General features: G+C 65.7%; 53 protein-coding genes and 2 pseudogenes (2 of these 55 only partly in view). 14 read left to right on the top strand and 41 right to left on the bottom strand.

Annotated elements, in window-relative coordinates; translation table 11 throughout:
• On the top strand, positions 1–160 hold the final stretch of the coding sequence (gene trxB / locus AC5RWT_RS01745) for a thioredoxin-disulfide reductase (protein WP_494078874.1). It extends 818 nt beyond the left edge of the window; 160 of the gene's 978 nt are visible here — the last part of the coding sequence; its start codon lies beyond the left edge, outside the window; it ends in the stop codon at positions 158–160.
• A gap of 18 nt (positions 161–178) precedes the next feature.
• Here trxB and AC5RWT_RS01750 read toward each other — a convergent pair whose 3' ends face one another.
• The 4 genes from AC5RWT_RS01750 to AC5RWT_RS01765 form a co-directional block, all read right to left on the bottom strand.
• On the bottom strand, positions 179–1,480 hold the full coding sequence (locus AC5RWT_RS01750; RefSeq protein ID WP_494078981.1) for an MFS transporter: 1,302 nt from the start codon (positions 1,478–1,480) through the stop codon (positions 179–181).
• A gap of 284 nt (positions 1,481–1,764) precedes the next feature.
• Positions 1,765–1,962, bottom strand: a complete 198-nt coding sequence (locus tag AC5RWT_RS01755) for a hypothetical protein (protein WP_494078875.1) — start codon at positions 1,960–1,962, stop codon at positions 1,765–1,767.
• A gap of 77 nt (positions 1,963–2,039) precedes the next feature.
• Complete coding sequence (locus tag AC5RWT_RS01760; RefSeq protein ID WP_494078876.1) at positions 2,040–2,543, bottom strand: class F sortase; 504 nt, start codon at positions 2,541–2,543, stop codon at positions 2,040–2,042.
• A gap of 221 nt (positions 2,544–2,764) precedes the next feature.
• The gene (locus AC5RWT_RS01765; protein ID WP_494078877.1) at positions 2,765–3,538 is read right to left on the bottom strand and encodes a hypothetical protein; all 774 of its coding nucleotides are present in this window, start codon (positions 3,536–3,538) and stop codon (positions 2,765–2,767) included.
• 786 nt (positions 3,539–4,324) lie between these two features.
• Here AC5RWT_RS01765 and AC5RWT_RS01770 point away from each other — a divergent pair.
• Entirely contained in the window at positions 4,325–5,161 is an 837-nt protein-coding gene (locus tag AC5RWT_RS01770; RefSeq protein ID WP_494078982.1) for a sugar nucleotide-binding protein, read from the top strand.
• A gap of 135 nt (positions 5,162–5,296) precedes the next feature.
• On the opposite strand, the gene AC5RWT_RS01775 is transcribed toward AC5RWT_RS01770, so the two are convergent.
• On the bottom strand, positions 5,297–5,752 hold the full coding sequence (locus tag AC5RWT_RS01775) for a DUF4190 domain-containing protein (RefSeq protein ID WP_494078878.1): 456 nt from the start codon (positions 5,750–5,752) through the stop codon (positions 5,297–5,299).
• Between the two features lie 87 nt (positions 5,753–5,839).
• Positions 5,840–6,379 carry a TetR/AcrR family transcriptional regulator gene (locus tag AC5RWT_RS01780; protein WP_494078879.1) on the bottom strand — a complete coding sequence of 180 codons (540 nt, stop codon included), beginning with the start codon at positions 6,377–6,379 and terminating at the stop codon, positions 5,840–5,842.
• 120 nt (positions 6,380–6,499) lie between these two features.
• Between AC5RWT_RS01780 and AC5RWT_RS01785 the strand changes: the two genes are divergently transcribed.
• From AC5RWT_RS01785 to AC5RWT_RS01800, 4 genes are all read left to right on the top strand, one after another.
• A complete protein-coding gene (locus AC5RWT_RS01785; RefSeq protein WP_494078880.1) occupies positions 6,500–8,002 on the top strand; it encodes an MFS transporter in 1,503 nt (500 codons plus the stop codon).
• Positions 8,003–8,188: 186 nt separating this feature from the next.
• A complete protein-coding gene (locus AC5RWT_RS01790) occupies positions 8,189–8,539 on the top strand; it encodes a metal-sensitive transcriptional regulator (RefSeq protein ID WP_494043121.1) in 351 nt (116 codons plus the stop codon).
• Positions 8,540–8,576: 37 nt separating this feature from the next.
• Positions 8,577–8,801 (top strand): heavy-metal-associated domain-containing protein, encoded by a 225-nt coding sequence (locus AC5RWT_RS01795; protein ID WP_494043122.1) that lies wholly within the window; start codon positions 8,577–8,579, stop codon positions 8,799–8,801.
• Positions 8,802–8,910: 109 nt separating this feature from the next.
• On the top strand, positions 8,911–11,331 hold the full coding sequence (locus AC5RWT_RS01800; RefSeq protein ID WP_494078881.1) for a heavy metal translocating P-type ATPase: 2,421 nt from the start codon (positions 8,911–8,913) through the stop codon (positions 11,329–11,331).
• Between the two features lie 59 nt (positions 11,332–11,390).
• On the opposite strand, the gene AC5RWT_RS01805 is transcribed toward AC5RWT_RS01800, so the two are convergent.
• The 3 genes from AC5RWT_RS01805 to AC5RWT_RS01815 form a co-directional block, all read right to left on the bottom strand.
• Positions 11,391–11,666 (bottom strand): DUF2277 domain-containing protein, encoded by a 276-nt coding sequence (locus tag AC5RWT_RS01805; RefSeq protein WP_494043124.1) that lies wholly within the window; start codon positions 11,664–11,666, stop codon positions 11,391–11,393.
• Between the two features lie 93 nt (positions 11,667–11,759).
• Positions 11,760–12,479: a ZIP family metal transporter gene (locus tag AC5RWT_RS01810; RefSeq protein ID WP_494043125.1), complete on the bottom strand. Its 720-nt coding sequence runs from the start codon at positions 12,477–12,479 to the stop codon at positions 11,760–11,762.
• 268 nt (positions 12,480–12,747) lie between these two features.
• Positions 12,748–14,103 (bottom strand): MFS transporter, encoded by a 1,356-nt coding sequence (locus AC5RWT_RS01815; protein WP_494043126.1) that lies wholly within the window; start codon positions 14,101–14,103, stop codon positions 12,748–12,750.
• Positions 14,104–14,427: 324 nt separating this feature from the next.
• On the opposite strand from AC5RWT_RS01815, the gene AC5RWT_RS01820 reads away from it, so the two are divergent.
• Positions 14,428–15,105, top strand: coding sequence for an NADPH-dependent F420 reductase (locus AC5RWT_RS01820; RefSeq protein WP_494078882.1), 678 nt, complete (start codon positions 14,428–14,430; stop codon positions 15,103–15,105).
• 125 nt (positions 15,106–15,230) lie between these two features.
• Positions 15,231–17,942 (top strand): PEP/pyruvate-binding domain-containing protein, encoded by a 2,712-nt coding sequence (locus AC5RWT_RS01825; RefSeq protein ID WP_494078983.1) that lies wholly within the window; start codon positions 15,231–15,233, stop codon positions 17,940–17,942.
• Between the two features lie 78 nt (positions 17,943–18,020).
• On the opposite strand, the gene AC5RWT_RS01830 is transcribed toward AC5RWT_RS01825, so the two are convergent.
• Positions 18,021–19,031: an EamA family transporter gene (locus AC5RWT_RS01830; RefSeq protein WP_494078883.1), complete on the bottom strand. Its 1,011-nt coding sequence runs from the start codon at positions 19,029–19,031 to the stop codon at positions 18,021–18,023.
• 108 nt (positions 19,032–19,139) lie between these two features.
• Between AC5RWT_RS01830 and AC5RWT_RS01835 the strand changes: the two genes are divergently transcribed.
• Positions 19,140–19,688, top strand: coding sequence for a CGNR zinc finger domain-containing protein (locus tag AC5RWT_RS01835; RefSeq protein ID WP_494078884.1), 549 nt, complete (start codon positions 19,140–19,142; stop codon positions 19,686–19,688).
• A 45-nt stretch (positions 19,689–19,733) separates the two neighbouring features.
• On the opposite strand, the gene AC5RWT_RS01840 is transcribed toward AC5RWT_RS01835, so the two are convergent.
• The 14 genes from AC5RWT_RS01840 to AC5RWT_RS01905 all read right to left on the bottom strand — a co-directional run bounded on the left by AC5RWT_RS01840 (position 19,734) and on the right by AC5RWT_RS01905 (position 34,085).
• Positions 19,734–20,618 carry a DUF4261 domain-containing protein gene (locus tag AC5RWT_RS01840; RefSeq protein ID WP_494078885.1) on the bottom strand — a complete coding sequence of 295 codons (885 nt, stop codon included), beginning with the start codon at positions 20,616–20,618 and terminating at the stop codon, positions 19,734–19,736.
• 67 nt (positions 20,619–20,685) lie between these two features.
• A complete protein-coding gene (locus AC5RWT_RS01845) occupies positions 20,686–21,117 on the bottom strand; it encodes a hypothetical protein (protein WP_494078886.1) in 432 nt (143 codons plus the stop codon).
• A gap of 112 nt (positions 21,118–21,229) precedes the next feature.
• On the bottom strand, positions 21,230–21,847 hold the full coding sequence (locus AC5RWT_RS01850) for a hypothetical protein (RefSeq protein ID WP_494043133.1): 618 nt from the start codon (positions 21,845–21,847) through the stop codon (positions 21,230–21,232).
• Between the two features lie 10 nt (positions 21,848–21,857).
• Positions 21,858–23,207, bottom strand: coding sequence for an MATE family efflux transporter (locus tag AC5RWT_RS01855; RefSeq protein WP_494078887.1), 1,350 nt, complete (start codon positions 23,205–23,207; stop codon positions 21,858–21,860).
• 88 nt (positions 23,208–23,295) lie between these two features.
• Positions 23,296–24,450: an MFS transporter gene (locus AC5RWT_RS01860; protein ID WP_494078984.1), complete on the bottom strand. Its 1,155-nt coding sequence runs from the start codon at positions 24,448–24,450 to the stop codon at positions 23,296–23,298.
• Between the two features lie 143 nt (positions 24,451–24,593).
• Positions 24,594–25,892, bottom strand: coding sequence for an allantoinase AllB (gene allB, locus AC5RWT_RS01865; RefSeq protein ID WP_494078985.1), 1,299 nt, complete (start codon positions 25,890–25,892; stop codon positions 24,594–24,596).
• Positions 25,893–25,985: 93 nt separating this feature from the next.
• Positions 25,986–26,801 (bottom strand): bifunctional allantoicase/(S)-ureidoglycine aminohydrolase, encoded by an 816-nt coding sequence (locus tag AC5RWT_RS01870; RefSeq protein ID WP_494078888.1) that lies wholly within the window; start codon positions 26,799–26,801, stop codon positions 25,986–25,988.
• Complete coding sequence (locus AC5RWT_RS01875) at positions 26,798–28,084, bottom strand: DUF6986 family protein (RefSeq protein WP_494078889.1); 1,287 nt, start codon at positions 28,082–28,084, stop codon at positions 26,798–26,800. The genes AC5RWT_RS01870 and AC5RWT_RS01875 overlap by 4 nt, the downstream gene beginning before the upstream one ends.
• On the bottom strand, positions 28,084–29,682 hold the full coding sequence (gene aceB / locus AC5RWT_RS01880; RefSeq protein WP_494078890.1) for a malate synthase A: 1,599 nt from the start codon (positions 29,680–29,682) through the stop codon (positions 28,084–28,086). The genes AC5RWT_RS01875 and aceB overlap by 1 nt, the downstream gene beginning before the upstream one ends.
• 63 nt (positions 29,683–29,745) lie before the next feature.
• Positions 29,746–30,654 carry a factor-independent urate hydroxylase gene (gene pucL / locus AC5RWT_RS01885; protein WP_494078891.1) on the bottom strand — a complete coding sequence of 303 codons (909 nt, stop codon included), beginning with the start codon at positions 30,652–30,654 and terminating at the stop codon, positions 29,746–29,748.
• A gap of 5 nt (positions 30,655–30,659) precedes the next feature.
• Entirely contained in the window at positions 30,660–31,001 is a 342-nt protein-coding gene (gene uraH / locus AC5RWT_RS01890) for a hydroxyisourate hydrolase (protein WP_494078892.1), read from the bottom strand.
• Positions 30,998–31,492 (bottom strand): 2-oxo-4-hydroxy-4-carboxy-5-ureidoimidazoline decarboxylase, encoded by a 495-nt coding sequence (gene uraD, locus AC5RWT_RS01895; protein WP_494078893.1) that lies wholly within the window; start codon positions 31,490–31,492, stop codon positions 30,998–31,000. Before uraD ends, uraH begins: the two co-directional genes overlap by 4 nt.
• 191 nt (positions 31,493–31,683) lie before the next feature.
• Positions 31,684–32,718 (bottom strand): cytochrome d ubiquinol oxidase subunit II, encoded by a 1,035-nt coding sequence (locus AC5RWT_RS01900; RefSeq protein WP_494078894.1) that lies wholly within the window; start codon positions 32,716–32,718, stop codon positions 31,684–31,686.
• A 2-nt stretch (positions 32,719–32,720) separates the two neighbouring features.
• Positions 32,721–34,085 carry a cytochrome ubiquinol oxidase subunit I gene (locus AC5RWT_RS01905; protein WP_494078895.1) on the bottom strand — a complete coding sequence of 455 codons (1,365 nt, stop codon included), beginning with the start codon at positions 34,083–34,085 and terminating at the stop codon, positions 32,721–32,723.
• 674 nt (positions 34,086–34,759) lie between these two features.
• Between AC5RWT_RS01905 and AC5RWT_RS01910 the strand changes: the two genes are divergently transcribed.
• The 4 genes from AC5RWT_RS01910 (at position 34,760) to AC5RWT_RS01925 (ending at position 38,613) form a co-directional block, all read left to right on the top strand.
• On the top strand, positions 34,760–35,848 hold the full coding sequence (locus AC5RWT_RS01910; protein WP_494078896.1) for a tyrosine-type recombinase/integrase: 1,089 nt from the start codon (positions 34,760–34,762) through the stop codon (positions 35,846–35,848).
• Positions 35,841–36,194, top strand: a complete 354-nt coding sequence (locus AC5RWT_RS01915) for a helix-turn-helix domain-containing protein (protein ID WP_494078897.1) — start codon at positions 35,841–35,843, stop codon at positions 36,192–36,194. Before AC5RWT_RS01910 ends, AC5RWT_RS01915 begins: the two co-directional genes overlap by 8 nt.
• Positions 36,187–37,665, top strand: a complete 1,479-nt coding sequence (locus tag AC5RWT_RS01920; RefSeq protein WP_494078898.1) for a site-specific integrase — start codon at positions 36,187–36,189, stop codon at positions 37,663–37,665. The genes AC5RWT_RS01915 and AC5RWT_RS01920 overlap by 8 nt, the downstream gene beginning before the upstream one ends.
• Before the next feature lie 414 nt (positions 37,666–38,079).
• Positions 38,080–38,613, top strand: coding sequence for a MarR family winged helix-turn-helix transcriptional regulator (locus AC5RWT_RS01925; RefSeq protein WP_494078899.1), 534 nt, complete (start codon positions 38,080–38,082; stop codon positions 38,611–38,613).
• Positions 38,614–38,684: 71 nt separating this feature from the next.
• Here the strand turns inward: AC5RWT_RS01925 and panB are convergent, their stop codons facing one another.
• From panB to AC5RWT_RS01995, 14 genes and pseudogenes are all read right to left on the bottom strand, one after another.
• Complete coding sequence (panB, locus tag AC5RWT_RS01930; protein ID WP_494078986.1) at positions 38,685–39,581, bottom strand: 3-methyl-2-oxobutanoate hydroxymethyltransferase; 897 nt, start codon at positions 39,579–39,581, stop codon at positions 38,685–38,687.
• Positions 39,582–39,656: 75 nt separating this feature from the next.
• Positions 39,657–40,010 (bottom strand): annotated as a pseudogene (gene panD, locus AC5RWT_RS01935) (aspartate 1-decarboxylase); the annotation flags it as partial.
• A 111-nt stretch (positions 40,011–40,121) separates the two neighbouring features.
• The gene (locus tag AC5RWT_RS01940; RefSeq protein WP_494078900.1) at positions 40,122–40,967 is read right to left on the bottom strand and encodes an enoyl-CoA hydratase/isomerase family protein; all 846 of its coding nucleotides are present in this window, start codon (positions 40,965–40,967) and stop codon (positions 40,122–40,124) included.
• 20 nt (positions 40,968–40,987) lie between these two features.
• Entirely contained in the window at positions 40,988–42,226 is a 1,239-nt protein-coding gene (locus AC5RWT_RS01945; protein ID WP_494078901.1) for a CaiB/BaiF CoA transferase family protein, read from the bottom strand.
• A gap of 3 nt (positions 42,227–42,229) precedes the next feature.
• Positions 42,230–43,729 (bottom strand): aldehyde dehydrogenase family protein, encoded by a 1,500-nt coding sequence (locus AC5RWT_RS01950; protein WP_494078902.1) that lies wholly within the window; start codon positions 43,727–43,729, stop codon positions 42,230–42,232.
• A gap of 66 nt (positions 43,730–43,795) precedes the next feature.
• Positions 43,796–44,572 (bottom strand): enoyl-CoA hydratase, encoded by a 777-nt coding sequence (locus AC5RWT_RS01955; RefSeq protein WP_494078903.1) that lies wholly within the window; start codon positions 44,570–44,572, stop codon positions 43,796–43,798.
• A complete protein-coding gene (gene mmsB, locus AC5RWT_RS01960; protein WP_494078904.1) occupies positions 44,569–45,480 on the bottom strand; it encodes a 3-hydroxyisobutyrate dehydrogenase in 912 nt (303 codons plus the stop codon). Before mmsB ends, AC5RWT_RS01955 begins: the two co-directional genes overlap by 4 nt.
• Positions 45,481–45,518: 38 nt before the next feature.
• Positions 45,519–46,583, bottom strand: coding sequence for an enoyl-CoA hydratase/isomerase family protein (locus AC5RWT_RS01965; RefSeq protein ID WP_494078905.1), 1,065 nt, complete (start codon positions 46,581–46,583; stop codon positions 45,519–45,521).
• Between the two features lie 5 nt (positions 46,584–46,588).
• Positions 46,589–47,725 (bottom strand): acyl-CoA dehydrogenase family protein, encoded by a 1,137-nt coding sequence (locus AC5RWT_RS01970; RefSeq protein WP_494078906.1) that lies wholly within the window; start codon positions 47,723–47,725, stop codon positions 46,589–46,591.
• 16 nt (positions 47,726–47,741) lie between these two features.
• On the bottom strand, positions 47,742–48,674 hold the full coding sequence (locus tag AC5RWT_RS01975; protein ID WP_494078907.1) for a cytochrome b/b6 domain-containing protein: 933 nt from the start codon (positions 48,672–48,674) through the stop codon (positions 47,742–47,744).
• Between the two features lie 37 nt (positions 48,675–48,711).
• The gene (locus tag AC5RWT_RS01980) at positions 48,712–49,716 is read right to left on the bottom strand and encodes an electron transfer flavoprotein subunit alpha/FixB family protein (protein WP_494078908.1); all 1,005 of its coding nucleotides are present in this window, start codon (positions 49,714–49,716) and stop codon (positions 48,712–48,714) included.
• A 15-nt stretch (positions 49,717–49,731) separates the two neighbouring features.
• A complete protein-coding gene (locus tag AC5RWT_RS01985) occupies positions 49,732–50,508 on the bottom strand; it encodes an electron transfer flavoprotein subunit beta/FixA family protein (RefSeq protein WP_494078909.1) in 777 nt (258 codons plus the stop codon).
• 161 nt (positions 50,509–50,669) lie between these two features.
• Positions 50,670–51,452, bottom strand: coding sequence for an enoyl-CoA hydratase/isomerase family protein (locus AC5RWT_RS01990; RefSeq protein WP_494078910.1), 783 nt, complete (start codon positions 51,450–51,452; stop codon positions 50,670–50,672).
• Between the two features lie 24 nt (positions 51,453–51,476).
• Positions 51,477–51,860, bottom strand: coding sequence for an SDR family NAD(P)-dependent oxidoreductase (locus AC5RWT_RS01995; protein ID WP_494078911.1), 384 nt, complete (start codon positions 51,858–51,860; stop codon positions 51,477–51,479).
• A gap of 235 nt (positions 51,861–52,095) precedes the next feature.
• Between AC5RWT_RS01995 and AC5RWT_RS02000 the strand changes: the two are divergent.
• A pseudogene (locus AC5RWT_RS02000) lies at positions 52,096–53,373 on the top strand (ISL3 family transposase).
• A gap of 466 nt (positions 53,374–53,839) precedes the next feature.
• On the opposite strand, the gene AC5RWT_RS02005 reads toward AC5RWT_RS02000, so the two are convergent.
• The 3 genes from AC5RWT_RS02005 to AC5RWT_RS02015 form a co-directional block, all read right to left on the bottom strand.
• Entirely contained in the window at positions 53,840–55,036 is a 1,197-nt protein-coding gene (locus AC5RWT_RS02005; RefSeq protein WP_494078912.1) for a serine hydrolase domain-containing protein, read from the bottom strand.
• A gap of 344 nt (positions 55,037–55,380) precedes the next feature.
• The gene (locus tag AC5RWT_RS02010) at positions 55,381–55,893 is read right to left on the bottom strand and encodes a flavin reductase family protein (protein WP_494078913.1); all 513 of its coding nucleotides are present in this window, start codon (positions 55,891–55,893) and stop codon (positions 55,381–55,383) included.
• A 156-nt stretch (positions 55,894–56,049) separates the two neighbouring features.
• Positions 56,050–56,742, bottom strand: the end of a protein-coding gene (locus tag AC5RWT_RS02015; RefSeq protein ID WP_494078914.1) for an AMP-binding protein. Its footprint extends 1,104 nt past the window's final position; 693 of the gene's 1,797 nt are visible here — the last part of the coding sequence; its start codon lies beyond the right edge, outside the window — the gene reads right to left on this strand; its stop codon occupies positions 56,050–56,052.

Consider the following 56,742-nt stretch of genomic DNA (forward strand, 5'->3'; position numbering starts at 1 on the left):
TTTTGCCTGCGGCGACGCGGTGGACCACCGCTACCGGCAGGCCATCACCGCCGCGGGCACGGGCTGCGCCGCCGCATTGGATGCCGAACGCTACCTGGCCGCGCTCGACGATGCGGACAGCATCGCCACGGCGATCGTGGAAGACGAGACGCACGGCTGATCCGAGGCGCCTCCCGATCTATGGCTTCTCCGGCACCTGGGCCGAGCGCGCATAGGACGCCGAAACGCGGCGGTAGACCGGGGTCAGAAAGGCCAGCAGCGCGGCCACGATCATGATGATCCCCGCCGCCAGGAACACCAGGGCGATGCCGCGGGACGTGCCCTCGCCCAGCAGCGGGGCCAACTGGGCGGCGCCTTCAGCCGACCGCGCATACGGGATGATCCAGACCTGCGCGATCGGCGCAATCAGGAACGCGGTGATCGGCGCTGCCGCCGACTCAAAGGCCATGGCGAAACCGAACACCCGTCCCTGCCGCTGCAGCGGCACCACCTGCTGGATGATCGTCTGTTCGGCGGCCTCCACGAAAGGCACCAGGACCAGATACAGCCAGATCCCGGCGATATACAGCCAGGCCCACTCCCGCAGCGTGAACACCGCGCCAAGGGCACCCATCACGATCACCGCGATGAGCATGGTGCGCAGCGGATTGCGCCCCAGTCCGAATTTGCTGATCAGCCACCCGCCCACAATGAACCCGGTGGCGCCGAGTGCGAAGTACGTCCCCCACAGCTCCACGGGGAACAGCTCCAGACCGTAGGGATCCATCAGCGCCATGTAAACGCCGCCGATGAAGTTGTTGAACGTGGAGAACACGATCAAGGCGAACAGGCCAGTGATGGCCAGCACGGCGGCGAGCGAGCCGCGCAGGTCGAATCCGCCGTGCGCATCCGTGGCGGCCGCGCGCACCTCCTCCGGCATGCGCAGCGTCAGCAGGTGCGCAAAGGCCACCGCCGTGAGCACCAGCGCGACGGCGATGGTCCCGCCCATCCCGAGCAGCCCCACCGAGAGGCCGGAAAGCACCGAGGTGACAATGAACATCAGCCCCTGCACCATGCCCACCAGCCCGTTGGCGTTGGCCCGCCGGTCCGGCTCGATCAAAATGGTGACCGTGGTGGACAGGGCGATGTTGCGCATGTTCTCCACCACCGCCCCGGTCAGGATGATCAGGGAAAAGATCCAGAACCACGGCTGGTCCAGGTCCACCAGCGAGGCCTCGGGGGTCAGCAGGAACATGACCCCGGACAAGAGGAACATCACCAGGGTGAATCCGGCCGCGAAGCGCATCACCGCCAGCTTGCGGTAGCGGTCCACGAAAGTGCCGAAGCTGATGCTGGAAAGCGCTATCAGCAGCATGTACGCCCCGCCGATGACGCCGGTGGCGATAACATTGCGTGTCTGCAGGTACACCCAGAACGTCAGGGCGAACCACAGGTAGCTGGTGGTGATGTTGGCCAATGCCGTATTCACCAGGATCCCCATGAACGTGCGGGACCGCTGCGCAGGGCTGCGCACGGTCGTGTCGACTGCTTCCGGGTCGGCCAGGCGCTCTGGATTGCCCGGGCGCGTGTCGGGGCCATCCACTCCCGGTGCGGAAACGACAGCCGCGTCCGCGTGAAAACCCGTTCCGCCACCGTCAACCGCAGCAGTTTCGGATCCGTCCGGTTCCTGCTCGGTCATGCGTTCCAGTTTACTGAGAACCCACCCGCGCGGACACCGTTGCTGCCATAAGAATGACCCCGGGAACCGCGGTTCCCGGGGCGCCTTTAGCTGTTCCCGGATTCGTCTTCTGGCACGTCCGCGTCCTCGTCCGCTTCCTCGTCGTCGTCCGCGTCCTCGTCCTCGTCGATCGCGGTGCTGATGAGGTCCACCCGATCTGCAGGCGTCAGTCCCTCATCCTGCTGGATTTCCTTGATGTCATCGCTGTCGATGCTTTCTTCGGGGTTCTGAGGGTTGTCGGTCACGATTGGCTCCTTGCTGGCCGCATGATGTCTTAAGCTTGTCTGGCGGAACTCCAGATGTCGATTCCGATTGGCGCCCGTCACTGCCTCTCCCCCGCGCCAACGATGAGTTTCCCGTAGGCGACCAGGTTGTCTTCAAACCTGCCGTTCTGCACGTTATACCCATCGCAGGTGATGAGCCGGATCTCTGCCCGCTTGGTATTCCCGTACACCTGCAGGGCAGGGAAGCTGTCTTTGGCATAGCGTTCAATGGCCGTCAACCGGAAGACCGCGGTCGACCCGTCATCACGCTTTATTTTGACTTCGTCTCCGGGGACCAATTCATGCATTCTGGCGAAAACACCCGGCCCGCCGCCCAGTGCGTTCACATGCCCAAGCAGGATCGAGGGCCCTCTTTCCCCCGGTGTCGGAGAATTGACGTACCACCCTGCCGGGGAGCCGGCCTCGCCCGGCGGCACCTCCAAGGTGTGATTTGCCCGTTGGGCCAGACTCATAATGTCGCTGCGAAGACCAATCCGGGGAATGCTCAAAGCTGAAGGTCTGGCCTTTTCCAAAACAGGTGAACTGCCGCCGGTAGCGGCCACGGGTGCTTTGGATGCAGCCGTGCGATGGTCAGCCTGTTCCGGGTTGTGCCCCGCTTCGTGTTCTTGGCCCGGGCCGGGCGTCTGCTCGACGGCGGTGTTCGACGGCGCGGCGGGCGGGGGCGCCCCCGCACCGGAGGGGGCAGCGCAGGCCGCATTTAGGGCCAGGACAAGGGCAAGCCCGGCGCCAAAGGGTACCCCTGCCCTGTCCCTGCTCACGCCAATCAATCCTTGATAGCAGAGCGCCGGCGGACGGCGGCCGCCGCTGTGCCTGCGGCCAGCAGAACTCCCAGACCCGCGGCGACGGCGATTGCGTTTCCATCTGTGGGCGCAGGGGTCTCAATGCCGGTGTCGGGAGCTTGACCAGGCATCGGCCCGGCTATCTGGGAAGCAACCAGAGTTCCGCAGGCTGCAGGGAGAGTGGCGGCCAGCGGCAACCCGGGGGCTTCAGGGCTCATTTCATTCTGGGCGGCCGCAGGAAGTTTATTCGGGTCTACGCCGTGGACTTCTACCGTTGCGGTTCCGGCCTGGATCGCCTGTACTGTTGCCGGGTCCAGGGTCAGAGTCCGTTCGTAGGAGTAGGCGCCTCCGGCAGGGAAGCGGTCAGTTGCCACCGTCGAAGCCGGACTGGTGTCCCCCTGAACGGTCAGCGAGGTACTGACGGCACCAGCGTAAGGCTCGCCCTCGGGCGAACTGACAACGCCGTCGCCGTTGGTGTCTGCGGCCGGCCCTGCGCATACCCCCTGGCCGCCGATGTGAATATGCTGGCCGTGCGGGAACGGCGCGTTCATCCAAATTTCCGCGGCGCCCGAGACATTCATGGTGACCGTTGCCTGCTGCCCATGTATCTCGATCATCGCTTGTCCAGCGGTTCCGCTGTTATTGGCAGGTGCAAGGTTGGCCTGCCACACGCCGTCCTGGGCCGCGGCCGGCCCGGCAGCGAAAGCCATCGCGCCAAGCGCGACAGCAGGGGCAATAAGAAGAGTCTGCGGCTTCATGATTAGGCCTCTCAGAATTAGTAAGGGTACTTACGGTATCTACCGTGCGTGACACCCTATTGCACCGCCCGCAATCTGAAAAGGCTTTTCTCGGAGGATTTACCCCTCCCGGCCTGAAAAGGCCGGGTACCCCCCTCCGCACCCCGTGGACAACACCTCCACATGAGCTGCGGGCTACACACTGCCCGCTGGCACTCGAACGACGAGCGGCTCCCCGAGGCCGCGTTGCTTCCGCACCGCCGGTGTAGGCCCGCTTAAAGTTCTTCGATCAGGGCGTGCAAGGCATCCAAATGGCTGCGCAGCGCCCCTCGTCCGTCATCGGTCAGGTTGCTAACAGCCCCACAAGTAGATTCCATTGGAAAGTACTTGTCGGGAATCTGGCTGTCGGCGAGCCGGATGGGGGCGGGCCAGGGTGCCGAGGCCGGTGTCCGACGGCAGGCGCATGTACGCCATACGCCACATTGAAGCGGAACGGTAAGGAATGCTGCTGTCAGCAGGGCGGTAGCTGCGACTTTGCGCCTCCTCGAACACCTTGGCCATCAGCGACCCTTACTCTCCTCGGTCCAATGTGGCGCATTATGTACGCCTGCTCTTCCGAACCTCGGGTTCAGCTACTTCCCCGGCTAAGATTCAACGCCCAACGCTGATCCTTGACAGCATCGTGAACCGCTGTGGTCCCCGGGAGACTATGCCACATGGCACGGGGGACAATAAGGGCCTCACATGGCGCAAGCGGAGGAGCTTGGATTGTCAAACATGCCCGACTCAGTTGGAACAGTGCACGAAATGCCTGGGCGGATCCTGCTCGTCGGTTGCGGGAAGGTCGGTACGCGTCTGGGCCAGCGCCTCCTAGGCGCAGGGGCGCAGGTGTTCGCGCTCCGCCGAAACACGGCCGTCCTGCCTGCCGCATTCTCCGCCCTGCCTGTTGACCTCCGGGAACCGGTCCGGCATGAATTGCCTAGCGTTGATGCGATGGTTGTTACCCTCACCCCCGACACCCAAGCGGCTGCTGACCGGTCGGATGGTTACCTCGCCGCACTCAGGAACCTCTCCGCCGCACTACCGACTAGGCCGCGAAGAGTGGTATGCGTTTCCTCCACCCGCGTGTTCGAAGGGAAAACAGAACAGCGGGCGCTCACAGAAGTGGACACCCCCGCCCCGGTGACTCCGCGAGGTAGGAGCCTTCTTGACGGAGAGCTTCTCGCGTCCGAGCTCTTCGGCGCGCATATCGTCAGGCCTGCTGGGATTTACGGGCCTGGGCGAGAGATGCTTCTGAGGAAAGTCATCGAGGGCACCCCGGTCCAGTATGCGAAGCGTACGAACCGCATCCACGAGACCGATCTGGTCCGAACCCTGCAAGCACTGCTGTTCGCAGAGAATCTGCCGCCTACCCTGCACGCCGTCGATCAGGCTCCTGCGGCACTGGGCGAGGTCGTCACTTACATCGCACACCGGCTGGGACTCCAACTACCCCCGAGGATCCAGCCCGAGGTTGCCAGCGGGACGGTCCTCAGCGGCGCGCGGCTCCTCTCGTTACTTGGAACCTTGCAGTACCCAACATTCAAAGCAGGGTATGACCAAATCCTCGCCTCACGTAACGAGCAAACCTCCCCGCAAGCCTGACGGGAACCACGGCAACTCCTGAAGTCGTGGGCCATTCTGTCCAACGGAGCATAAGATTCCCGCCCGATCAGAAACCAGGAGCCGGTGCGGCCCCGGGAAGGGTCGCACCGGCTCCTGGTGAAGAGGCTGGGAAGGTCAGCTGCAGGTGTAGGTGACGCCGTCCTCGAAGTGGGTGCCCGGCCCGAGGTCGCCACAGACCTCCACCATGTAGGCGATGCCTACGATCGTGATGATGGTGAACAGGATCAGCAGCACGGTCCCCACCGCGCCGATGATGATGCCCGCCAGCGCGAAGCCGTTCTTGGCGTTGGCGCGCTTGGACTGCACCATGCCGATGATGCTGACGATCAGGCCGGCCACGGTCAGCGGACCGAGCAGCGACAGGACAAAGCCGACGATTCCCATGGTCTTGCCGGGAACCGGCTGTCCCGGGACGGGCTGGCCCGGGTAGCCGTACGGGGCGTTCTGCTGCGGGTAGGTTTGCTGGCCGGCTCCCTGCTGGGGGTAGGTCGGGTAGGTGCTTTGGGGTGCCTGCGGCAGTCCGGACGTGGTGGGTTCGGGGTATTCCCCGGGACCGTTAGGGGTGGACATGGGTTCCTCTCATCGTGGGGTGCGGTGCGTGATTATACGGTTCATCCTGTCGCACGAAACCAGCTAAGCCCAAAACGAGGGCCCGAATCAGCCGCGTCCGACCAACGCGTCGACCTGTTGTAGCAGGGCTTCCATCTCGCCGTCGGCCATCTGATGCTGCTGCGCATCCGGCGAAACGAACGTCGCGCTGTAGTACAGACCGTCGCCGATCAGCTTCACCGCTTGGGCCACGGCCCGGCTGCCCAAGGCCTGCTCCAACGTGTCCAGCCAGAGTTGCTGGATCCGCGCGAACGTCTGGGCTGCAGCGGGGTGGCCCTGCTGGACCAGCCGGGCCAAGGCTACGATCGCGCGGTCCAGGGGTGAGTCAACGTAGTTGGAGGTCCGCACGTAGTAGCGGGCCGCACCCTCCGGGGCACTACTGATCCGCTCCGCGTCCTCGGCCGACAGTTCCGCGAGCCGGTCGCAGAGCCCCTCGACCATCGCCTCCTTGGAAGGGAAGTGGTAGAGCAGCCCGCCTTTGGACACTCCGGCAGCCGCCGCAACGGCATCCATGGTGGCGGCTCTCTCGCCCTCTTTAATCAGGATGTCCTCGAAGTTGTCGAGGATCCGGTCTTTCGCACTGGCCATCCAACCATCCTAGGACGCAGTCCTTCCGCTGCGTCGGCAATGCTGAGCCGGCTTGTCAGTATACCGTCCAGACGGTACAGTTAAAGGATCATCCAAACCCCTGTTTCCGAAAGATGCACCATGCTTACCGTCACCCAGCGCGCCGGCCGCAAGGAATGGACCGCCCTGACCGTTTTGATGCTGCCGGTCCTGCTGGTCGCCGTAGACAACACCGTGCTGAGCTTTGCCGTGCCGGCCATTTCGCTGGCCTTCAACACCAGCGGCACCACGCTCTTGTGGATTATCGACATCTACCCGCTGGTGCTCGCGGGCCTGCTGGTGGCGATGGGCAGCCTGGGCGACCGCTTCGGCCGTCGCAGGATGCTGATGATCGGCGCCGCCGGCTTCGCCGCACTCTCCGCCCTGGCCGCGTTCTCGCCGAGCGCAGAGCTGCTGGTTGCCGCCCGCGCTGGCCTGGGCATCTTCGGGGCCATGCTGATGCCGGCCACCCTGTCCCTGATCCGGAACATTTTCACCGACCGGAGCCAGCGGCGCCTGGCCGTGGCCATCTGGGCCGCCGGCTTCTCCGCCGGCGCCGCGCTCGGCCCGCTGCTGGGCGGCGTACTGCTGGAGCACTTCTGGTGGGGTTCGGTGTTCCTGCTGGCGGTTCCCATGCTGCTGCCGATGCTGGTGCTGACACCGGTGTTTGTGCCGGAGTCGCGCGACCCCGAGCCGGGGCCGGTGGACGTGCCCAGCATCCTGCTTTCGGTCGCCGCGCTGCTGCCGGTTGTCTTCGCCATCAAACAGTTGGCCGCCGGCGGGGACCCGACTGCCATCGCCGCGGCCGCCGCCGGCATCCTGTCCGGCTGGCTCTTTGTCCGCCGCCAGCTGCAGCGTTCGAATCCCATGCTGGACGTCCGGCTGTTCCGCTACCGCCCGTTCACCGGCGCCGTGTTGGTCAACCTTTTGGCCGTTTTCTCCCTGGTGGGCTTCCTCTACTTCGTCTCCCAGCACCTCCAGTTGGTCCTCGGACTCAGCCCGCTGCGGGCCGGCCTGGTGCTACTGCCCGGCCTGTTGGTGACGATCGCCGCCGGGCTGCTGGCGGTGCCGCTGGTGCGCCGGGTTTCCCCGCACCTGGTGGTGGCCGGAGCCCTGCTGTTGTCCGCGGCGGCGTACTGGCTGGCGGCCTCCACCCCGGACGCCTCGGCTTTGACCTTGATGGCCGCGTTCGGACTGCTCGGCGCCGGCGTCGGCGCTTCCGAAACGCTCTCGAACGACCTGATCCTCTCCAGCGTCCCGGCGGCCAAGGCCGGCGCGGCCTCCGCCGTGTCAGAGACGGCCTACGAAGTCGGCTCCGTCTTCGGGACCGCGGTGCTCGGCAGCATCCTCGTCGGCGCCTACCGGCAGAACATCGACCTGCCGTCCGGGCTGACCGCCGAACAGCAGCACGCCGCCGGCGAGACCCTGGGCGGCGCCATCACCGTCGCGGATCAGCTGCCGGAGCGCACCGGTGCCGCCTTGCTCGACTCCGCGGTCCACGCCTTCGACAGCGGCGTCACCGTCACCGCCGGACTGGCAGGCGCCCTGATGGTCGCGTCCGCGTGGCTTGCTTTCCGCACCCTGCGCACGCCGCAACACCAGTAAGTCCCACGGCCGCCCGGCACCTCCACCGGGCGGCTTGGTGCGCCCCGCCCCGCAAGCAGCACCGCCGTCGTCGTCGCCCTGCCATCACCCATCCGCCGCCCCGCACCCATGGCATCCGCCACAAACCCTTGCGTCATACCCCTAGGGGGTATACCTTGGTCGTGTAGTCCCCGGAATGAGGAAGCCATGAACCACACCTCCCTGCCCAGCGTTACTGACCCCGCCGCCGTCGACGAGCACATCGGCCACGCCTACACCTCGGACAAGGACGCCTACCTGCGCCGCTTGAAGCGGGTCGAAGGCCAGGTCCGCGGCATCGCCCGCATGGTGGAAGAGGACAAGTACTGCATTGACATCCTCACCCAGGTGGCCGCGGTCAACAAGGCCTTGCATGCGGTGAGCGTCGGCCTGCTCGAAGACCACATCGGACATTGCGTGGTCGGCGCCGCCAAGGAATCCGAGCTCAACGACGATCCGCGGATCGTCCAGGACAAGGTCAAAGAAGCCTCGGACGCCATCGGCCGGCTACTGCGCTGACGCCACCCTCCCCGAACACCCACCCCAGGAGATTTTTATGAGCACCACCACCATCAGCATCGACGGCATGACCTGCAGCCACTGCGTGGACGCCGTAACCGAAGAACTCAAGGCCCTCGACGGCGTCCAGGACGTCAGCATTCGCCTGAACAAGGGCGGTATTTCCACCGCCACGGTCCGCTCCGAGGCCCAACTGGATCCGGCACAGGTCGGCGAAGCCGTCGCCGAAGCCGGGTACACCGTCGTCGCAAACATCGCTTAACGCGTACGACGGCGGCGCCTCCCGCCGCCGCCCGTTACCTTCCTTGCCCAGCACCTGATGTGCCGCGTCAGCCCGCGGCCCGCCCACCGAGAATCGAGATGACCAGCTGATGGCCTCCCATCCCGCCACCCAGGACCCTGTAGTCGATCCGGCTCCGGCCCGGACCGTAGAACTGGCGATCGAAGGCATGACCTGTGCCTCCTGCGTGAACCGCGTGGAGCGCAAGCTCGGCAAGATCGAGGGCGTCGAGGCGAGTGTGAACCTGCCGCTGGAATCCGCCGTGGTGAACGTCCCGCACGGAGTCACCGACCAGCAACTGCTGGATACGGTGAACGCCACCGGCTACAAGGCGCGGGTGAAGCAGCAGCCGCATGCCGGCCGCGCCTCGGACCACGGACCTGCAGGATCAGGTCACGCCGGGCATCCCGAAGCTGACCACCATGACCACGACGGCGCCGCGGACCGCGGCGACCACGCGGACCATGAAGACCACATGGCGCACGGCGGTACCGCCGACCAGCTCCGGCCGCGCCTGTGGACGGCCGCGATCCTCACCGTGCCGGTCTTCATCATCTCGATGATTCCCGGCGCCCAGTTCCCGCACTGGGGCTGGGTCGCCTTCGCCCTGAGCATCCCGGTGGTGTTCTGGGCGGCCTGGCCGTTCCACCGCGCCGCCGCGGTCAACGCCCGGCATTTTGCCTCCACCATGGACACGCTGGTGTCCATCGGCGTGCTGGCGGCCTTCTTCTTCTCCGCCTGGCAGCTGGTCATGGATCCGATGATGACCGAACACGTGCACGGCAACATGGCCGAGCACGCCCTGTACTTTGAGACCGCTGCGGTAGTGGTGACCTTCCTGCTGCTGGGCCGCTACCTCGAAGCCAACGCCAAGCAGAAGGCCGGCGACGCGCTGAAGTCCCTGCTGGACCTGGGTGCCAAGGAAGCCACCGTGCTGCGAAACGACGTCGAAATGAAGGTGCCGGCGGCCGACCTGGTGCCCGGCGACATCATGGTGGTCCGGCCCGGCGAAAAGATTCCCACCGACGGCTACGTGGTAGACGGGCACTCCGCCGTCGACACCTCGCTGCTGACCGGTGAATCGGTGCCGGTGGAAGTGGACGTTGACGACACCGTCATCGGCGCCACCATCAACACCTCCGGCCGGCTGCTGGTCCGCGCCACCCGGGTGGGCTCGGAGACCACGCTGGCGCAGATGGGCCGGCTGGTCAGCCAGGCCCAGGCCGGCAAAGCCCCGGTCGCCCGGCTGGCGGACCGGATCAGTTCCGTCTTCGTGCCGATCGTGCTGGTCATCGCCGTCGTCACGTTCATCCTGTGGATGGTGTTCACCGGTGACCTGCGGTCGGCCTTCACCGCAGCCGTGACGGTGCTGGTCATCGCCTGCCCGTGTGCGCTGGGACTCGCCACGCCGACCGCCCTGCTCACCGGCACCGGCCGGGCTTCCCAGCTGGGCATCCTGATCAAGGGGCCGCAGATCCTCGAGGACACCCGGCACGTGGACACCATCGTGCTGGACAAGACCGGCACCGTGACCACCGGTCAGCAAGCGGTGGATGGCGTGGTGGCGCTGGCGGACCGCAGCGAAGACGACGTCCTGCTGCTGGCCGGCGCCGTCGAGGCCGGCTCCGAGCACCCGATCGCCCTGGCCATCGTGGCAGCTGCCCGGGACGTGGCGGCGCGCACCGCAACACCGGTCGACGGCGGCACCGGTGCCTGGGACGGCAAGGCTGACGCTGCGCTGCCGGCCCTCGCCGACTTCCACAGCACGGCGGGCGGCGGTGTCCGCGGCACCATCACCGAACGCGACGGCCGCGCCAGCACCGTGGTGGTGGGCCGCAACAACTGGATGGACGAGAACGGCATCTCCCTCTCCGACGAGCACCGCCGGGTCCTGCTGGAACAGCAGCAGGCCGGGTCAACCGCGGTGTGGGTCGCCGTGGACGGAGCGGTTATTGGAATCGTCAACCTCCAGGACACCGTCAAGGAGCACTCGGCGGCTGCCATCTCCCGGTTTAAAGAGCTGGGCCTGCACCCCATCCTGCTCACCGGCGACAACGCCGCCGTCGCCGCCGAGGTGGCGGCCGAGGTCGGCATCGGGCCGCAGGACGTCTTCGCCGACGTGCTGCCGGAGGAAAAGGTGGCGGCGATCCAGCGGCTGCAGGAGCAAGGCAAGACCGTGGCCATGGTGGGCGACGGCGTGAACGATGCTGCCGCGCTGGCCCAGGCCGACCTCGGCATCGCCATGGGCGCCGGGACCGACGTGGCCATCGAGGCCGCGGACCTGACCGTGATGGGCAGCAATCTGGTCCAGGTAGTGCAGTCCATCGAGCTGAGCCGCAAGACGCTCTCCACCATCAAGTCCAACCTGTTCTGGGCCTTCGCCTACAACACGTTGGGCATCCCGGTGGCGGCCTTCGGCCTGCTCAACCCGATGATCGCTGGCGCGGCGATGGCCGCCAGCTCGGTGTTGGTGGTGGCCAACTCGCTGCGGCTGCGCCGCTTCGGCCGCTAGCCGGCCGACCCGTGCCTCCCCCACTTCGGGCGGTATGGACCGGGCCCTGGCCCGCGCACCTAGACGGTGGCCCCGTAGCGGACGGCGGCGCGGGCGCGGGCCTTGGCTGCTTCTTCGTCGCGGTTCTTCGGCGGCGCCGCCGTCACCAGATCGTCGAGCAGGTGCGCGGTGATGTGCGCGATTTCGTGCACCGCTCGGTTGAACGCTTCCTCGTTCGCCTTCGACGGCTTGTTGCTGCCGCTGACCTTGCGCACGTACTGCAGGGCGGCGGCCTCGATTTCGGCGTTCGTCGCCGCGGGTTCGAAATTGTGAAGCTGGCGGATATTCCGACACATGGCGGGCCCTCCGGTGTAGGTCGTGGCTGCTGGCTTGTTCCAGTCTGCTCCCCCGCCGCGGCATCGCACCACCCCCTCCACGTTGCCGCGGCCTCAGGGTTTGCCGAGGATCTCCACGAGGGTGAACGAGAGGCCGAAACCGACGGCGATCGCGATGCCGGTGGCTGCGCCGGCGTCCCGGATGCCCTCCGGCACCATGCGGACCGTCACGTTCGTCAGGACGCCACCGCCGGCAAAGGCGAGCACGAAGGCAACCACCTCGGGCGGAGCAGGCCCGAGCAGCAACGTAAACAAGGCCACGGATAGGCCGCACAGGACCGTCATGGTTAACCAGGCGGTCATGACGTGGCGGCGCGTCAGGCCGGCCTTGCGCAGCGGGCCGGTGTCGGCCATGGCCTCGGGCACACCGCAGAGGAAGACCGCGGCGAGCACGGCGGCAGTGAGGCCGTAACCGCTGACCAGGCCGCCGGAGATGACGACGGCTTCGGCGACCACGGACAGCCCGATCACCAGGAACCGGGGCTCGTGGAGAGGGGGTGCGGACAGCCGTGTGTCCCGTCTGGCCCCGTTCACCACCCACGACGTCGCCACCGCACCGCCGACCAGCCCCGCACCGACGAAACCGCTCCCGCCGGCCAGCCGGCCGGCTTCATCGATGAGCTTGTAGGCGACGGCCGACAACAGGGCGCCGGCGCCGAGGCCCGTCAGGACACCGAGCAGCAGACTGTTGACGACCCGCCACCGCAGGGCAAGCAATCCGCCCAGAAAGTAGGAGGAGCCAGCAAGCAAGCCCCAGCCAAATGCCTGCAGCATCGGCATCCCCTTCGGCTCAGGCGCTGAAGCACCGCGCCTAGGCATCATCCCGGAACTGGCAAGAGGATGGCAAGACTTGAGCGGCGCCAGCGTCACGCATGCAGACCAAGGAATATAAGCGGGGTGCGTGTTTCCAGCGGAATACTTCGGCTTGCAGCCACCAGCTCGGGTGGCTGCAGGCCGCAGGAGTGTGGAACTGCGACGGCGGGGCTCGGCACTGTGCCGAGCCCCGCCGTCGTTGTGGGGGTGCTTGAGGAGCTACCGGTGGTTAGTGCTTTCCGGCCGGTTCCTGCTCGCGGGCCGCTTCGCTCTTCGGGGCGACCGATGCCAGCACGGGCTTGCCCAGCATCGAGATCACCACGGCGCCGATCAGCATGGGGATGATGAACAGGAAGTACAGGTCGGTGGGCTGCCAGCCGCCGTCCATCAGCGCGCCGGCGATGATCGGCGAGGCGATGGCGCCGACGCGGCCCATGCCGATCACCAGGCCCAGTGCGGTGCCGCGCACGTCGGAGGTGTAGTAGGTGGGGCTAATGGCCAGCATGCCGGCGATTGGGGCGTTGGAGCCGAAGCCGACCAGGGCGGCGGCGAACAGCGCGCCGGCCAGCGATCCGGTGGAGAGCGAGAACGCGCCGAAGGTCAGACCGCCGATCACGAAGAACACCGCGAGGACCTTGCGCATGGGGAAGCGGGCCCCGAAGGCGCCCAGAACCACTGCGCCGATGATCGCGCCGACGCTGAAGAGCACGCCGGCGGTGATGCCGTCCTGCTGGCTGAAGCCGCTGGCGGTGACCAGCTTGGGGGTCCAGGAGTTGGCGAAGTAGAAGCTGGCCATCAGGATGAAGTACGCCAGCGAGATCAGGATGGTGCGGCGGGCGTTGACGCCGGTCAGCACGTCCGCGAAGCGGGACTTCTTCTTGGCCGGGGCCTCCGGCAGCTCGGGTAGCTCGGCGACCGCCGGCTGGTCGATCCGGCGCAGCACCTTGTTGACGCGCTGCAGGGCATTCTCCGGCCGGCGCACCAGCAGGAAGTCGACCGATTCGGGGACGGCCTTCCAGATGAACGGGATCATGACCACGGTGATGGCGGCGCCGAAGAGGAAGGCGGAGCGCCAGCCGAACGCGGTGATCAGTGCACCGGTGGCCATGCCGCCCAGCACACCGCCGATCGGCTGCCCGATGCTGACCAGGGCCAGCGCGGTGGAGCGCCGCTTGGCGTTGGAAAACTCGGACGCCAGAACGTTGGCTGTCGCCTGCAGGGTGCCCACGGCCAAGCCGGTGATGAAGCGCAACACAACTAGCACGCCGTAGCCGGGCGCGAAGGCCGAGACCAGCATGCCCACCGCCACGATGGCCGCGCCGATCACCAGCGTCTTCTGCCGGCCAATCACGTCCGCCACGCTGGACACGAAGATGGATCCAATCGCCATGCCGACCAGCGCGGAGCTCAGCAGCACGCCCAGCTGGCTGGCGCTCAGGCCCCAGTCCTCCATCACGGCGTTGGCGCTGAACGCCATCACCAGGACGTCGAAACCGTCGATCATGTAGAGCGCCATACAGATGGCGATGACGCCAACCTGCGTGCGCTTCATGGGAGCCGCCTCGATGCGGGCCTTGATATCCATAGCGGGGCCTAACTTGTTGCTGGCACGGCCGCTTGGAGCGGCCACATGTCTAACTGAACGTCCGGTAAGTTCGTTGAGCCATCAACTATATGACCTGCGCGACCAGGCCCTGTGCCACACGCCATAGATATGTGAGCAAGCTCTCGTGGCGGGCGTTACAGTTCCTGCGTCCCTGAGCCTCGATGATCCACCGGCCTGACCACGTCTGAGCGATAACATCTTTGCGACTTCTCCATCCGGGCTGGCTCGCCTCCCGTGGGTGGAGCACAGTTGGTGAAGGGGGCACCTTCGATCGGGGAAAGCCGGAATTAACAGGAGAACATCATGAAAACTGCAGTCCTCGGAACCGGCGGGGCCGGCCGAACCATCGCAGCACGCCTTGCCGAGCTCGGCCACACGGTCACTATCGGAACCCGCGATCCTGAAACCACGCTGTCCCGGACCGAGGCTGACGGCATGGGCACTCCGCCCTTCGCCGCCTGGGTCGCCGACAACGCCGGCGTCGATGTCGCCACCTTCGCCGACGCTACGGCCGGCGCAGAGCTGATCATCAACGCAACCAAAGGCGGCGCGTCCCTGGACGCCCTGACCCAGGCCGGTGCCGAAAACCTCGACGGCAAAGTCCTACTGGACATCGCCAACCCGCTGGACTTCAGCCACGGAATGCCCCCGACCCTCTTGGTCAAGGACACTGATTCCCTCGGCGAGCAGATCCAGCGGGCCTTCCCGGCCGCGCGCGTCGTGAAGTCCCTCAACACCCTCAACGCCGAACTCCAGGCCTATCCGGCCCGGCTCCCCGAGGCCGGCACGGTCTTCGTCTCCGGCAACGACCCCGCTGCCAAGACCACGGTCACCGAGCTCCTGAAGGACTTCGGCCACCAGGAGGTGATCGACCTCGGCGACATCACCACCGCCCGCGGTGCCGAAATGCTCCTGCCCCTCTGGCTCCGCCTCTACGGCGCGCTCGGCACGCCCCTGTTCAACTTCAAAATTGTCCGCTGACCACTTGCGCTGCCTGTTGAATTCTTGCAGGGGCTGGCCTTAGAGTCGCATGAATAATTTCTGCCCGTCTGGTGATGGGGTCAATGATGGATAGCGCAGAGCAGCCGACACCACGTCCAGTGGGCATGGTTATCGATCTGGCCGACGCGGATGCAGGCATGTTGCCGGATGTTGGGGGCAAGGCCGCCAACCTCGGCGTGCTTCTGGCGGCAGGATTCCCCATCCCGGACGGCTTCTGCGTCCGCACCGCTGCCTACCGGCAGGCAGCGACCGCTGCAGGGCTGGACCCGGTGCTCGAGGCTCTGCAGGTGTCTTCCGACCGGGCGGGCGCGGACGCCGGACGGACAGCGCTCAGAGAGGGGGAACCGGATCTGACCGGGTTCGCCGAGCAGATACGCACCAGACTCGAAGCCACCTCCGTACCCGAGGACATCGCCGAAGCCATCCTTGCCGCCTACGCCCAGCTGGGCGAGGACACTCCGGTGGCGGTGCGGTCCTCCTCCACGGCGGAGGACCTCCCGGAAGCCAGCTTCGCCGGCCAGCTGGACACCTATCTCAATGTCATCGGCCCGGACTCGCTCTTGGCCGCGGTCCGCCGATGCTGGGCCTCCCTGTGGACGCAACGGGCCGCGGCCTACCGCGCGGATCACGGGATTGCCCCGGGCTCTGTCGGCATCGCCGTCGTTGTTCAAAAAATGGTCGATGCCGCCGTGTCCGGGGTGTTGTTTACGGCCAACCCGCTGACCGGCCGGCGTCAGGAGACCGTGGTCGACGCGGCGCCCGGACTCGGCGAGGCGCTGGTCAGCGGGGCCGTGAACCCGGACCAGTTCAGGGTCAATGCCGCTACCGGTGAAATCCTTGAGCGCAGGCTGGTGGACAAGCGCATCGAAATCCGGGCCATCCCCGGCGGCGGCACCGGGCGTGTTCCTTTGGAGGACGGCCAGCGGCAGGCGTGCCTGACCGACGAACAAGTTCAGGCCCTGGTTAGGCTCGGCACCCTCGCGAAGGAACACTTTGGCGAGCCGCAGGATCTGGAGTGGGCCATCGAAGCGGACGGCGAAATATGGGTGGTGCAATCCCGCCCGATCACCACGCTGTATCCGCTGCCCGAGCCATACGACCGCGACGACGGTGCCCGTGCCTATCTGTGCGCAAGCCTGCTGCAAGGGCTGACCCGGCCGCTGACGCCCATGGGGATGGCATCCGTCGATCTGATGGCGGGCAGCAACCGGGCCGCGTGGGCAAGCGATGGCGAGGCTGTCTACCGGTTTGCCCAAGTCGGAATGCGCATTTATCTCGACGTCACCCCGCTATTGCGCAGCAAGGGCGGCCGCAGCGGCATACTGCGCTTGATGAAGGCGGCTGATGCCCGGTCCGTGGACGTGTTGAGGCACCTGGCAGTCGACCCCCGGTTCTCGCTCATCAAGGAGTCCCGCTTGGCGTCGCTGAAGTCAACCTTCCGCGCCTTCCCCCAACTGCGCATGCTTCCGCACGTCCTGCGAGCGATGGCCAACCCCGCCGCAGCGATTGAACGGGCACAGGAGTCGCGTACCGAGTTCGATCGGACGCTGATTCTGCAAGAGCCAGCCTCCGGTGCCCGGCGTCTGGACTTCGTGGAGCGCGTCCTCGCCAAAGACGTCACACCCGTCCTCATCCGCGAATTGCCACCGCCCGCGGCCGGGTACATCTGGCTGGGTCTGGCCCGTTTGGCGCTGGGCCGGCTGGCCCAGCCCGGCGACCTGCAGACGGTACTGCGCGGCTTGCCGCACAATGTGACCACGGAGATGGATCTGGACCTCTGGCGCACCGCCAGTGTGATCCGCGAGGACCCTGAGTCAGTCCGCACACTCACAGAGGAAGACCCCCAGTTACTGGCCCGCCGCTATCTTGAGTGCGCGCTGCCCGCCGTCTGCCAGAGCGAATTGCGCGCTTTCCTCGCCACCTATGGTCACCGCTCCGTGGCCGAGATTGACCTCGGCATCCCCCGATGGTCCGAGGACCCGGCCCACATCATCAATGCCCTGGCCAACTACTTGAAACTGACGGACCCGGAGCTCGCGCCGAACCGGCAATTCAAGCGAGCCGCAGAAACGGCCGAAGCCAAAGCATCCGAGCTGGCCGGACGGGCCCGCGGAAGGTCCAGACTGCGCGGAAGAATCGTGGCCCACAGCCTACGACGCGCACGCGCAACCGCCGGCATGCGCGAGTCCCCCAAGTTCCGCCTCATCGCCACCCTCGCCGCCCTCCGCAGGCAGCTTCGACTGGTGGGCGAGGAACTCGCCGCCGCCGGCCGCATCACGGCACCCGACGACATCTTCTTCCTCGACTTCACGGAAGCCCGCGTGGGGCTGCGCGGCGCGGACCTGCGCGGACCCGTCGTCGACCGCCGCCGAAACTACCAGCGCGAAATGCGGCGCACGCACATCCCCCGGTTGCTGCTTTCGGACGGCACCGACGTCGAAGCCGCGATGGCTGCGGAAACCCGCGCGGCTTCGTCGGCGGAAGGCAAGCTGCGCCCGGGAACCCTGGTCGGGGCGCCGGCCTCCGCCGGCACGGTGACCGGCAAAGCCAGAGTCATCCTGGACCCGGTCAGCACAGAGCTGGAACCCGGCGAAATTCTCGTTGCCCCGTCAACCGACCCGGGATGGACTCCCCTGTTCATGACCGCCGCGGCACTGGTGATGGAAATGGGCGGGCCCATTTCCCACGGAGCCGTCGTCGCCCGCGAATACGGGATACCCGCCGTCGTCGGGGTCCCCGAGGCAACCACGCGAATCAAGACCGGTGACACCCTCTCCGTGGACGGCGCCGCGGGGACGATCGTCGTGGAAGCATGACCTCACGCATCAGTACCCTTTTCACCGGCGGTGCCTCTGGGCGGAATCAGCCCGGACCTGCGGCTGCGTGCGGACGGCTCAGCTGACCCGGCTTTCCCGGCCGCCTGTCCTGGGGCGGCGCCGTCTGGCGAGCTTGGGGCCGCGCAGTTCGTCGGAGCGGACCAGCACGACGCCGGCCACGATCAGCACGCCGCCGACCAACTGGATGATGGCGGGGAGCTCGCCCAGCAGCAGCCAGGCCCAGATGACGGCGAACAGCACCTCGGTCAGCGAGACGAAGGATGCCACCTTGGAGCCGAGGGCCCGGGCGGCCATGATGCCGGTGACATAGGAAAGCACCGTGGACAGCAGCACCAGCCCGGCCAGCGGAACCCACCACTGGGTATGCCAGCCGGCGAACTGCACGTCGGCAGTGCTGAAGGCCATCGGCAAGATCTGCACCGCGCCTAAAACGACGATGGCGGCACCGCCCACCAGTAGGCCGCCGGCGGCCAGGACCAGCGGGGGAAGCGAATCATTCTGCTTAGCGGTGATGAAGAAGTAGACCACCAGGCACACTGCCGCGCCGAGCCCCCAGAGCACGCCGGCCGGATCGAGCTTTACCGGCCCAAAGACATCCAGGACCAGCATCAGCCCGGCCACCGCGACGACGGTACCGGCGATGGTCGCCGGGCGAGGCCTCCGGCGGCTGGTCAGCCACAGCCAGAGAACAATCAGCACGGGGGCCAGGAACTCCAGCAGCAGCGCGACGCCCACGGACAGGGTGGCCACGGCGTTGAAGTAGAAAAGCTGGCAGCCGGCCACGCCGATCAACCCGAAGAGCACAATGGTCTTCCAGTTCTGCCGCAACTGGTTCCACCGGCCGCGCAGCATGTACGCGGCGGGCAGGGACAGCACCAGCGCCGCGGCCACCATGCGCACCGCCACCGCGGAACCAGGCGTCCAGCCGGCTTCCAGCAGGCCCTTGGCAAATGATCCCGAGAGCCCGAACACCGCCGAGGAAGCCAAGGCAATGCCGACGCCGGCCACGGCGGAACCGGGGTGCGGCGGTGCTGTCTGGGTGCGCTGCTCGGCGGTGGTGGAAGACATGGGTGGTCCTTCGAGGATGTGCGGTTCGCTCCCGGCGCAGCGTGGGCCTGTCAGGAGTCATAAGAGGTATACTCCTGACAATAATACCGCCCATGTTCAGGAGTCAATATGGTGTTTGCTCATGACACCGAGCATTCGCTGGTGGACGCGGCACGTCTGGTCAACACGGCCGAAGTCCATCCGGACGCCCTGGCCAGCGTTGCGGATCTGGACGCGCTGTTTAACGAGTTCGGCTACACCGGCTCGCGCACGCATACCGACGCGGAACTTCAGGCGGTCCGCTCCCTGCGCTCCGTGCTCAAGGTGCTCTGGACCGCACCGGAGGACCGCGCCGTCGTTATGGTGAATAAGATTCTGGCCGACGCCGGTGCCATCCCGCAGCTGATCAAGCACGACCAGTGGGACTACCACCTGCACGCCACCAGCCCCGATGCGCCGCTGGACGTGCGCATGGCAGTGGACGCTGCGATGGCACTGGTGGATGTGATCCGCGAGAAGCAGCTGGACCGGCTGCGGACCTGCGCCGCCGACGACTGCTCGGCGGTACTCGTGGACCTGTCGAAGAACCGGTCGAAGCGCTTCTGCGATACCGGCAACTGCGCCAACCGCACGCACGTGGCCGCCTACCGGGCGCGGAAGTCGGCTGCAGCCAGCTGACCTCCCGGCGGGCTGCGGGCCAAGCGCCCGCTTCCCTCGGTTGGCCTACCGGTTGCCGGCCGAGTAGGGCGTGCCGGGGTCCAGATCGATCACCGTGCGCAGCGGCGGCAGCAGCGAATCCTCCCACGTGGCGGTGAACTTCATCCCCTCCGGGCCGTTCAGCTGGGCCTTGGACTGGATGACCGGCCCGTGCTCGTAGAGGTAGGCCGCCACGTTGAAGGCCAGTTCCACCAGCACGTTGGGGTCTACGTCCCGGAAGTGCACCTGCACGTCCGGCAGGCCCAGCTGGTACATGCCCAGGCTGTCCACCACCATGGCGCCTTCATCGTTGCTGACCAGGAAGAACCGCATGTTGACCGGGCCGGCCAGCGGATGGGCAGCCTCCAGCTCGTCTGGGTCGCGCCAGTGGGAGTTGTGCAGCCAGCGGACGGCGGCCGGCTTGGTCTCTGCAGCAAGCAGGCGGAGCACCCGCTGGAAGGACTCGACCCGCGGCTTGGGTTCGAAGCCGCTGGCCACCACTTCCGTGACCAGGATCCGGTGGCTGCAGCCGGGCACCTCCTGCTCGGCATCCGGCCAAGACCAGCTTTGGTCGGTGGGGGTGGCCTCCAGTGCGTCGGCGGACGACATCGGCGCCCGCGGAACGGCCACGCCGGCGCTCAGGTGGATGGTCTGCACGCCCGTGGAGCCGTTGATGTCGAAGGAATGCTCCGCGTGCGGCAGCAGGGCCACGCCGTCGGAAAAGGTGGCGCCGGGAAATTCGGCCGCCAGCCGTTTCCGGAGCTCTTCGCTGAAGAGTCCGGGATCGGAGCGGTACCACAGCTCCGCCGCCAGAGTGGTCTTCGCCTCCGCGGCCTGCTCGGGGTTCGCGGCGGCGGTGTCGCCGGGGTCGGCCGGGAAGGGATGGTGCTCGGAAGGCTCGCCGGAAGTCATGCTCCCAGCTTGTCAGGCCCGGGCGGGCCCGCGCCAGCGCATCAGCGGGCGGGCCCGCGCCAGCGCATCAGCGGGCGGCGCCGCCGTCGTCGTCGTCGTTATGCGACAGACGGTTCGCGGCCTGGCCAGGATCCTTGGCGTCTTCCGCTGCCTGTTGCGCTTCCACCTGAGCCCGGCTCTGCGGCGTACCCGGGGCCGGTACGCTGCCCGCGCCGCCGGGAATCTTCGACGAGCTCCGGTGGATCCCGGAGCCTTCGCTGAGGTGGCTGGGGTTCTCCTTGGTGGACATGGTCAGCACCGCCACCACCAGCAGGGAGGCGATGAAGGCGATGCCGGCAGCTGTCACGCCGAGGTCCCAGCGCAGCAGGTTGCCGGACCCACCGGTGGCGAAGACCATGGTGAGGAAACCGGCGATGACGGCCAGCACAGCCGAAAAGATCAGCGGGCCCTTAACGGACATACGCCGTTCGTCCGGACGTCCAGACGCGTTCTTGCCCACGATGATTCCTCCTGCTGACGGGGTAAAGCCATATCTAGTCTACCGGCCGTAGAAGTTCTCGGGGTGGTGCCGGTGGCCGGCGCCACACTGGAGCCAGCCGGGCAGCGCCCGCTCAGCCGGCTGAGGCTTGCCGCGCGTCGTGGCGCAGGCTCAACGCGGCGATCAGCAGCACGACGGCGGTGATGATCGCCGCCCCGCCCAGCACACCCAGCAAGGCGTGCGGGCCGAGGTACGCGAAGAACGGCAGGGCGATGCCGAAGCCCACGGACACCGCGCCGGTGATCAGCCAGTCGCGGGCCAGCACCGATCCGGCGTCGCTCGGCGCGGCCCCGGCGCCTGCGCCCGCCGCCGGCCGGCCCATCGCCGCACCGGACGGCCGGTTGCTCCAGCCGAGCATCAGCTCCGCGCCGCCGGAGACCAGCAGCGCCGCGGTGGCCAGCACGGTGAACATCGGCACGGTCTGGACCACACAGGCGAGGACGCCTGTCACGGCCAGCACGGCGGCCTGCAGGAGCAGCAGCTGGCGGTGCGCCGCGGCGGCCTGCTGGCGGGCCAGCAGCCATACCGCTCCGCCGCTGAGCAGCAGGAAGAGTCCGCCGGCCACCGCCATCACGGTTCGGCCGGGCTCTTGCCAAAAAATGGTGATGGCGCCGAAGGCGGCGGCCACCAGGGCACGGATCAGGACCGGCTGCCAGAACGCGGCGGCCTGGGTAGTACTCGGGATCGTCACGGCTTCCAGCCTAATGCGCCCCGGTGAGCATCCACGCATCGTTGCGCACCCGCCAGCCCAGCGTCGCGGCCCGCGCCGCCGTGTAGCCGAGCCCGAACGCCGCCCACAGCCAGAGCAGACCCTCGGTGCCGGTCAGCCCGGCCCGGTCCACCCACACCAGCAGCGGCGCATAGACGGCCAGATTCACGACGCCGGCGATCGCCAGATACCGTGCGTCACCTGCGCCGATCAGCACTCCGTCCAGCACGAAAACGAACCCGCAGAGCGGCTGGCTCAACGCCAGCACCCAGATCGCCGCGGTGAAGGCCTGGTGCACGGCCGGATCGGAGGTGAAAACCCAGCCGAGCACCGGAGCAACCGCGGCCAGCAGCAGGCCCGTCACCGCGCCGAACCCGATGCCCCAGACGATCATCCGCCGGGTCAGCGAGTGGGCCAGCGCCTTGTTCGACGCCCCCAGCTCCTTGCCGATCAGGGCCTGGGCGGCGATCGCGATCGCATCCAGCGCGAAAGCCAGGAAGCTGTACATGGTCATCACCAGTTGGTGCCCGGCCAGGCTGACCGGGCCCTGCGAGGTGGCCACAAAGACGGTGGCGAGCAGCGCGATCCGCATGCTCAAGGTCCGGAGCATCAGCCAGGATCCAACGTGCGTGGTGTCCTTCAGCCCCGCCCAGGTGGGCCGCAAGGGCACGGAGTATTTAACCGCGCCGCGGTAGACGATGACCAGATACACCGCCGCCATGCCCCACTGCACCAGGCTGGTGCCCATGGCCGAACCGGCCACGGAAAGTCCCATGCCGTAGACCAGCAGGAAGTTCAGGCCGATGTTGACCAAAAACCCGATGCCGGCCACCAGCAGCGGGGTCTTGGTGTCCTGCAGCCCGCGCAGCACGCCGGTTGCCGCCAGCACAATCAGCATGCCCGGCAGGCCCGGCATCGACCAGCGCAGATAGTCCACCGCGAAGTCCTGCACCGCCCCGGTGGCGCCCATCGCGGCGGTCAGGTCCGGGGCGAAGGCCCAGCCGGCCACGGCCATCACCACGCCGACGGCCAGCGCCAGCCAGATGCCGTCGCGGCCGACGCCGTAGGCCTCCGCCAGCCGGCCCGCGCCCAACAGCCGTGCCACCGCCGGGGTGGTGGAGTAAGCCAAAAAGATCATCAGTCCGACGACGGTCTGCACAATAGTGGCGGCCAGCCCCATGCCGGCCAGTTCCGCCACGCCGAGGTGTCCCACGATGGCCGAATCGGCGGCCAGGAAGAGCGGCTCGGCGATCAAGGCACCGAATGCGGGGATGGCCAGCGCAAGGATGCGCCGGTTCAAGCCCTGTCCCTGCTGCCGCGCAGCCGTCTTCTCCGGATTCACGCCTTCCAGCTTAGGCCTCGGTGCTCCGCGAGTCCCGATCGATGAACGGCAACCCGTCCAGGGGCATAAAACGGCTGTTGGCCGTTCCTCACTCCGCGGCGCCGCGACCACGCAAGGCGAGCACCGCCGTCGTACCCGCGATGACGGCGAGCGCGGCGGTGAAGGCGACCACGCCGGTCCAGCCGAACCGGCCGAAGAACAGGCCGCCGGCCCAGCCAAACACGCTGGAGCCTGCGTAGTAGAACAGGTTGTACAGGCTGGAGGCCTGCGCTGCGCCCACCGTGGCAAGGCGGGGTGTCCAGCCGGACGCCACAGAATGGGCGGCGAAGAATCCCGCCGTGAAGACCAGCAGCCCGAGCATGATCAGCGGCAGGGAATCGGCCAGCGTGACCGCCAGCCCGGCGATGCTGACCACAATCCCGCCCAGCAGCACCGGCAGTCGGCCGGTCCGCACCGTCAGCCCGCCGGCCACCCGGGAACTCACCGTTCCGGCCAGGTAGGCCAGGAACAGCAGCGACGCCAGCGACGCGGGCAGGAAGAACGGTGGCCCCTCCAGCCGGAAGCCCAGGTAGTTGTAGACGGCCACGAAGCCGCCCATCAGCAGGAACCCCTGCGCGTACAGCGCCAGCAGCGGCACCGAGCGCAGGTTGGCCAGGATCCGCTGCCCGAGCCCGGGGCCCTGCCCGCGCAACAGGGGGCGGAATCCGCGCGGGGCCGGAGCCAGCCGGACGAACAGCACCGCGGCCGCCGCCGCGGCGAGGCTAACCGCCAGCACGCCCGCGCGCCAGTCGGCCCACTCCCCCACCGGTCCGGCGATCAGCCGCCCGGCCAGGCCGCCGACCGTAGTGCCAGCGACGTAGGTGCCGGCAGCCACCGCCGCATGCAGCCGCTGCACCTCCTCATTCAGATAGACCAGTGCGACGGCGGGGATCCCGCCCAGCGCTGCACCCTCCAGAAAGCGCAGCGCCAGCAGGGCCGGGAAGGTCGGCGCCAGCGGCAGCAGCAGGCCCAGTGCCACGGCCGCACTGATCGCCCAGGTCATGGTGCGCTTGCGGCCGGCACGGTCCGCCACCGCCGACCAGGGAATCACCGCGAGCGCCAGGCCGATGGTGGCGGCGGAGACGCTCAGTGCCGCGTCGGCCGGACTGACGTTGAAACTGTGGGCGATGCCGGGCAGGACGGCCTGCACCGAGTACAACTGGGCGAAGGTGGCGAAACCGCCGAACAGCAGGGCCAGCAGCATGTTGCGGTAGCCCCGGCTGCCTTTCGGGTGGCCTGCCCAGGGTTGCTCCGCACTACTCACGGATCCGATGCTATGCCGGAAGCCGTCGCCGGCCGGAATTGTGTGGCCGCCGCTCGCGCCCCGGGTTCCGGCGTCGGGGATTATCAGTCCGGGCCGCGCCGCAGCAGTTGCCCGCGGGATACGTCATCGGTGACCGGGACGCCGCGCAGGAAGGTGCGCCGGATGACGCCCGTGAGGGTCTTGCCGTCGTAGGGGCAAACCGGGTTCTTGTGCTTCAGCGCCGCCGCGTTCACGACGAAGGTTTCCGCCTCGGCGAAGACGGCGAAATCGGCGTCGGCCCCGATGTCGATCCGGCCCTTGCGTTGCAGGCCCGCGATGGCCGCCGGGCGGGCGGACATCCAATCCACCACCCGTTCCAGTGCGATGCCGCGTCTGCGCGCCTCGGTCCAGACCAGCGGCAGGCCCAGTTGCAGCGAAGCCACTCCGCCCCAGGCGGTGCCGAAGTCGCCATGAGCCAGGTCCTTCAGGTCCTGCGTGCTGGGCGAGTGGTCGGAGACCACGCAGTCGATCGTCCCGTCGGCCAGGCCGGCCCAGAGCAGCTCACGGTTGGCTGCCTCGCGGATGGGCGGACAGCATTTGAAGGCGGTGGCCCGGTCCGGGATGTCTTCGGCCGTCAGCGTCAGATAATGCGGGCAGGTCTCCACGGTCAGCCGGATCCCTGCGGCCTTGGCCTCGGCGATCTCCGCCAGCGCGTCGGCGGAGGACAAATGCACTATGTGGACGCGCGCCCCGGTGCTGCGGGCCCGGTCGATCACCTCCGCTATCGCCGCAGTTTCCGCGCCGCCCGGCCGCGAAGCGAGAAAGGACGCATAGCTGGTTCCGGCAGGATGCGGCGCCCGGTCGATGGTCGCCGCGTCCTCGGCGTGCACCAGCATCAGCGAGCCGAAGGCAGCCAGCTCGGCCAGGTCCTTCTCCAGCTCCGCCGGGTCCAGCGGCGGGAACTCGTCCACGCCGGAGGGGATCAGGAAGCACTTGAAGCCGAAGACCCCCGCGTCGTGGAGCGGCCGCAACTCTGTGCTGTTGCCCGGCACCGCGCCGCCCCAGAAACCGACATCCACGAAGGCCTGCTCGACGGCGGCGGCCCGTTTCTCCTCCAGCGCGGGCACATTCACGGTGGGCGGGATGCTGTTCAGCGGCATGTCCACGATGGTGGTCACGCCGCCGGCCGCCGCCGCGCGGGTGGCGGAGGCAAACCCTTCCCACTCGGTGCGCCCCGGCTCGTTGACGTGGACGTGCGTGTCCACCAGGCCGGGGATCAGGGTCTCGTCGGCTGCCAGTTCGAGCGTTGTGGCGCCCCTCAGCCCTGCGCCCAGCGGGGCAATGGCCACGATGCTCCCGGCCCGGACGCCGATTTCCCGCGGCCCAGTGCCCTCCGGCGTCATGACCCGGCCGCCCCGCACCACAAGGTCGTAGCCTTCTTCCTCGCCGTCGGCCAAGGCATTTGCTCCTCTCTCCAATCGCGGCGGATTCCTGCCCTAGAGCATGATCTGCCGGTTGACGTCCTTGTACAGCAGGTAACGGAAATTGGACGGGCCGCCGGCGTAGCAAGCCTGCGGGCAGAAAGCCCGGAGCGAGAGGTAGTCGCCTTCCTGCACCTCCACCCAGTCGCCGTTGAGCCGGTACACCCCCTTGCCCTCGAGCACGTACAGGCCGTGTTCCATCACGTGCGTTTCGGTGAAGGGGATCGAGCCGCCCGGTTCGAAGGTGACCACGTTGACGTGCATGTCGTAGGCCAGGTCATCGATGGGCAGCATCCGGGTGGTGCGCCATCTGTTGTCCGTATCCGGCATCGGCTCGGGCTCAATGTCCTGCTCGTTGCCGAAGATTGGCTTTGCGCTGTAGCCCTCCAGCGGCTGGTAGGCCTTGCGGATCCATTGGAATTGCGCGGGCACATCGCCGTCGTTCATCACCGCCCATGTGGCACCCGCCGGCGCGTAGGCAAATCCGCCCGGATGCAACTGGCGACGCTCGCCCTCGATGGTCACGGACAGCTCGCCGCTGACCACGAAGATGAAGCCCTGCACGGTCGACTGCTCTTCCGGCCGCCCCGATCCCCCGCCGGGGTCCACCTCCATCAGGTACTGCGCGAACGTGCTGGCGCCTCCCGGGACCGGCCGGTTGAGGACCCAGGTCCGCGTACCGGTCCAGCCGGGCAGCGCGCTGGTGACGATGTCGCGGAGCACGCCGCGCGGGATCACCGTGTACGCCTCGGTCACGATGGCGCGGTCCAGGAGCAGGTCGGTTTGGGGCGGCAGTCCGGCCGGATTCGTGTAGTAGTGCGGCGTGGTCATGGCGTTCCCTCCGGCACGGCGTCTCTGGGCGGGTAAGCCAGCGCACGGAGCCGGGCCACCGGGACATTCGCCAACTGGAGGAACTCGGCCTCCTCCACCGCGCCGCAGGTCAGCGCGCGGTCGATGTAGCGGGCGAGCGCACGAACGGTGGCGGGTTCATCCAGCACCGTTCCCTCGACCCCCTGCGCGTAGTTCCTTAGCCTCGTGGCCGCCGCCTGCAGCCCGTCGCGGTAGAACGCATAGGTGGCAAGGAATCGGCTGGCCAGCTGGGCCGGGTGCAGGTCCCAGCCTTGATAGATGCCGCGTTCCAGGTGGCGGCGGACCAGCCGGGCGTGCAACGCCCAGGCCGCCCGGACGTTCCCGGGTTCGCCGACCGGAAGGATGTTCGTCGAGCCGTCGGAGAGGCGCACGCCGGTTCCCGCCACGGCAACCTGCATCACGTTCTTGGCGTGGTCGGCCGCCGGATGCTCCATCGATTGGTAGCCGGCGGCGATTCCCAGCGAGGCGCTGTAGTCGTAGGTTCCGTAGTGCAGGGCCGACACGCGGCCGGCTCCCTCGTGGATCAGCCGGGCCACCGGCACGGTGCCGTTCGCGGCGAGGATCAGCTGGGGCGTCTCCACCTGGACCTCGAAGCGCAGCCGCCCCGGCGCGAGACCGTGCGCGCGCTCCAGTTGCTCGCAGGCGTACACCATGGCCCGGACCTGATCCACGGTGCTGACCTTGGCCAGGGTGAGAACCAGCCCATCGGGCAGGCCGCGTCCGCCTGCACGTTCGATTAGGGACGCGATGAATAGATCCAGCGTGCGCAGTCCGCGGGCGCGGGTCGCCGCCTCCAAGCACTTGAACCGGATGCCGATGAACGGCGGCGCGGTCCCTTCGGCGGCGGCCCGGGCCACCAGCTCGCCGGCTTGACCCGCCGCGGCGTCTTCCTCCGCGTCGTCGCGCCGGCCGTAGCCGTCCTCGAAGTCCAGGCGCAGGTCTTCGATCGGTTCGGTCTCCAGCTTGCGCCGGACAAGCTCGGCCAGGTGGTCAGCTTCTGCCAGTTCCAGGGACACAGCCAGCTGCTCCAGCCCGCCGTGGGCTTTGGTGGCCGCCAGTGCCTCACCACCCCACTGAGTGGGCAGCCCCGGGACGTATGCATCGGCGGGAATATAGACGGTGTGGACGGGCTGGCGGCCCGCGGTCTCGCCCGGGTAATGCGTGACGAGAAGGCGGTCGGTGGCGGCGAGTTCCGCGTCAATCCAGGCCAGCGCCTCCGGACCCAACGCCGGTCGCCGGGCCATCAGGGCACCAGCTCATAGGCCGGCAGAGTCAGGAAGTCCACAAACTCCGCACCGCCCGCCAGCTCGCCGATCAGCCTGCTGGCCGGCAGGTAGTGGCGCTCGAAGGCCTCCGGATCCACTTCCCCGCGCAGCCGCTCGGTTTCTTCGGCCAGCAGTTTGTCCATCAGCTCGGCGGTGACCGTGTTTCCGGTGTCGGCCAGCACCACCTTGTTGTGCAGCTGCTGCCAGATCTGCGAGCGCGAGATCTCGGCGGTGGCGGCGTCCTCCATCAGGTTGTGGATGGCCACGGCGCCGTTGCCGGACAGCCAGACGGCGGTGTAGGCCACCGCCACGTAGAGGTTCAGCCGCAGGCCGGCCTCGGTGACCGCGCCGCCGGCGGAGGGTATGTCCAGCAGCTGGTCCGGCGTGACCTGCACGTCGTCGCGCAGCCGGTCCAGCTGGTTCGGCCTGTCGCCCAGCACGGCGTCGAACTCCTCCTGGCAGATCGGCACCAGGTCCGGGTGCGCCACCCAGGAGCCGTCGAAGCCGTCGCCGGCCTCCCGGGTCTTGTCCGCCCGGACCTTTTCCACCGCCCGCGCGGTGGTGTCCGGTTCGCGCCGGTTGGGAATGAACGCGGCCATCCCGCCCATCGCGAAGGCACCCCGGCGGTGGCAGGTCTTGACCAGCAGCTCGGTGTAGGCCCGCATGAACGGCGCCGTCATCGACACGCTCGCGCGGTCCGGCAGGACAAAGTCCGCGCCCGCGTCGCGGAAGTACTTGATGATGCTGAACAGGTAGTCCCAGCGACCGGCGTTCAGTCCGGAGGCATGCTCGCGCAGTTCGTAGAGGATTTCCTCCATCTGGAAGGCCGCCGGGATGGTCTCGATCAGCACCGTGGCCCGCACCGTCCCGCGCGGGATGCCCAGCGCGTCCTGCGCGAACGCGAACACCTCGTTCCAGAGCCTCGCCTCCAGGTGGCTCTCCATCTTCGGCAGGTAGTAGAACGGACCCTGGCCGGTGGAGGCCAGGTGCGCCGCGTTGTGGAAGAAGTGCAGGCCGAAGTCCACCAGCGCGCCGACGGCGGTCGCCCCGTTGATCAGCAGGTGCTTTTCCGGCAGGTGCCAGCCGCGCGGCCGGACCACCACGGTGGCCAGCGGCGCGTCGGTGCGCAGCCGGTACTCTTTGCCCTCGGCCGCGGTATGCGACAGCACACCCCGGGCGGCTCCGTAGAGGTTGAGCTGGGCATCGATCACGTTGTGCCAGGTCGGCGCGCAGGCATCTTCCAAGTCCGCCAGCCAGACCCTGGCCCCCGAGTTCAGCGCGTTGATCGCCATCTTGGCCGGCGACGCGGGCCCGGTCATCTCCACCCTGCGGTCCTGCAGCGCCGCCGGGGCCGCGGCAACGCTCCAGTCGCCGGTGCGGACGTGTTCGGTTTCCGGCAGGAAATCCAGCCTGCCGGACTGCGACGCGGCGCGGCGGTGTTCGGCACGGCCGGCCAGCAGCTCGTCCCGGGTGCCGGCAAACCTGCGGTGCAGCTCTTCGACGAAGGCCAGGGCCTCCGGCGTGAGGATGTCCTCGGCACCGGCCACGGGCGGCTGGTCCGTTATCGCGATCGTCATCGTGCTCCTCCCTGAGCAATTGGTCCTGATGCAACGGTCTTGGGGTCGGCCGCCGCCGTCGGGCTAGCAGAACCCCGGCATGGTGGCCCAAATCCTGTGGCTGGCCGGGCTACCCTCTCGCTGGATGGCGGCCTCGATCAGCCCGTACGGTCGGTCGGCGGCGAAGAACACCTCGTTCGGGTTCTCCAGCCCGAACGGCTGCAGGTCCACGGCGAAGTGGTGCTTGTTCGGCAAGGACATCCTGATCTCGTCGATGTCCGGCTGCGCTTCCAAGACCAGCCGTCCCATCTGGAACATGGTCTGCTGCAGGGCCAGCGAGTGTGTCTCGGCGAAGCCCTTCAGCAGCAGCGACCGGACACTGGCGTAGACCGCATTAAAGTCCACCTCCGCGGTCCGGTAGCGCCAGCGCGCGGTGACGTCGGTGGCCAGGATGCGGTCGGTGGTCTCCTGCAGCGTGGTGTACCTGTCCCGCGGGAAACCGTGGAACTCGCTGCCGGTGGACTTCAGCACCGTCAGGCCCTGAAGACCGGCCACCACGGTCGCCCCCCTTTCGGACAGACCGACAACGGCGGTACGCACCTCGCTCTTATTGCGTAAGAAGGCATGGTCGTGGTCATTGATCCGGTCCCAGAAATACTGCTCGGCCGACCAACGCCCTCCGGTGACCCAGTCGAACCTGCCGGTGAAATACCGCCCCAGCCGGAGCAGGAATTCCTCCGGGGTTCCCACCCCGTCCCGGGCGAAGGCGTAGACGGTGTTCTTCTGCGTATCCGTGGCGACCACGTGCGCATTGTCGCCGGCGACGTGTGCCCGCTCGAAGTCGCCGTGCAGCTGGGACGTGACGTTGAGGTCCTGAATCTGGTGCCGGTCGGTGTCCCGGGTGATTTTGACCAAGCGGACTTCCGCCTTGCCGTACTGGTTCGGCCCCAGGACCACGCGGCTGGGCGCCCCGGTGTTTTCGGCTGTGCTCATCCTGGCTAGCTCCCTCGGTAGGTTGAGTAAGCGAACGGACTGATCAGAAGCGGCACGTGGTAGTGCTGGGCCGGGTCCTTGATCTCGAAGGTTAACTCCACGGATGGGAAGAACGTCTCCGTTCCCGCCGCCGCGAAGTAGGCCCCCGTCTCGAACCTGATCCTGTAGACGCCGGCGTCGACCGACTCGGGGCCGAGGTTCTTGATCCGGCCGTCGCTATCCGTGCGCCCGGCGGCAACTTCCTGCCAGCCGGATGCCGATTGCCCCTCCAGCACGGCCTGGACGCCGGACGCCGGCTTTCCGATGCCGGTGTCGAGGACGTGGGTGGTGATGTGGCTGACAGTCACGGCTCGATCGCTCCCTCCAGCCGAAGGACGGCGATCTCGCGCAACTGCTGTCCCACCACCGCGATCTCCTCCTCCGGCGAGTTCTCCAGCCGGCTGTTGAGCTGCGCCAAGATGTCTTCGCTGCTGCGGCCCGCGGCGCGGATCAGGAACACGCGCCCGAACTTTTCCTCGTAGGCCCGGTTCCGCCGCTGCAGTTCCGCCTGGACCGCAGCATCACGCGACACCCCGGCCTGCTCGTTGCGGGACATTCCCGCTTCGGCGCCGGTTCCCTCGGCCCGTTCGCCGATGCGCGGATGACGGGCCAGCGCAGCGTCGATCTCTGCCATACTCCAAGGCTCCGCCGCGGTAGCAGCCGCGGCCAGCAACTGCTCCATGCCACCGAACGGGCGGGCAGCCACCACCTCCGCCACCCAGCGGGAATTGTCCACGCAGGGACGCAGCAGAGCGGCCGCCTCGGGAGCCGGAAGGGAGTTGAAGGACGATAACTTCATGGCAGGCGTCAGCTCTTTCGTCAGTCTCCACCGCAGCGCTGAACACCCTTGACCATCACCGAAAGGCGACTTGATTCGATGTTTAAACGGTGGAACTCGTCAGGTGCGCCTCAGTCTAGGCCAAGCCGTGATCCTTGTGAATATCACCCACACCGGCACTTTCCACTTCCCCGCCGGGCGTCGTGGCGCTGTCATTGTTGCGGGCGCTCTCCCGACAAATGGTTTCTCGCTTCGCGCTGATCGCCTTGGAAGAGGGCGTAGAGCCACCACAGGGACGGGATAACGAGGATGCCAGCGATGACGACCGCCACCAGATTCGCGGCGAGAACACTTTGGGTGGCTGCCGCCTCCGACAAGCTCAGGCCGGGAAGCATCTCCGGGTACTGAGCAACGCCCCATCCCCACAACAGCGCAGTCACCGCCAAGGCGGCAGTCAGGCGAACTGCCAGAAACTTCCGGCCGAGCAGGAGGATGAGGGATGCGACGCCGCTGCCCGCGGAGACGATGAGGAATGGTAGTGCGGTTCCGGCGACCAGTTCGTGAAAGAGCCGCGGCGCGTCGACGCTCAGCACAAGGAGTTCTGCTGCCGCGAACACGCCGACGCCCGCTGCTGCCCACAGGGCCCGCTTGCGGAACGTGGCGGTCAAGCGCGGGTCTCCGTTCCGCCTCGCGTCCTGGGTGAGGTATGCCGCCGCCAGGTACGCCGTCGTTCCTATGGCCAACACGCCGCTTGCCATCGACGTCGGATTGATCCAGCTGGTGATCGGATCCCCGCTGGCGATGCCGGGCGGCACGCGACCCGAGGCAAGTGCTCCGGCGACAGTCCCGAGGAAGAACGGTGTGAGGACGGATGATAGGGCGAAGGCGGCTCCGAAGAGCCGTTGCTGCCACAGCTCGGTGCTGACCTTGCGGAAGGCGAAGGCCGAACCGCGCGCGATGATGCCGAGTGCCGCCAGCGTGAGGGGGATGTACAGGGTGGAGGACACGGCCGCGAACACCGAGGGGATGCCGGTCCACGTGAGGATGATGACGAAGATCAGCCAGACATGGTTCGCCTCCCAGATGGGCCCGATGGAATGCTCGATGAGGGAGCGCTGGGGGCGGCCTTCTTCGGCCCGGCCGGCAATAAGGTCCCAGAAGCCTCCGCCGAAGTCTGCGCCGCCGAAGAGCGCGTAGGCGGTCAGGCATATCCACATGGCCAGCAGCAGGATTTCTGCGAGGGGCATGGCTACATGATCCTGTAGTCGGTGACGTCGGATTCCTGCGGGGCCAGCGGAACCGGTTTATCCCGTGACAACCTCCGAAGCACGTAGACCGTGGCAACAGTCAGGAGCAGATAGACCACGCAAACAAGGACGAAACCGTAGACGAGCCCGGGAGCGGGGTTGACCGCATCGGAGGTGCGCAGGATGCCGAAAACTATCCACGGCTGGCGACCGACCTCCGTGACCACCCAACCCGCTTCGAGGGCCAGGACGGCGAGAAACCCGGACAGCGCTCCTGCGCGGAGGAACCAGGCAGTCCGCGGGATCTCCTTACGTCGTTTCCACGCTATGGCCAGCCACACTGACAGCGCCAGCAAAGCAAAGCCGGAGCCAACCATGAGCTGGAATGCTATGTGGACCACATTGACGGGTGGTCGTTCATCCTGGGGGACTTCGTTCAGCCCCATGATCTCGGCATTCGGATTGAAGTGGGCCAGCAGCGATAGCCCGGAGGGGATTTCCACGGCATACCGCATCTCGTCGCCGACGACGATCCCGCCCAAATGCAGGGGAGCATTTTGTTGCGTTTCGAAGATGCCTTCCATGGCCGCCAGCTTCACCGGTTGGTTATCAGCCACGAAGTGTGCCGACCAGTCCCCGACCCCGATCTGCAGTGGTGTGAACACCGCTGCGACGGCAAAGGGGATAAGGAAACCGAGGCGGTGGTATTTATCTTTGCGGCCGCGCAGCATGGCGGCGGCGTAGACGCTCGCCATGCCGAACCCGGCCACCATGAAGGCCGCCAGGATCATGTGCACTGTTTGGGAAGGGGTGGCGGGGTTGAACATCGCCGCCCAAGGATCAACGGCGATGATCCGGCCATTGGCTGTGTCGAACCCAGTGGGTTGCTGCATCCACGCATTGGCTGTCACGACGAAAAACGCGCTGGCTACACCTGCGACCAGCACAGGAATGGCCGTGAGCATGTGTACCCGCGGCGGCAGGCGATCCCACGCGTAGAGGTAGATCCCTAGGAAGATGGCCTCGATAAAGAAGGCGATCCCCTCCAACGTGAACGGCAGCCCGATAACCTCGCCGTAGACGCCCATGAGCCCGGGCCACAAAAGGCCCATCTCAAAGGAGAGAATAGTTCCGGAGACGGCCCCAACGGCAAAGAGTACGCCCATCACCCGGGCCCATCTCCTCGCGAGCAGCTTGTAGTTCGGATCCCCGGTGCGGTGGCCACGCCACTCGGCGAGGAGGGTGATGGCCGGCATTCCGACTCCGAAACAGGCGATGACAATATGCCAGCCCAGCGACAGCGCCATCTGCATCCTCGCCGCCATCAGGTCAGCGGCCGTTACCCCAGCCATCAACTCAACCGGCATGGAAAACACCTCCAAGCACAACGCTGAACCAGCCTGCGCTGTTGGACCGATTGCCGCTAGGGTACGCCTATCTTCAGTGCCCCAAAAGGAGTAGAGAGCATAATGTGCCCGTGATCTAGGTTCGAAAGAAGGCCGCTCGCAAGCGTCAAAGACCTTCAGCCTTCGAACCACCCGCATGGTTACACTAGTTCCCATCTGGTCACAGGCTAAGTTATCGGTGTGAGGAGGACTCTTCCACCGAGGCCCCGACACACGGCGAGTGCCGACCTCAATGAGCTGCGGCTGAAACCCGGCGACGCGAAGGACCGTTATCGAGCGGGCCGACCAGCACGGGAGGACCGGAGGCGACCAAGCGCGAACCGTTCCCTGAGTAAGGCGGTGCTGACCAAGCTCAGCCCGCCATTGCGGCTCGGCCTTGGTGAGCAGTTACCTTACATACTCACGGTTATCGGCAGGGAAAGCACGGGAGTTGAAGCAGCTGCGAGAACTCCCGTTCCACGGCTGCTTCGGCGTTTCCGGAGGTCAGACGAGCCTTTGCTGCAACGGCCGCATTGGGATGCCGGACCTGAATTTGCTCCTGGATCCCTTGCCGCTGTAGGTTTCCTGCATCTAATGCATGTTTCCATGGTTTAGGGGTTGCAGTGCGTGGTGCCGTTCCGGGTTTCGTCCTGCGGATGCTGGTGGATCCGGGTGTCGGGCTGTTCAGGGCCGACGAGCGTGTTTTCACCGCCATGCTGGATGGCTGGCGGGCGCAGATGCTGGCCCGTGGGCTCACGACGCAGACCATCAAGCAGCGCTGCCAGCTGCTGGCGCGGTTCCAGGAATTCACCGGTGAGTTTCCGTGGCAATGGCGGCCGGTGGACATAGATGATTTCCTGGCCGGACTGCGTTCCGGTGAGAAGCCGATCAGCCTCAAGACGCTGCGCTCGTACAGCAATGCCGTGGCGATGTTCTGCTCCTACCTGACGCATCCGGGCTATGGGTGGGGCGAGTTCTGCGAACGCACTTTCGGCGATATTCCGAGCCAGATCTGCTTTGAATGGAACACGCCCAGGCACACGACCGATGACGCCGTGCCGGCGCAGCGGCGGGCATTCACCAAGGTTGAGCTGCAACGGCTTTTCGATCACATCGACGATCTCGTCGACCGTGAGTACGCGGCCGGCAGCAAGCGCTGGCTGCCGCTGTTCCGTGATTCAGTGGCGTTCAAAGTCTGTTATGCCTATGGGCTTCGCCGCCGGGAGATGACGATGCTGGATCTGGAGGACTTCGGCCCCAATCCCCACGTCACTGACTATGGCCGCTTCGGTGCCGTCCAGGTGCGATGGGCCAAAGGCACGGCAGGTTCGGGACCCAGGCGGCGGACTGTTCTGACCGTGCCGGAGTTCGACTGGGTGGTGGATCAGCTGCGTACCTGGACCGGCGGGATGCGGGCGCGGTTCCCAACAGCTGACCGGTCATCGGCACTCTGGCCAAGCGAGCGGGGCGCCCGGATGTCACTTGGCAGCTTCGGCGATGCCTTCGCAGCAGCACGCGACGCCGTTGGATTGCCCAAGGAACTGGGGCTGCACTGCCTCAGACACTCCTACGTGACCCACCTGATCGAAGCCGGCTACGACCCGGCCTTCGTGCAGACGCAGGTCGGGCACTCGTACGCCTCGACCACCGGCCTCTACACATCGGTATCGTCGGACTTCAAGCAGAAAACCGTGCAACAGATGATCGCACGCCGCATCACCAGCTTGGAGGACCCAGATGCCTGAACAGCGCCGGATCGGCTACCGCTGGAATTTACGTGCCCTCATGGCCAAGCGCAACCTCTGGAAGACCACCGAACTGATGCCGCTGCTGAAATCCCGCGGAATCTACCTTTCCGAGAGCCAGGTTTACCGGCTGGTCACGGCCACGCCGGAACGCATTCCTGCCAGGACGTTCGCGGCCCTTTGCGACATCCTGGACTGCACCCCCAACGACCTGTTCGAACCCTTCGTCGAGATGCGCGCCGCCGCGACAGCCGACGCACCCCGGCGCAGCGAAGACCTGGGAATCCAACCCGGTAACCCGATCGCCAAACGCATCCGCCTCGTCACCCCCGAGGACGGTGAGTAGGCCCCGCAAGCCGGAGGACCCGATCTGCTGGCCGGTCCCCTGCTCCCGCTGCGGCCAGCACCACCAAACCGTTGCACGGTGGCCCGAGGGCGGAGTCTGCGGCTACTGCTATCAGCAAGCCAAACGCACCCGCGGCATCTGCGCCTGCGGACACGAAGGCGTCCTGCCCGGCCTCATCGACACCCAACCCGCGTGCCGTCGATGCTCGGGCATCCGACTCAACGTCGACTGCTTGGCCTGCGGAGCCGAGGACGAACTTCACAGCGGCGGTCGCTGCTGGACTTGCGTCCTCGGCCATGCCGTAGATGGCCTGCTCACCGACCCGGCCACGGGAACCATGGCCAACGATCTGATCCCGCTGGCGGCGGCGCTGAAGTCGATGAAACGGGCCAACAGCGGCCTGACCTGGATCCGCCAAAAGCACGTAACAGCGTTCCTGCGAAACCTCGCGGTCGCACCCGCGATCACGAACGAAACCTTCGACGGACTGCCCGACTCACGCACCCGCGAATACGTCCGAGGACTCCTCATCGAGCACGGGGTGCTCCCCCGCCGCGACGAACTCCGGATGCGCTACGACAACTGGGCAACGCAAGCCCTCGAACGCGTGAGTGACCTGCAGAACCGTGAAGTGATCCGCCGCTACATCCGCTGGCACCACCAACGACGGATGAACCACATGGACGAAGTCAGCCGCGGAACCTTCCTGCGCGCCAAACAAGAAGTCACCGTGGCCATCGACCTCCTCAACTGGCTCACCGGCCACGGCATCAAACTGCCCGAGCTGCAACAATCCCACCTCGACGCATGGCAAGCAGAAGGGCCAACAACCCGGCGCATCGCCGAGCGCTTCCTCAAATGGGCCATCAAAACCAAAGCCGCTCCGGCAGGTCTCGCCATCCTCCCGCACCGCCGCGGAACCAGTCCCAAACTCGACAAGACAGGACAGGACGAAGCGCTGAACAAGGTACTCCAACTGGACGGACTCGACGTACGGGACAGGGCCGCCGCCATCCTCATCCTCGTCTTCGGACAACAGGCCGAAAACATCGCTCGGCTGACTTGGGACGACGTGACCATCACCGAAGACCTGATCACCATCCGGCTCGGGACAATCCAGATCGCACTGCCTGATTCGCTGGACCTGCCGTGGCGGGAACTCGCTGAGAATCCCGGCCACAACCTCACCGCCTCACACCCGAGCACCAACTGGGTATTCCGCGGAATCGCGCCCGGGCGCCACATCGACCCAGGTCACCTGACAGTGCGACTCCGCAGACTATTCAGCACTCGGGCGGCACGGCTCGGAACTCTCCACGAACTCACCAAACTCGCGCCCGTGGCCATCATTGCCGATGCGCTGGGCTACTCCCCGGTTACCATCGAACGCCATGCCACTGACTCGGCCGCCGCCTACGCCCAATACATCGCAGCAGCAAGAACCTCCCGGCGAAACGCGCCACGTGTCTAACAGGCGTTCGGCCGACACGGTCCGAACTTTCGAGAGGGCAACCTGTTAAGAGGGCCAATGGCAACGGCGGAAATCGCCTACTCCCGGCCCATGAATACCCGCGCATGCCAGTTTGCCTAGTCAGAAGTGGCTTCGGTGACGTGGAGTGGAGAAGATCCAACATAGCCTCAAACTACCGGGCATACTCTCGACTGCCGGCTTATCGATCCACGCGGAGCCGTAACATCAACCTTGCTCAGCATTCAAGTTAAACCGTGCTGAGCCCCCGGGTTGCAAACGCGGGTTATTGGTGGCTAGATAGCGCTCCGTTCCATGTTGCGACCACTGAGATAAATAGTAGGGATCCCTAGTATCTAGGGTATGCATGCGAGAATTGCGTAAGAGCAGTTGCTCTAGATTTGAAAAGGAGATGCAGTGCCTACGCCCGTCCCGTTGTCCAAAGATCCCATAGCCGAGGCACAGCGCCATTGGGTTGAGCGCGGCTGGGGGGATGCCGCGGACGGCATGGCTGCCGTCACAGCAGTGATGCGGGCTCAGCAGATCCTGCTTAGCCGAGTGGAAGCAGCCCTCAAACCGTACGGATTGACTTTTGCACGGTATGAACTGCTCGCGCTTCTTAGTTTCACTAAGAGGGGTTCGCTGCCGATGGCTAAGGCAAGCGCGCGGCTGCAGGTCCATCCGACCAGCGTCACCAACGTGGTGGACCGTTTGGAGCAGGCCGGCCTCGTTCGCCGACTGGCCCACCCGACTGACGGAAGGGCCACGTTGGTGGAAATCACGCCCGAGGGCAGAGCGACTGCTTTGCGTGCCACTGATGCGCTGAACGAATCTGTATTCACCCGTACAGGGTTCACCGATCAGGAAATCTCCAACCTTGTCGAGGTCTTAACACGCTTCAGGCGTGAGGCCGGAGATTTCGATGAAACTGCACGGCTTGAGGACTATTAGCCCAGGTCCGCCGCGAAGCGGTGGTTCGACGGTTTGAGTTGGATTCGGAACGGATGTTTCCTGGATCCTGATCAGGGTTGGAAGGAGTGCTCGGGGCCGGGGAACCGTCCTGAGCGAACGTCCTCAGCGTATGCCTGGGCTGCATCAGCCAAGACGGTCCGAAGGTCTGCGTATTGCTTGACGAATTTGGCCATTTTTCCGCCGCGCAGGCCTGACATGTCCTGCCACACCAGAACCTGACCGGTGGTTGAGTTCCCTGCGCCGATGCCGATAGTCGGCACTGCCAGGGCGGAGTCAACGGCCGCCGCTGTTTCGGCCGGCACCATTTCCATGAGCACGGCGAAGGCTCCGGCCTCTTCCAGGGCCACGGCGTCATCGACCAGCCGCTGGGCATCATCACCGCGTCCTTGAACACGGTAGCCACCGAGGGCATGTTCGCTCTGCGGTGTGAAGCCGATATGCGCCAGGACCGGGATACCGGCCTGGACCATTGCCCTGACTGTTTCCGTATAAAAGCTGCCGCCTTCAATTTTCACTGCTTGGGCGAGGCCCTCCTTGAGAAACCGCACGCCCGTGGCGACTGCCTGTTCGGGAGAGACTTCGTAGCTGCCAAACGGCAAGTCCGCGACTACCAAAGCGCGTTTGGCCGATCGAGCAACTGCCCGGCAAAGCGGAAGCAGCTCGTCCACCGTGACGGGCAGGCTGGTGTCGTTACCGAACACGTTGTTGGAAGCAGAATCACCGACGAGCAGCATCTCAATACCCGCTTGGTCGAAGATTTCGGCGGTGTACTGTTCGTAAGCGGTGAGCATCGCGAAATGCTCTCCATTCTCCTTGGCCTGCTGCAGATGATGGGTCCGGATTCTGCCCGCCGTCCTCGTTACCTGCCCGGACGCCGGAAGACCTGAACCGGATGGACCATTTCCGTACGGAGCCGGCACCTCGGCGGATGCATCCAACGCGGGGATGGTGCTTAGCCATGAGTTGTTCAACGCGAAGGGCGGGCGCAGCAGGTCCGCTGCGACACCTTCGGCAGGATCATTGCCGAGCCGGGTGATCCTGTTCTGCCGGTCCACATGGACTATCCGGGGGCTGTATGCCCTGGCCTCTTCGGTAGTCATATCGGCATAGGAGATAAGGATGACGATGTCATCTACTTGGACCAGATGTGCGGCCGCGCCGTTGATCCCGATGACACCGGAGCCGCGTTCCCCGGCGATGGTGTAGGTCTCCAGCCGGGCGCCGTTGGTGACGTCAACGATCGTAGCTAGCTCACCGGGCAGGATGCCGGCGGCGTCCAACAGGTCCAAATCAACCGTAACGGAGCCAACGTAATGCAGGTCGGCGTGCGTAACAGTGGCCCTGTGGATTTTTGACTTGAATATCTTTCGTTTCATGAAATGCCTGCATTCTTTCGGCACCGGTGGTAGCCCACCAGGGCGAACTCTCGCGACACGGTTCTAAGCAGCCCCACGGCCATCGCCTCTGGATCAGGAATGTGCAACGGCTTACCGCTCCACGCCATCACTTTCGTTCACTAGAAAACGTTCGAGCCGGCAGTCGGGGCCGGTCCATTCAAACTTCGGTGCCTTCTTGCCGAGGAAGGCCTGTATGCCGATTTCAGGTTCTCCGCTGGCCGCCATTTCGCGTTGCCAGACGGCGTTGCGTTCTGCCAGGTTGGTTCCGCCTTCCGCGATGACGTCGACGATGTCTTTCATGGCCTGGATGGACAGTTGTGAGCGGGTGGCGAGGCGTTCGGCGAAGTCCGCGACTTCATTCCAGAAGTCTGTTTCGGGGACGACGCGTGCCAGTAGTCCCAGTGCCATGGCGTCGGTGGCGTTGATGAAGTCGCCGCTGAAAAGCAGGTACTTCGCTGTCGCGGGGCCGGCGAGCCGGACCAGCCGTTCGATGCCGGAAAGCGGGTAGACGATGCCGACTTTGGCCGGTGTGATGGCGAAGGACGCCCGGTCTGAGGCGATGCGGATGTCGCAGGCCCCGGCAATCTGCCAGCCTCCGCCGATGCAGTACCCGTCGATCGCGGCGATGGTCGGTTTGTGGAAGCGTGCCAGGGCGTTCTCACCTGCGGTGACGTGGCCGCCGTCGTGCCGCCCGGTCCCGGGATCGTGCAGGATCTCTTTGAGGTCGCTGATGTCCGCGCCGGCGGAGAAGTCCTCTCCGGCGCCGCGGACGATAACAACTTTGACGGTGTCGTCCGCTCCCAGCCGGTCGAGGAGGGGCTCGAACTGCTGCCACATGTGCTTGGTCAGGGAGTTGCGGCGTTGCTGGTTGTCCATGACGATGGTTGCCACAGACCCGTCCTGTTCAACCCTCAACGTTCCGGCGGTTGCGGCCATGGGTTGCTCCTGTATCTCGGTCATGCCCCGACCTGCACGTTCCGGCCTTCGAATTGCCGGACGACTCCGGCCTCGATCAGTCCCTGGATCTGCTCCGGTGTCAGCAGGAGCCGTTCGAGCACGCTCCGCGTATCTTCGCCCAGCGCGGGCGGGGCCTTCCGGATGGGAGTGGCTTCACCGTTGATGGAGAGTGGGCCGCGCAGCAGCGGCAGCTCGGTTCCGTCATAGCGGTGCACCGTGCGGATCATATCGAGGTGCTTGACCTGGCTGTCGTCGAAGACCTGCTGGTAGTTGTAAATGGGCCCGGTGGGTATGCCTGCGCGGCGGAACTCCTCGACCCAGACGGTACCCGGCCGGTGAGCAAGCAGTTCTTCGAGCCGGGTCTTCAATTGCCCGCGGTTTTCCGAGCGCAGCTTGCCGGTTGCGTATTCCGGCGCCGCTGCGAGGTCCGGGGCACCGAGCAATTCGCACAGCAGCTGCCATTGTTTGTCGCTGCCGACGGCGATGATGATGGGGATGTCGGCGGTCTTGAATACGCCGTAGGGTGAGAGCACCGGGTGGTTGTTGCCCTGCGGGACGGGCACTTCACCCGTGCTCAGGTAGCGCTGGCCCTGGAACGCGGAGATCGCCAGCGCCGATTCGAGCAGCGAGGTGGACACAGAGGCTCCGGTGCCGCCGCGTTCGCGGGCCGTCAGGGCGGCGGCGATGCCGAAGGCGGTGAACACTCCGGCGTAAATGTCGATCACCGGCAGCCCGGTACGGTACATGTGCTCTTCGTCGGCGCCGGTGACCGACATCAGCCCGGACATTCCCTGGGCGACCTGGTCCAGTCCTGCGGTCTGGCTCAGAGGACCGGTGGCGCCGAAGCCGGTGATGGAGGCGATGATCAACTCGGGTTTCTCGGCGCGCAGTTCGTCCGGGTCCAGGCCCATGTCGGTCATGACGCCGGGGCGAAAGTTTTCGATCACGACGTCGGCGGCCAGTGCCATGACGCGCAGCAGCTTCCGGCCTTCGGGAGTGTAGAAGTCGACGGCGATGGAATCCTTGCCGCGGTTTACCGAGTCGAAGTAGAGGCTGTGTTCGTTTTCGAACGGCGGCCAGGACCTGCTGGAGTCCCCGCCTTTGGTGCTTTCTGCCTTGATGATGGTCGCGCCCATGTCTGCCAGCAGCGCCGTGGCGTAAGGGCCCGCGAGGGCCCGGCTCAGGTCTAGGACGGTGATGCCGGCCAGCGGCGCGTCCGGGGCGGTCGGCTCGGTCATGGTTCAGCCCCGCAGTTTCACGTTGATTTGCTTGGTCTGGGTGAAGCCGGCGAGCATGCCTTCGAGTGAGACTTCGCGGCCGATACCGCTCTGCTTGTACCCGCCGTAGGACTGGCCGACGACCTGTCCGCCGCCCTGGTTGACCTGGACCCAGCCGGCCTCGACCCGGTGGGCCGTGTTCAAGGCGTTATCGAGGTTGTGGCTCCACACGTAGGCGGCGAGGCCGAAGTGGGTGTCGTTGGCCATGCGGACGACGTCGTCGACGTCTTTCCAGGGGATGGCCACGAGGACGGGTCCGAAGATTTCTTCCTGCGCGAGCCGGAACTCGTTCCGGGCCCCGCCGAAGACGGTGGGCAGGTGGTAGTAGCCTTCGGTCAGCGGGCCTTCCGTCGGGGCTTCCCCGCCAAGTGCGACGGTCAGGCCGGAACTGGTGCGGCCTTCCTCGAGGTACTGGCTGATCTGGGTGAACTGGCTGTTGTTGATGATGGCGCCCATGTCGGTGGCCTCGTCCAGCGGGTCACCGACTTTCAGTGCCCCGAGTTTGGTCACGAGCCGGTCGAGTACTTCGTCATAGATGTCCTCGTGGAGGAAAAGGCGTGAGCCTGCGGTGCAGCTTTGGCCCTGGCGGGTAAAGCGGGACGCCGCGAGCAGCCCGTCGATGAGTTCATCGTCAACGGCGTCAGGGAAAACGATCGAGGGGTTCTTTCCTCCCAGTTCCAAGGACACGTGGGCCAGACGTTCGCCGGCCTGGCGGGCGACGCCGCGGCCAACCTCGGTGGAGCCCGTGAAGGACACTTTGTCGACGCCGGGGTGGTCGGCCAGCGCGGCACCAATTACACTGCCGCGGCCGGTTAAGGCGTTGACGACGCCGGCGGGCAGGTGGGCGTTGCAGATTTCGGCCAGCAGCAGGACCGTCAGCGGAGCATCGTCGGCGGCCTTCATGATCACCGTGTTGCCTGCCGCCAGCGCGGCCGGGATCTTGAATCCGGCGATCATCAGCGGAGAGTTCCAGGGCAGGATGCAGGCAACGACGCCGAGCGGTTCCAGCCGGGTGTACTGCAGCTGCCCCTCCCCTGCCGGCAGGGTGGTTCCCTTGACCTCGCCGGCGATCCCGGAGAAGTAGCGGAACAACGCCACCAGGGTCGTGACTTCGGGGCGGGCCTGGGTGCGTAATGCGTTGCCGGTGTCCAGGGCGGTCAGGCGGGCGAATTCCTCGGCCCGGGCCTCGATGTCATCGGCGATCCTGGCCAGCGCGCGGGCCCGTTCGGTGAAATGGACCGAACGCCAGGCCGGGAACGCTGCCCGGGCCGCTGCCACGGCACGGTCCACGTCCTGGGTGCCGGCGGAGGGTACCCGCGCGATCACGGCCTCGCGCCGGGCGGGGTTGCGCACGTCGCGCCATTCCCCGGTGGACGCTTCCACTTTTTCACCGTTGATCCACATCGGCTGGTTCGTCCCGTCCAGGATGGAACCGGTACGCGGGTCAATGCTTACGTCAGTCATGCTTTCCTCGCATTCAAGAACTTGGTGCCCCGGGAGGCGGAAATTTAGGAGGCGGTGCCGGCCGGGTCATCGGTGGGTGAAGTCTGCCGGACGTTTCTCGATGAAGGCCTGCATGCCTTCCTTCTGATCCTGTGTGGCGAAACTGGAGTGGTTGAGCCGGCGTTCCACGTGCACGCCCTCGGCGAGTGACATTTCGAAGGCAACGTTCACGGCCTCCTTCGCGAGGAAGGCGATGGGCTTGGACATGCCCGCAATAGCCGCCGCGGTGGAGCGGGCCTCATCCAGCAGTTTCTCCGCCGGAACGACGCGGGCCACCAGTCCGGATTGTTCGGCTTCCTCGGCGCCCATTATCCTGCCGGTAAGCACCATTTCCATGGCCTTGGCCTTCCCGACTGCCCGCGTCAAGCGTTGCGTACCGCCCATGCCCGGGATGACACCGAGCTTGATTTCGGGCTGGCCGAATTTGGCGTTGTCGGCTGCGATGATGAAGTCGCAGATCATGGCCAGCTCGCAACCGCCGCCCAGGGCGTGTCCGGCTACTGCCGCGATCAGCGGGGTGCGGATTTTGGCCAGGTGGTCCCAGTCGGCGAAGAAGTCCGCCTGGTACATGTCCATGTAAGACTGCGGTGCCATTTCCTTGATATCGGCCCCGGCGGCGAAGGCCCGTTCGGAGCCTGTGAGGATGATCGCCCCGATGCCGGGATCCCGATCGAATGCCTGTGCGGCGTCCAGGACCTCGGCTGCCAATTCCGCAGTCAGTGCGTTCAGTGCCTCCGGTCGGTTCAGGGTGATGGTGCCGACGCGACCATCCTGTTTGACCAGAATGGTCTTGTACTCGCTCATACTGTTTCCTCTGTCTTGGAAGTGGACCGGATTTCTTCGATGATGCCGGAGAAGTCTTTGCCCGCTCCCTCGCCTTCGGCGAAACGGCGGTAGATTTCCTCGGCCATGGCGCCCATGCGCCCGTTTACCCCGGTGGTCTCGAGGGCGTGGACCGCCAGGCCGAGGTCCTTGGCCATCAACGCGCCGGCGAAACCGGGCTGGAAGTCCCGGTTGGCCGGACTCGTCGGGACAGGGCCGGGGACCGGGCAGTTCGTGGTCAGCGCCCAGCATTGGCCCGTGGCGTTCGCGGCGACGTCGAAGAGCGCCTGGTTGGACAGGCCAAGCTTTTCCCCGAGCACGAAGGCCTCGGACACAGCGATCATGGACACGCCCAGGATCATGTTGTTGCAGGCCTTGGCTGCCTGGCCGGCGCCCGGCCCGCCGCAGTGCACGGACCGCTTGCCCATGGCCCGCAGGATCGGTTCCGCCTCATGGAAGTCAGCTTCGGACCCGCCGACCATGAACGTCAACGTTGCGGCCTCCGCCCCGACAACCCCACCGGAGACCGGCGCATCCAGGCCCCGGTGCCCGGCGGCATCGACGAGTCCGTGGACCTGCCGCGCATCGTCGACGGCGATAGTGGAACAATCCAGAAACAATGAGCCGGGTTTGGCAGCGCCAAGCAGACCGTCCGGTCCTCCGTAGACGGCCAGCACGTGGCGGCCGGCCGGAAGCATCGTGATGATCACGTCTGCCCCGCGGACCGCGTCCGCCGCCGACTCCGCAACAAAGATGCCCTTGCAACGGGCACCTGCAATGGCCGCAGGCACCAGATCGAAGCCCGACACCGTGTGGCCGGCCGCGACAAGGTTGGCTGCCATCGGTCCGCCCATGTTCCCAAGCCCAATAAACGCTATGCGTGAACCCATAAGATCTTTTCTCCCTTGGCAAAAGTTATGTCGGTTGTCTACCTGTTTAATTGGTGCACTGTCTCGGTGGCGAGCATCAGCTCACGCGCTCCCAAGTCGGCGAAATGCGCCTCGACGGCTTGTGTATCCACGTCCGGCAGCGAGGCCGGAGCCCACCGCGGGCTGCGGTCCTTATCGATGACCTGTGCCCTGATGCCTTCCCTAAAATCAGGTCCTGCCAAACACCGAAGCGATACCCGGTACTCCTGGTCCAATACGTCTTCCAACGTTCCCAGGGCACGCGCCCGGCGCAGCGACTCCAGCGCCACCTTCACAGCTGTCGGGGACTTGGCCAGAATCGAATCCGCCGCACGCCCCGCCGCGGGTTCTCTGCTTGCTTGCAGGGCTCGGACAATCTCCTCGACAGTGTCAAAGGCATAGCACGCATCGATCCATGCCCGCTGGGCAGCAAGGGAGGACGCCGGGAAGTAGTTCTGCGTGAAAGAGTCCACGGCTTCCTTTGCCTCGGTCAGGGCAAGGGCCTCGATCAGCGCCGGGATTTTACTGCTGTCCACGAAGTGATCGGCCAGGCCCAACGCCATGGCGTCAGTGCCAGTGATGCTGCCGGCGGCCAGGGCAAGGTGTGTGCCAAGTTCCCCGGGAGCCCTGGAGAGGAGGTAGGTCCCGCCGACGTCGGGGACGAAGCCGATGCCGGTCTCCGGCATGCCCAGCCTCGTCCCCTCTGTCACGATCCGGATGGATCCGTGCGCTGATACGCCGACTCCGCCGCCGAGCACAACGCCGTCCATCAGGGCTACGTAGGGTTTCGGGTAGCGGGCGATCAGGGCGTTGAGCGGGTACTCATCCGCCCAGAACCTTGCGGTGTCGGCACCTCCGGCCAGCGCGTCATGATAGATCGCGACGATGTCCCCGCCCGCGCACAAGCCTCTCTCCCCGGCACCCGACACCAGAACGGCGGACACGCCGTCGTCGTCCTGCCACTGCTCCAGCGCGGAGGCGATCGCCGTGACCATGCCGTGGGTCAGCGCGTTCATCGCCTTGGGCCGATTCAAAACGATATGCCCCAACCGGCCCTCCCGTTTGATGAGTACTTCTGCATCCATGCTGCTCAAACCTCCGCTATCGTCCGGCCAACAATGAGACGCATGATCTCGTTGCTGCCTTCAAGGATCTGATGCACGCGCAGGTCGCGCATGATCTTTTCCAGCCCGTACTCGGCCAGGTAGCCGTAGCCGCCGTGGAGCTGGATCGCCGAGTTCGCGGCATTAAAGCCGGCGTCGGTGGCCATGCGCTTGGCCATCGCGCACAGCCGGACGGTGTCCTTCGAGCCCGTGTCGAGGGCGTACGCAGCGCGCCGCAGCAGGGTACGGGCGGACTCAAGTTCCATGTCCATGTCCGCGAGCTGGAACAGCAGGGCCTGCTTCTCGATCAGCGGCGCTCCGAACGCCTCGCGCTCCTTCAGATACGCAACCGACTTCTCCAGTGCGGCCTGGCCGCCGCCGAGTGAGCAGGCGCCCATGTTGATGCGTCCGCCATTGAGACCCTTCATCGCGATGCCAAAGCCCGTCCCTTCCTCGCCGAGTCGGTTGCCCGCCGGGATCCGGACGTTCTCCAGGATCACCTGGCGGGTGGGTTGGGCGTTCCAGCCCATCTTCTTCTCGTTAACACCAAAGGACAGGCCGGCAGTGTCGGCAGGGACGAGGAACGCGGTGATACCGCGGCTGCCCGTGTTCGCGGTGCGCGCCATGACGATATAGAGGGCAGAGGCACCGGCCCCCGAAATGAACTGCTTGACCCCGTTGAGCACGTACTCGTCGCCGTCCCGCAGCGCCCGGGTGGTAAGCGCTGCAGCGTCGGAACCGACGCCGGGTTCTGTCAGGCAGTAACTTCCCAGCCCCTCCATCGAAGCCAGCAGGGGCACCCACTCAGCGCGCTGCTCGTCGTTGCCGAACGCGTCGACCATCCACACCACCATGTTGTGGATGGAGATATACGCGGCGATGGACGGATCGGCCTTGGCGAGTTCCTCGAATATCAGCACAGCGTCGCTCCGCGTCAGACCCGACCCGCCGTAGTCCTCAGCGGCGTAGATCCCGCCCAGGCCGAGCTCTCCCGCCTCACGCAGTACGTCGACGGGAAAATGCTTTGCATCGTCCCATTTCGCAGCGTTGGGGGCCAGCTCCCCGCGGGCAAAGTCCCGCACGGTGTCGACCAGCGCCAGCTGGTCCTCGTTGAGTTCAAACATGGTATTCCTTTCCTCCCTACCGGGAGACCTTTCCCATGAGGGAGGCGATGGGCCGCAGGAAGATCGGACGGGCAAGGAACCAGGCTGCGGCCATAACGGCAATGGACGCGGCGAAGATCCAGAACCCGACCCAGCTCGCGTCATCCCGCGAGGCGTACATATGGTTCAAATTGCGCAGGGCCCCGGTCATCAGGACCAGAGCAACGTGCGTCACAATGAAGAACACGAAGTAAATCATTACGGGCAGGTGGATGGCCCTAGCCAACTCCACGGGATAGAACCGGTTGAGCGTCTCTGCGTCCTTGGGCCACGCACCGGACATACGCAGTCCAGTGATCAGGGCCAGCGGCGCGGCGATGAACACCGTCAGGAAGTAGGCCAGGACCTGCAGACTGTTGTAGTTCACCCAACCGTTCTCCATGGGCCAGTTGAACGAGGCGTACTGCAGTGCGGTGGACACCGCGTTCGGGATCACGTCCCAGCTGGTCGGGACGATCCGCATCCACTGGCCGGTCGCGAACAGCAGGACTATGAACACCGCGCCGTTGAGCACCCACAACACGTCCAGGCTCTGATGCAGCCACAAATCCAGGCTGACCTTCTTCGGCGGGTTCTTCGTCTTGAACGGGCCCTTGTTGTTCCGGGTCCAGTAAGCCTTCGGACGTGCCGTGGTGCGGACCTGCCACCCCGTCCGAATGATCAGCACCATGAAGAACGCGTTCAGGAAATGTTGCCAGCCAAGCCAGGCCGGCAACCCCGTCGGGGCCGACGCCGGCGGTTCCAGATGGCCGGGATACTCGGCTAGGAAGCCTTCCACGGTGGGCAGGGTCCGCAGCCACTTGGCAGCCAGGACGAAGAGCAGGAGCACAACGACGGCGACACCCACTGTGACGGCCAGCCGAACCGTCTTGTTCTGCGGCAGCAAAGCCGTCTTCGTTCTCGTAGGCATCGCACGGTCTCCTTTCGTGAAGCGGAAGCTTTAGGGGCTAGTTGGACTGAGGGGAGAGCGCGTCAGCGTTCTCCGCCCGTTCACCGAGGGCTTCAATGAGCTGCGGGACCACAGTAAAGACATCGCCGACTATGCCGAAGTCGGCTACGTCAAAGATCGGAGCATCCTCGTCCTTGTTGATCGCCACGATGGTCTTCGCCGTCTGCATGCCCGCCCGGTGCTGGATGGCACCCGAGATCCCGAGCGCCACGTACAGCTGCGGGGATACAGTCTGCCCCGTCTGGCCCACCTGGTGCGTCTGCGGAATATAGCCGGCGTCAACCGCCGCGCGTGAGGCGCCTACGGCGGCGCCGAGGGCGTCCGCCAGCTGCTCGACAAGGACGAAATTCTCCTTCGAACCCAGGCCGCGGCCTCCGGAGACGACGGTCGCCGCACCGCGCAGCACGGGCCGGCCGGAGTCGGAGCTGGCGGGGTGGACCTGCTCGATGACCGCAGCCTTGTCTACCTCAGCTTCCAAAGACATCGTGGTCACTTCAGGCGAAGCCGCCGGCGCCCGGTCCTCGAGTGCGCCCTGACGCAGCGTGATGACCGCTAGTCCGGACTCCACAGTGGATTCCACGTTGTAGGCGCCGCCGAAGACCGAATGGACCGCGACCGCTGCCCCGTCGCCGCCGAGATGGACGTCAATCGCATCCACTAGCAGTGCCGCGTTCGTCCGCACCGCAGTGCGCCCGGCTATCTCGCGGCCCTCGACGGAGTTCGGCACGATGACGGCCGACGGCGCGAACCGCCCGACGGCTGAGGCCAGTGCGGCCGTCTGGGCGGAGCCGACGAGCTCTCCGACAACGGGACTCTCAACAATGTAGACGTGCTGGGTGCCCAGTTCACCCAGCTGCTCGGGCAGGGCAGCGCCTTCACCCGGCTTCACTACGGCCACGGCGACCGGAGCTCCAAGCTTGGCAGCTGCCGCGATCACGGCAGTGGCGCTGCCGCCGACGGTGCCGGAATGCGAAATTTCAATGAATGCGATGACGTTTGCCATATCAGTCTCCTCGGATCAGATCAGGCGGCTGGCGACCAGGAACTCGGCCAGCTCAACGCCGGCGTTTCCTTCGTCGATGATTTTCCTGCCCGCGGAACGGGCCGGACGCTCGGCCGTGCTCACGACCACTGAACGCGGTGTCTCAACAGGGTCGGCGCCAAGGCCAAGGTCGGCGAGGGAGAGCGTCGCCAGCGGCTTGCGCTTGGCCGTCATGATGCCCTTGAAGTTCGGAAAGCGGGCCTCCGCCGAACGCTCCGTCACGGACACGACTGCCGGAAGATCAGCCCGCACTGACAGGGAACCGCTGTCCACAGCGGCCACTCCGGAAACCGAAGACCCGGAAATCTCGGCCGAATCCAACGAAGACAGCAGCGGCAGTCCCAGATACTCCGCCACCATCGCCGGAACTATGCCGCCGCGGCCGTCCGTGGACTCGTTACCGGCAATCACCAGATCGAAACCGGTCTGCTTCACCGCAGCGGCCAGCGCCTTGGCCGTGCGGACGATATCGGCCCCAGCCAACGCGTCGTCAACCACATGGACCGCGGAGTCAGCGCCCATCGACAGCGCCTTGCGCAGCGCCTTGGTCGCACCCTCGGGACCGGCAGTCATCACTACGATCTCCGTTCCCTTATTCGAGTCCTTGTAACGCAGTGCCACCTCAAGAGCACGCTCGTTGATCTCGTCGATGACACTCTCGCCGGCGTCGCGGTCCAGCAGGCCCGAGGCAGGATCAAGCTTTCGCTCCTCCTCGGTATCCGGTACCTGCTTCACCAACACGATGATCTTCATGGAACCGCTCCTCCTGATGGGGTGATGTCACTTTAGAACTGAAACCAGACTACTTTGACCTCCTAATATTTACTAGGGAGTCCAAGTATTTTTTTCTGGTGCTGCGTCCTGCCCGCCAGCCAGCATCGTCTTGGTGTCAGCAATAGTCGCCTGCTGGCAAACTAATCGCGGCTTCGCGGGCGGCTGCGTTCCGCGAAAGCGGCAATCCGGTTCTGCGTATCCTGGCTGGAGACCATTGACGCGATTGTTTTTGCTTCGTCATCCAAGTGGGCGGCGTAGGATGACAGGCGGTGGGCAGTGAGCAGACGCTTGGTTGGACTCAGAGTTTGGCTTGCTCCACCTGCCCGCCGCTCCGCGACTTCCTGTACCCGGGTCTGCAGCCTTTGTTCTTCGACCAACTCGTTGACCAAACCCCAGTCGAGGGCCTCTTGGGCTGAGGCCACCCTGCCCGCAAGACAGACCTCGGCGGCCCGACGTGGGCCGACCATCTGGGGCAGCAGGTAAGAGACCCCGCAGTCGGGGGTTAAGCCGACGCCGGCGTACGCGCTCAGAAATGAGGCTTGGGGTGAAGCCACGACAAAGTCGGCATTGAGTACCAGCCCGAGCCCTGCACCGGCGGCGGGTCCATGGACCGCCGCGATTGTCACGAGGCTGGAGCGGGCCAAGGCCTGGATCCCTTCGTGCATTTTTCCGGCAAGTTTGCGAAGAAACGCAGCCCGGTCGTGCGATTCGGCCATGCCAACGACGTCGCCACCTGCACAAAAGAACTTCCCGGCACCCTGGAGGATGAGAACATGGCAGCCCGGGGCCGCATCAGCCTCGCAGACTGCGGCATGGAATTTTTCCGCCAGCGCAATGCTCAGGGCATTAGCCTCATTGGGACGGTTCAGGGTCAGCCACAGCAATGGGCCTACCCGCTCAACCTTTATGTTGTCGAAATTCATGCGTGCTCCTTGATGCTTCCCTGTCTAGCGCGGTGCCAGCCGGATGGCGCCGTCCAGCCGGATTGTTTCGCCGTTGAGCATGGGGTTCTCGATGATATGGGCTGCAAGCGCAGCGTATTCCTCTGGCGTTCCCGGCCTGGACGGGTGAGGCGTCTGCGCGCCGATGCCGGCAACCCCGGCCTTCGACCCCGGATAGGCCGCCTGCCCGATCGGGCCATCAAAAGCCGCCACCGACGCAGTATTGATGATGACGCCCTGCTCCTCGGCATCCGCTGGAGACTCAATCATGCGGGCCCCCGCCAGCCGGATCACATTGAAGGTCCCGATGAGTTGATCTCTAACACCCGGCGGAAATCCGGCAGTGAAGTAGTGGCGCGCCGTCATGCTTACGATGGCGCCAAGCGTCAAGACCCCTTAACCCAAGTACTCGGCAGGCCTTTGCCGTCTAAATGACGCGCATGACGTATGCCGATAGCCATGAGAATGATCCCCGCGGCGACCGCAGCTGTGACTCCAGTGGTCGCGAGCTGCGGGTGGCCATTGGGGCTCATCAACTTTTAGCGTGGTGTCCCTGAATTGAAGGGGCTCGCAGTCCTGCGAGCATAGGTGTTGTCGAGACATCTATTGCTGAGGACTACGAGCCTTGTTACAGGTTACGCGTGAGGTCGACGCTGCGTCGATTTTGTTCAATCTCGAGGGCCATGTTGTGCTGTGTCCGCCGAGCGGACGGCAGCAGGACGCAGTGTGCTGGTGGAGCCGGTGGAGCGGGAAGGGGCATGCCCGTCCTGCGGCGTGTTTTCTTCGGTGGTGCATTCACGCCCCGTGCACCGTGTCCGGGACGTTCAATGCGGAGGCGGATCATTGGAGGTGCTGGTCCGCAAGCGCCGCCTGGTCTGCCGTGAGCAGCAGTGTTCACGCCGTTCATTTGTGCAGACCACACAGTAGCTGCCGCTGCGGGCCCGGGTAACGACCCGCCTGGTTGAGGACATTGTCGATACCCTGGCCGCCGAGTTGCGGGCGGTCTCCCGGGTGGCTTCCCATGCAGGCGTCTCTTGGACAACCGCGATGCGCATCGTCTCCGGCACCGCTGCTTTGGAAGGAAACGTAGACCGGCGCCTGGTGCGCCGCCTCGGAGTCGATGAACACCGCTTCCGCACCGTGCGCTACCTCAAGAACGACGATGGCAAAGTCATCCGGGTCGAGCCGTGGTCGATCGTGTTCACCGACCTGGACACCGGGGCGATCCTCGACATTGTCGACGGCCGGCGCGGCCAGGCTGTCAGAGACTGGATCGGAGCCCGGCCACGCTGGTGGCGCAAGCGCATCGAAATGGTGGCCATGGACATGTCCAGCGAATTCCGCCGGGCAGTGCGGACGGTCCTGCCGAAAGCGCTGATCACCGTCGATCAGGCACGTGGTGGCGCGGGCGAACCAGATGATCACCGACGTGCGCCGGCGCCGCTCCCACGACCTGCACGGCCGCCGGGGCAGGGCCAGCGACCCGGCATGGAAATACCGGAAACTGCTCACCTGCAATCAGGAACGGATGTCCCTGGCCCAACGGGGGCGGCTGAAGGAAATCATTGCCTCCGAGATTGAGCTGGGAGTCGTCTGGGGCATCAAGGAACACGTCCGCCAATTGCTGCGGACCCGCACCATCAATGACTTTCAGCGGGCCTGGGCAGCACTGGAGCACGCAGTGAAGGCCACGAAGATGCGTGAGGCAAAATCGCTGTTCGCGACGTTGAAAATGTGGCGACGGGAGTTGCTGACGTTCTGCCGCAGCGGTGTGACGAACGCCCGCAGCGAGGCAGCGAACCTGACGGCGAAGAACCTCAAACGAATCGGCCGCGGCTACAGAAACCATGGCCATTATCGGCTCCGGTTATTGTTGTACACGGCAGCTCAACAAGCGTGCTGAACACCTGCACCACGTTCTAAGTGGAAGAGCCGCCATTGGCGAAGCAGTCCCTATGATGACCCTAGCTTCGGCCGTCAGAAGCCTCGTTTCGGCTGAGCTCAGACCAAGGCAGTGACCTGTCAAGCGAGACAGCCGTGCGTGGTAAGCGGTCGCCACTATGTTGACTATCAAAACGGCGTCCACGAGGACGGTCGCTGCGTTGATGAGCGGGGAGCGCTGCCGGTTCAGTTTCAGGTCCGCGAAGGGTGCAGGCACGCAGCTCCACCACAGTCACTATAAGCAGGTGGTAATGGCAGCGATGCCAGCACTCGTGAGGATGGAGGGAGAAGTCCAACCCCAGGTGCGACCTTGCGCGAGTGCAACTAGGCAGACATGAGCGCGCTCGAGAAGGGTGCCGCTCCGAGAAGGTCGAACCTTTACCGGCGATCAGTGTTCCGCAGCACTCGGCCAGTCTTGGCCGGGGCTCTCACAGGCAGGTGCGGAGGGCATCTAGGATCGCCATAGTGCGGACCTCACCCAGGAGACTGCTGCTGAGCTGGTTCTGGGTGTAGCCGAAACCGAGGCGGTTCTCGACGTCCCCGAATCCAAGGGCGCCGCCGGCGCCCTTGTGACCGAACGAGGTCGGGCCGAGCATGGGGATCCCGGGGTTGTCGAGCATGAACCCGGTCCCGAAGCGGCTGGGTCCGATAGTGACCCGGTCGGGTCCGTAGACGAGCTCGGTGCGTGCCTGCTCGACGGTTTCGGGCTGGAGCAGGCGGACGCCGTCGACCTCCGAAACGGTGGCGGCGTACATCTTGGCCAGGGAGCGTGCATTGGTGACGCCGTTGGCGGCGGGATGCTCGTGGCGCAGAGCGTCGCGAGTGTTCCAGGCCGCGCCGTCGGGGGTGGGCAGCACGCCGTTGGTCGAAAGGACCCGCGAGAACAGCGAGCCAGGGTCTCCGAGTGCCGTAAGAACCTCGAGCACGGCGTTCCTGACCGCGGGATCGGCCACAGAGTCGAGTGTGGAGGGGGCAGGGTTGCCGTTGAGCAGTGGTGCGTAGTCGGGATGGACGTCGTCGGGCAGGCCGATCCAGAAGGTCAGGGAGAGTGGCTTGACGACGTGCTCGGCGAATAGTGCGGAAACTGTGCTGCCCGTGGCCCGGGCGACGAGCTCGCTGACCAGCCAACCGAAGGTCAATGCGTGATAGCCGTGCGCCGTTCCGGGCTCCCAGAGAGGCCGTTGCGCGGCGAGTGCAGCGGCCGCCGGCGCGCCGGCGAAGAGCTGCTCCCGGGTCAGCGGCGCCTCGGGGACCGGGAGGCCGGCCTGATGGCTTAGGAGTTGGCGGACGGTGACGGATTCCTTGCCGTTGACCGCGAACTCGGGCCAGTAGTTGGCGACCCGGGCATCGAGGTCGATGCTGCCAAGCTCGGAGAGCCGGTGCAGGAGGATGCTGGTCGCGCCCTTGGTAGCCGAGTAGACGAGAGTGACCGTGTCGGCAGCCCAGTCACGGCCCTCGGCGGGGTCCGACTGGCCAGCCCAGATGTCCACGACGGGCTGGCCGTCGAGGTAGATCGCCAGCGAGGCGCCTACCTCCTCTCCATCAATGAAGTTGGCCGCGAACGCGTCGCGGACCTTCTCGAATCCGTCGACGACGAGGCCGTCGACCTTGATGTTCTCGCTCATGAGTCCGTCTTTCTTTTCGCACCGGCAGGTTCATGCACATCGAGGATCCCTTCTGCAGCACGCGCGGCACACTCCCTGCAGGCGGCGCCGCTAGTTGCGGGCGAGCCGCGGACAGGCTGGATAAGTCGGAAGCGTAGCCGTAAGTAGACCCCAGTGCAATGGATCTATAAAGTCCATTAATTCAACTTGAGTAGTCCAGAATAGACATCGTCAATTTAACCCCACAGGAATCTATCCAACAGGACAGTGGGTGCATCACGTTGTGGATGTCCCGAAAAACCAGCGGCCACGAGGCACACATGCGTTGCGGAATCACATGTGACGTGGAGACCCTCGTAGAAGTACTAAATCACGTCCAATGGAGTGTCGTTGGCGAAACTACGAAAGCGCGAGCCATGCCAAATGAGCGGTTCGGTGTTCTCGTCGACGCCCAGGCGTGTAACTTCGAGAAGAATCATCCAGTGGTCGCCAGCGTCGTTCTCATCGTGAATCTTGGTCTCAAGCCATATCGCAGCGTCCTCGATGTATACGGCTCCTGACTCGTTGACCTCGACTGCTACATGTTCGAAGCGCATGGCGCGGTCCTTGCCGGCGAGTTGGCGTGTGAGCGGACCCTGGTCTTGGGCGAAGATCGACACGCCGATCGTGTCGGCCTGGCGGATCTGGGGCCACGTCTCGGAGTTCTTTTGGATGGCTACCGCCACAAGGCACGGCTCAAGAGAGACGCCGACCATGAACGATGAGGCAACCATCGCGTGCTTCTCACCGTCGAGGTCGACGGCGAGAACCGAAACTCCGGACGGGAAGTGGGCAAACGTTTTCCGGACGAGCATCTGGTCATCGTGGAATTCGTCCACTTTAGTAGGGTGTTCTAGGGTGACCGTCATGCGGTCTCTGGTGGCCGACGTACGCTCTCTTGGGCTCAACATTTTGCTTTCTTTCTTAGGGTGTACACACACGGAACCGCTTGTATTGCCGGTGGGTGGATTAGTTTTCAGTTGAGGTTCCATCAGTCAGGTGAGAAGCCCTGTGGAGTGCGGTTGGATGGTCGTTTCAGCGTCGGCCCCCATAGTGTCGGCTTCGGTCAGTACGGGTGTCTTGAACCCGGTGAACTGCTCCTCGCGCCACTCGGGTACCTCGTCAATGTGGTTGTCGAAGCGGTGCTGCTCGAGGTCGCGCAGTTCGACCCGGCGGATCTTGCCCGAGGAGGTCTTTGGCAGCTCTGCGAACTCGATTCGGCGTATGCGTTGGAAGGGCGCGAGACGTTCCCGGGCGAACTTCAGGATCTGTTGGGCGGTCCGGTCGTCGGCCTGCCATCCCTCGGCCAGGACGATGAAGGCTTTCGGGATGGCCATGCGGATGTCGTCAGGGGCCGGAACCACGGCAGCTTCGGCGACTGCGGGGTGTTCGAGGAGAGCGCTCTCGAGCTCGAACGGGCTGATCTTGTAGTCGCTGGACTTGAAAACGTCGTCGGTGCGGCCGATGTAGGTGATGTATCCGTCCTCGTCGCGGCTGGCGACGTCGCCGGTGTGGTAGTAGCCGCCTGCCATCGCCTCATCATTACGCACCGGGTCTTCGGTGTAGCCGACCATCAGCCCGGTGGGGCGCCTGGCGAGGTCGATACAGATCTCGCCCTCGTCGCCGGGCTGTCCGGTGAGCGGATCGACCAGGACGGTAGGCACTCCGGGCAACGGGCGGCCCATGGA

The organism is Arthrobacter sp. Dra40 (assembly GCF_059091905.1).

Coding starts and splice junctions, on each gene's coding strand:
- AC5RWT_RS01750 (WP_494078981.1), bottom strand. CDS start 1,480: ATGGGGATCCTGGTGAATACGGCATTGGCCAACATCACCACCAGCTAC.
- AC5RWT_RS01765 (WP_494078877.1), bottom strand. CDS start 3,538: ATGAAGCCGCAGACTCTTCTTATTGCCCCTGCTGTCGCGCTTGGCGCG.
- AC5RWT_RS01770 (WP_494078982.1), top strand. CDS start 4,325: ATGCCTGGGCGGATCCTGCTCGTCGGTTGCGGGAAGGTCGGTACGCGT.
- AC5RWT_RS01775 (WP_494078878.1), bottom strand. CDS start 5,752: ATGTCCACCCCTAACGGTCCCGGGGAATACCCCGAACCCACCACGTCC.
- AC5RWT_RS01780 (WP_494078879.1), bottom strand. CDS start 6,379: ATGGCCAGTGCGAAAGACCGGATCCTCGACAACTTCGAGGACATCCTG.
- AC5RWT_RS01785 (WP_494078880.1), top strand. CDS start 6,500: ATGCTTACCGTCACCCAGCGCGCCGGCCGCAAGGAATGGACCGCCCTG.
- AC5RWT_RS01790 (WP_494043121.1), top strand. CDS start 8,189: ATGAACCACACCTCCCTGCCCAGCGTTACTGACCCCGCCGCCGTCGAC.
- AC5RWT_RS01795 (WP_494043122.1), top strand. CDS start 8,577: ATGAGCACCACCACCATCAGCATCGACGGCATGACCTGCAGCCACTGC.
- AC5RWT_RS01800 (WP_494078881.1), top strand. CDS start 8,911: ATGGCCTCCCATCCCGCCACCCAGGACCCTGTAGTCGATCCGGCTCCG.
- AC5RWT_RS01805 (WP_494043124.1), bottom strand. CDS start 11,666: ATGTGTCGGAATATCCGCCAGCTTCACAATTTCGAACCCGCGGCGACG.
- AC5RWT_RS01810 (WP_494043125.1), bottom strand. CDS start 12,479: ATGCTGCAGGCATTTGGCTGGGGCTTGCTTGCTGGCTCCTCCTACTTT.
- AC5RWT_RS01815 (WP_494043126.1), bottom strand. CDS start 14,103: ATGGATATCAAGGCCCGCATCGAGGCGGCTCCCATGAAGCGCACGCAG.
- AC5RWT_RS01820 (WP_494078882.1), top strand. CDS start 14,428: ATGAAAACTGCAGTCCTCGGAACCGGCGGGGCCGGCCGAACCATCGCA.
- AC5RWT_RS01825 (WP_494078983.1), top strand. CDS start 15,231: ATGGTTATCGATCTGGCCGACGCGGATGCAGGCATGTTGCCGGATGTT.
- AC5RWT_RS01830 (WP_494078883.1), bottom strand. CDS start 19,031: ATGTCTTCCACCACCGCCGAGCAGCGCACCCAGACAGCACCGCCGCAC.
- AC5RWT_RS01835 (WP_494078884.1), top strand. CDS start 19,140: ATGGTGTTTGCTCATGACACCGAGCATTCGCTGGTGGACGCGGCACGT.
- AC5RWT_RS01840 (WP_494078885.1), bottom strand. CDS start 20,618: ATGACTTCCGGCGAGCCTTCCGAGCACCATCCCTTCCCGGCCGACCCC.
- AC5RWT_RS01860 (WP_494078984.1), bottom strand. CDS start 24,450: ATGCTGCTGGCCCTGCTGTTCGGCGGTTTCGCCACCTTCGCCCAGTTG.
- allB (WP_494078985.1), bottom strand. CDS start 25,892: ATGACGCCGGAGGGCACTGGGCCGCGGGAAATCGGCGTCCGGGCCGGG.
- AC5RWT_RS01870 (WP_494078888.1), bottom strand. CDS start 26,801: ATGACCACGCCGCACTACTACACGAATCCGGCCGGACTGCCGCCCCAA.
- AC5RWT_RS01875 (WP_494078889.1), bottom strand. CDS start 28,084: ATGGCCCGGCGACCGGCGTTGGGTCCGGAGGCGCTGGCCTGGATTGAC.
- aceB (WP_494078890.1), bottom strand. CDS start 29,682: ATGACGATCGCGATAACGGACCAGCCGCCCGTGGCCGGTGCCGAGGAC.
- pucL (WP_494078891.1), bottom strand. CDS start 30,654: ATGAGCACAGCCGAAAACACCGGGGCGCCCAGCCGCGTGGTCCTGGGG.
- uraD (WP_494078893.1), bottom strand. CDS start 31,492: ATGAAGTTATCGTCCTTCAACTCCCTTCCGGCTCCCGAGGCGGCCGCT.
- AC5RWT_RS01900 (WP_494078894.1), bottom strand. CDS start 32,718: ATGCCCCTCGCAGAAATCCTGCTGCTGGCCATGTGGATATGCCTGACC.
- AC5RWT_RS01905 (WP_494078895.1), bottom strand. CDS start 34,085: ATGCCGGTTGAGTTGATGGCTGGGGTAACGGCCGCTGACCTGATGGCG.
- AC5RWT_RS01910 (WP_494078896.1), top strand. CDS start 34,760: ATGCTGGTGGATCCGGGTGTCGGGCTGTTCAGGGCCGACGAGCGTGTT.
- AC5RWT_RS01915 (WP_494078897.1), top strand. CDS start 35,841: ATGCCTGAACAGCGCCGGATCGGCTACCGCTGGAATTTACGTGCCCTC.
- AC5RWT_RS01940 (WP_494078900.1), bottom strand. CDS start 40,967: ATGGCCGCAACCGCCGGAACGTTGAGGGTTGAACAGGACGGGTCTGTG.
- AC5RWT_RS01945 (WP_494078901.1), bottom strand. CDS start 42,226: ATGACCGAGCCGACCGCCCCGGACGCGCCGCTGGCCGGCATCACCGTC.
- AC5RWT_RS01950 (WP_494078902.1), bottom strand. CDS start 43,729: ATGACTGACGTAAGCATTGACCCGCGTACCGGTTCCATCCTGGACGGG.
- AC5RWT_RS01955 (WP_494078903.1), bottom strand. CDS start 44,572: ATGAGCGAGTACAAGACCATTCTGGTCAAACAGGATGGTCGCGTCGGC.
- mmsB (WP_494078904.1), bottom strand. CDS start 45,480: ATGGGTTCACGCATAGCGTTTATTGGGCTTGGGAACATGGGCGGACCG.
- AC5RWT_RS01965 (WP_494078905.1), bottom strand. CDS start 46,583: ATGGATGCAGAAGTACTCATCAAACGGGAGGGCCGGTTGGGGCATATC.
- AC5RWT_RS01970 (WP_494078906.1), bottom strand. CDS start 47,725: ATGTTTGAACTCAACGAGGACCAGCTGGCGCTGGTCGACACCGTGCGG.
- AC5RWT_RS01975 (WP_494078907.1), bottom strand. CDS start 48,674: ATGCCTACGAGAACGAAGACGGCTTTGCTGCCGCAGAACAAGACGGTT.
- AC5RWT_RS01980 (WP_494078908.1), bottom strand. CDS start 49,716: ATGGCAAACGTCATCGCATTCATTGAAATTTCGCATTCCGGCACCGTC.
- AC5RWT_RS01985 (WP_494078909.1), bottom strand. CDS start 50,508: ATGAAGATCATCGTGTTGGTGAAGCAGGTACCGGATACCGAGGAGGAG.
- AC5RWT_RS01990 (WP_494078910.1), bottom strand. CDS start 51,452: ATGAATTTCGACAACATAAAGGTTGAGCGGGTAGGCCCATTGCTGTGG.
- AC5RWT_RS02005 (WP_494078912.1), bottom strand. CDS start 55,036: ATGAGCGAGAACATCAAGGTCGACGGCCTCGTCGTCGACGGATTCGAG.